The organism is Clostridioides sp. ES-S-0006-03 (assembly GCF_020662275.1).
Taxonomy (GTDB): Bacteria; Bacillota; Clostridia; order Peptostreptococcales; family Peptostreptococcaceae; genus Clostridioides.
In genome coordinates this window covers 173,014-230,684 of record NZ_JADGMM010000003.1, presented here as the reverse complement: position 1 = coordinate 230,684, position 57,671 = coordinate 173,014, and the positions used below count along the sequence as shown (strand labels likewise).

General features: G+C 28.9%; 47 protein-coding genes and 2 other annotated features (2 of these 49 only partly in view). Of the genes, 37 read left to right on the top strand and 10 right to left on the bottom strand.

Translation table 11 applies throughout. The features are described 5' to 3' along the window. The 8 genes from IR151_RS05450 to helD form a co-directional block, all read left to right on the top strand. A protein-coding gene (locus IR151_RS05450; RefSeq protein WP_227433505.1) for a DUF3788 family protein crosses the window boundary here: on the top strand, positions 1-265 show its 3' portion. Its footprint begins 179 nt before the window's first position; the window shows 265 of its 444 coding nt (coding positions 180-444); its start codon lies beyond the left edge, outside the window; the stop codon is at positions 263-265. A gap of 213 nt (positions 266-478) precedes the next feature. Then, complete coding sequence (locus IR151_RS05445; protein WP_227433504.1) at positions 479-973, top strand: Nif3-like dinuclear metal center hexameric protein; 495 nt, start codon at positions 479-481, stop codon at positions 971-973. Between the two features lie 50 nt (positions 974-1,023). After that, positions 1,024-1,347 (top strand): Nif3-like dinuclear metal center hexameric protein, encoded by a 324-nt coding sequence (locus IR151_RS05440; protein WP_227433503.1) that lies wholly within the window; start codon positions 1,024-1,026, stop codon positions 1,345-1,347. 488 nt (positions 1,348-1,835) lie between these two features. After that, complete coding sequence (locus IR151_RS05435; RefSeq protein ID WP_227433502.1) at positions 1,836-2,543, top strand: SAM-dependent methyltransferase; 708 nt, start codon at positions 1,836-1,838, stop codon at positions 2,541-2,543. Between the two features lie 243 nt (positions 2,544-2,786). After that, positions 2,787-3,653, top strand: coding sequence for an RNA polymerase sigma factor (locus tag IR151_RS05430; RefSeq protein WP_227433501.1), 867 nt, complete (start codon positions 2,787-2,789; stop codon positions 3,651-3,653). A gap of 198 nt (positions 3,654-3,851) precedes the next feature. Then, the gene (locus IR151_RS05425; protein WP_227433500.1) at positions 3,852-4,538 is read left to right on the top strand and encodes a DUF2461 domain-containing protein; all 687 of its coding nucleotides are present in this window, start codon (positions 3,852-3,854) and stop codon (positions 4,536-4,538) included. Between the two features lie 226 nt (positions 4,539-4,764). Beyond that, entirely contained in the window at positions 4,765-5,574 is an 810-nt protein-coding gene (locus tag IR151_RS05420; RefSeq protein WP_227433499.1) for a MarR family winged helix-turn-helix transcriptional regulator, read from the top strand. 129 nt (positions 5,575-5,703) lie between these two features. Next, positions 5,704-7,947: an RNA polymerase recycling motor HelD gene (gene helD, locus IR151_RS05415; protein ID WP_227433498.1), complete on the top strand. Its 2,244-nt coding sequence runs from the start codon at positions 5,704-5,706 to the stop codon at positions 7,945-7,947. Between the two features lie 386 nt (positions 7,948-8,333). Here the strand turns inward: helD and IR151_RS05410 are convergent, their stop codons facing one another. Next, on the bottom strand, positions 8,334-9,113 hold the full coding sequence (locus IR151_RS05410) for a hypothetical protein (RefSeq protein WP_227433497.1): 780 nt from the start codon (positions 9,111-9,113) through the stop codon (positions 8,334-8,336). Further along, positions 9,091-9,588 (bottom strand): RNA polymerase sigma factor, encoded by a 498-nt coding sequence (locus IR151_RS05405; RefSeq protein WP_227433496.1) that lies wholly within the window; start codon positions 9,586-9,588, stop codon positions 9,091-9,093. Before IR151_RS05405 ends, IR151_RS05410 begins: the two co-directional genes overlap by 23 nt. A gap of 299 nt (positions 9,589-9,887) precedes the next feature. On the opposite strand from IR151_RS05405, the gene IR151_RS05400 reads away from it, so the two are divergent. From IR151_RS05400 to IR151_RS05375, 6 genes are all read left to right on the top strand, one after another. Beyond that, entirely contained in the window at positions 9,888-10,538 is a 651-nt protein-coding gene (locus IR151_RS05400) for a hypothetical protein (protein ID WP_227433495.1), read from the top strand. Between the two features lie 415 nt (positions 10,539-10,953). Next, positions 10,954-11,961: a nuclear transport factor 2 family protein gene (locus IR151_RS05395; RefSeq protein ID WP_227433494.1), complete on the top strand. Its 1,008-nt coding sequence runs from the start codon at positions 10,954-10,956 to the stop codon at positions 11,959-11,961. Between the two features lie 50 nt (positions 11,962-12,011). Then, positions 12,012-13,304 carry an ester cyclase gene (locus IR151_RS05390; RefSeq protein ID WP_255613106.1) on the top strand — a complete coding sequence of 431 codons (1,293 nt, stop codon included), beginning with the start codon at positions 12,012-12,014 and terminating at the stop codon, positions 13,302-13,304. Between the two features lie 137 nt (positions 13,305-13,441). Beyond that, positions 13,442-14,716: an MFS transporter gene (locus IR151_RS05385; protein WP_227433493.1), complete on the top strand. Its 1,275-nt coding sequence runs from the start codon at positions 13,442-13,444 to the stop codon at positions 14,714-14,716. Between the two features lie 40 nt (positions 14,717-14,756). After that, on the top strand, positions 14,757-16,355 hold the full coding sequence (locus IR151_RS05380; RefSeq protein WP_227433492.1) for a sodium:solute symporter: 1,599 nt from the start codon (positions 14,757-14,759) through the stop codon (positions 16,353-16,355). 96 nt (positions 16,356-16,451) lie between these two features. Continuing rightward, positions 16,452-17,474 (top strand): LacI family DNA-binding transcriptional regulator, encoded by a 1,023-nt coding sequence (locus tag IR151_RS05375; protein ID WP_227433491.1) that lies wholly within the window; start codon positions 16,452-16,454, stop codon positions 17,472-17,474. 140 nt (positions 17,475-17,614) lie between these two features. Here IR151_RS05375 and IR151_RS05370 read toward each other — a convergent pair whose 3' ends face one another. After that, entirely contained in the window at positions 17,615-20,941 is a 3,327-nt protein-coding gene (locus IR151_RS05370) for a cell wall-binding repeat-containing protein (RefSeq protein ID WP_227433490.1), read from the bottom strand. Positions 20,942-21,483: 542 nt separating this feature from the next. Next, on the bottom strand, positions 21,484-22,887 hold the full coding sequence (locus IR151_RS05365) for an ATP-dependent metallopeptidase FtsH/Yme1/Tma family protein (protein ID WP_227433489.1): 1,404 nt from the start codon (positions 22,885-22,887) through the stop codon (positions 21,484-21,486). 558 nt (positions 22,888-23,445) lie between these two features. Next, positions 23,446-23,588, top strand: a sequence feature (ribosomal protein L20 leader region). A gap of 28 nt (positions 23,589-23,616) precedes the next feature. Between IR151_RS05365 and infC the strand changes: the two genes are divergently transcribed. From infC to IR151_RS05325, 8 genes are all read left to right on the top strand, one after another. Next, on the top strand, positions 23,617-24,126 hold the full coding sequence (gene infC, locus IR151_RS05360; protein ID WP_227433661.1) for a translation initiation factor IF-3: 510 nt from the start codon (positions 23,617-23,619) through the stop codon (positions 24,124-24,126). 27 nt (positions 24,127-24,153) lie between these two features. Next, complete coding sequence (gene rpmI / locus IR151_RS05355) at positions 24,154-24,348, top strand: 50S ribosomal protein L35 (protein WP_003418222.1); 195 nt, start codon at positions 24,154-24,156, stop codon at positions 24,346-24,348. A gap of 60 nt (positions 24,349-24,408) precedes the next feature. Then, entirely contained in the window at positions 24,409-24,765 is a 357-nt protein-coding gene (rplT, locus tag IR151_RS05350) for a 50S ribosomal protein L20 (RefSeq protein ID WP_227433488.1), read from the top strand. A gap of 163 nt (positions 24,766-24,928) precedes the next feature. After that, entirely contained in the window at positions 24,929-25,465 is a 537-nt protein-coding gene (locus IR151_RS05345; protein ID WP_227433487.1) for a hypothetical protein, read from the top strand. Positions 25,466-26,010: 545 nt separating this feature from the next. Continuing rightward, positions 26,011-26,928 (top strand): exopolyphosphatase, encoded by a 918-nt coding sequence (locus tag IR151_RS05340; protein WP_227433486.1) that lies wholly within the window; start codon positions 26,011-26,013, stop codon positions 26,926-26,928. Between the two features lie 576 nt (positions 26,929-27,504). Continuing rightward, the gene (locus IR151_RS05335) at positions 27,505-29,451 is read left to right on the top strand and encodes a metallophosphoesterase (protein WP_227433485.1); all 1,947 of its coding nucleotides are present in this window, start codon (positions 27,505-27,507) and stop codon (positions 29,449-29,451) included. Positions 29,452-29,635: 184 nt separating this feature from the next. Next, positions 29,636-31,525 carry a metallophosphoesterase gene (locus IR151_RS05330; protein WP_227433484.1) on the top strand — a complete coding sequence of 630 codons (1,890 nt, stop codon included), beginning with the start codon at positions 29,636-29,638 and terminating at the stop codon, positions 31,523-31,525. 652 nt (positions 31,526-32,177) lie between these two features. Beyond that, a complete protein-coding gene (locus IR151_RS05325) occupies positions 32,178-33,263 on the top strand; it encodes a diguanylate cyclase (protein WP_227433483.1) in 1,086 nt (361 codons plus the stop codon). Between the two features lie 61 nt (positions 33,264-33,324). On the opposite strand, the gene IR151_RS05320 is transcribed toward IR151_RS05325, so the two are convergent. Genes IR151_RS05320 through IR151_RS05305 form a run of 4 tightly spaced genes read right to left on the bottom strand, consistent with a single transcriptional unit; the run spans position 33,325 to position 36,212 of the window. Beyond that, positions 33,325-33,885 (bottom strand): cyclophilin-like fold protein, encoded by a 561-nt coding sequence (locus IR151_RS05320; protein WP_227433482.1) that lies wholly within the window; start codon positions 33,883-33,885, stop codon positions 33,325-33,327. 4 nt (positions 33,886-33,889) lie between these two features. Further along, complete coding sequence (locus tag IR151_RS05315; RefSeq protein ID WP_227433481.1) at positions 33,890-34,438, bottom strand: flavodoxin family protein; 549 nt, start codon at positions 34,436-34,438, stop codon at positions 33,890-33,892. A gap of 4 nt (positions 34,439-34,442) precedes the next feature. Next, a complete protein-coding gene (locus tag IR151_RS05310) occupies positions 34,443-35,015 on the bottom strand; it encodes a DapH/DapD/GlmU-related protein (RefSeq protein ID WP_227433660.1) in 573 nt (190 codons plus the stop codon). 24 nt (positions 35,016-35,039) lie between these two features. Continuing rightward, a complete protein-coding gene (locus IR151_RS05305; protein WP_227433480.1) occupies positions 35,040-36,212 on the bottom strand; it encodes an iron-containing alcohol dehydrogenase in 1,173 nt (390 codons plus the stop codon). Positions 36,213-36,380: 168 nt separating this feature from the next. On the opposite strand from IR151_RS05305, the gene IR151_RS05300 reads away from it, so the two are divergent. Both IR151_RS05300 and IR151_RS05295 read left to right on the top strand, forming a co-directional pair. Beyond that, positions 36,381-37,274, top strand: a complete 894-nt coding sequence (locus IR151_RS05300) for a LysR family transcriptional regulator (protein ID WP_227433479.1) — start codon at positions 36,381-36,383, stop codon at positions 37,272-37,274. A gap of 51 nt (positions 37,275-37,325) precedes the next feature. Then, a complete protein-coding gene (locus IR151_RS05295) occupies positions 37,326-37,889 on the top strand; it encodes a GNAT family N-acetyltransferase (RefSeq protein WP_227433478.1) in 564 nt (187 codons plus the stop codon). 376 nt (positions 37,890-38,265) lie between these two features. Here IR151_RS05295 and IR151_RS05290 read toward each other — a convergent pair whose 3' ends face one another. Then, complete coding sequence (locus IR151_RS05290) at positions 38,266-39,084, bottom strand: MerR family transcriptional regulator (RefSeq protein ID WP_227433477.1); 819 nt, start codon at positions 39,082-39,084, stop codon at positions 38,266-38,268. 121 nt (positions 39,085-39,205) lie between these two features. Here IR151_RS05290 and IR151_RS05285 point away from each other — a divergent pair, with 121 nt between their 5' ends. Next, on the top strand, positions 39,206-39,514 hold the full coding sequence (locus tag IR151_RS05285; protein ID WP_227433476.1) for a hypothetical protein: 309 nt from the start codon (positions 39,206-39,208) through the stop codon (positions 39,512-39,514). Between the two features lie 261 nt (positions 39,515-39,775). Here the strand turns inward: IR151_RS05285 and IR151_RS05280 are convergent, their stop codons facing one another. Further along, on the bottom strand, positions 39,776-41,518 hold the full coding sequence (locus IR151_RS05280) for a peptidase M3 (protein WP_227433475.1): 1,743 nt from the start codon (positions 41,516-41,518) through the stop codon (positions 39,776-39,778). A gap of 427 nt (positions 41,519-41,945) precedes the next feature. On the opposite strand from IR151_RS05280, the gene IR151_RS05275 reads away from it, so the two are divergent. From IR151_RS05275 to IR151_RS05220, 12 genes are all read left to right on the top strand, one after another. Next, positions 41,946-43,322 (top strand): TrkH family potassium uptake protein, encoded by a 1,377-nt coding sequence (locus tag IR151_RS05275; RefSeq protein WP_227433474.1) that lies wholly within the window; start codon positions 41,946-41,948, stop codon positions 43,320-43,322. Positions 43,323-43,537: 215 nt separating this feature from the next. After that, positions 43,538-44,209, top strand: coding sequence for a potassium channel family protein (locus IR151_RS05270; protein ID WP_227433473.1), 672 nt, complete (start codon positions 43,538-43,540; stop codon positions 44,207-44,209). 199 nt (positions 44,210-44,408) lie between these two features. Continuing rightward, a complete protein-coding gene (locus tag IR151_RS05265) occupies positions 44,409-45,206 on the top strand; it encodes a TrmH family RNA methyltransferase (RefSeq protein ID WP_227433472.1) in 798 nt (265 codons plus the stop codon). 198 nt (positions 45,207-45,404) lie between these two features. After that, positions 45,405-45,639: a binding site (T-box leader), on the top strand. A 49-nt stretch (positions 45,640-45,688) separates the two neighbouring features. After that, on the top strand, positions 45,689-46,708 hold the full coding sequence (pheS, locus tag IR151_RS05260; protein ID WP_227433471.1) for a phenylalanine--tRNA ligase subunit alpha: 1,020 nt from the start codon (positions 45,689-45,691) through the stop codon (positions 46,706-46,708). 16 nt (positions 46,709-46,724) lie between these two features. Then, positions 46,725-49,118 (top strand): phenylalanine--tRNA ligase subunit beta, encoded by a 2,394-nt coding sequence (gene pheT / locus IR151_RS05255; RefSeq protein WP_227433470.1) that lies wholly within the window; start codon positions 46,725-46,727, stop codon positions 49,116-49,118. Between the two features lie 23 nt (positions 49,119-49,141). Beyond that, the gene (gene zapA / locus IR151_RS05250; RefSeq protein WP_227433469.1) at positions 49,142-49,732 is read left to right on the top strand and encodes a cell division protein ZapA; all 591 of its coding nucleotides are present in this window, start codon (positions 49,142-49,144) and stop codon (positions 49,730-49,732) included. Between the two features lie 203 nt (positions 49,733-49,935). Then, the gene (locus IR151_RS05245) at positions 49,936-50,619 is read left to right on the top strand and encodes a YoaK family protein (RefSeq protein ID WP_227433468.1); all 684 of its coding nucleotides are present in this window, start codon (positions 49,936-49,938) and stop codon (positions 50,617-50,619) included. Between the two features lie 125 nt (positions 50,620-50,744). Continuing rightward, a complete protein-coding gene (locus tag IR151_RS05240) occupies positions 50,745-53,270 on the top strand; it encodes a U32 family peptidase (protein WP_227433467.1) in 2,526 nt (841 codons plus the stop codon). A 103-nt stretch (positions 53,271-53,373) separates the two neighbouring features. Then, entirely contained in the window at positions 53,374-53,952 is a 579-nt protein-coding gene (locus IR151_RS05235) for an HD domain-containing protein (protein ID WP_227433466.1), read from the top strand. A gap of 211 nt (positions 53,953-54,163) precedes the next feature. Continuing rightward, entirely contained in the window at positions 54,164-54,640 is a 477-nt protein-coding gene (locus IR151_RS05230) for an NUDIX hydrolase (protein WP_227433465.1), read from the top strand. 104 nt (positions 54,641-54,744) lie between these two features. Beyond that, complete coding sequence (locus tag IR151_RS05225) at positions 54,745-55,566, top strand: nitroreductase family protein (RefSeq protein WP_227433464.1); 822 nt, start codon at positions 54,745-54,747, stop codon at positions 55,564-55,566. 238 nt (positions 55,567-55,804) lie between these two features. Next, positions 55,805-57,671, top strand: partial view of a diguanylate cyclase domain-containing protein gene (locus IR151_RS05220; protein WP_227433463.1) — the 5' portion only. 602 nt of this gene lie beyond the right edge of the window; only the first 1,867 of its 2,469 coding nucleotides appear in the window; its start codon is at positions 55,805-55,807; its stop codon lies beyond the right edge, outside the window.

The following is a 57,671-nucleotide window of genomic DNA, read 5'->3' as shown; positions in this document are numbered from 1 at the left end:
TTCACATAAAACAATGCATCTATTTTATGTGTTTTTTGAGAAAGATTGCTTTACGGCAACTATTCAAATTGGAAGTAATGATGTAGACAAGCTATTAGATATACTGGATAACTTATTACCAAAGACAAATGAATTTTGGAATAAGCGATACCCTTGTGGAAGTGGAGGATGGATAAATTATAGAGTGGAGAATGAGAAAGAGCTTGATGATATTTTAAAGATTATTGAAGTTAAGAAAAAGCCTCCAAAAAATCTAATCATATAAAATAATAGTATTTGACAAGATTAATGATGTAAATTAAAATGAAAAGATATTTCTAGACAAGAGTATTGAGATAGAATGTATACTAGAAAAATAAACTATTCTTTAAAATAAGTGAGTATTTATAGTGTTTTGAGATATAGTTGATTTTTAAAGTATAAGTATACTATAGAACTCTTGTATAAATAGATATTAGTTAAATATTATTGTAAAGGAGTGATTAGTATTAAAGCAAAAGAACTTTATAAAAAGTTAGACTTAGAATTTGATATTAAAAATATTGATGATGATTGGGGTTTTATGAATTTTGAAAATGATTTTATTACTCCAGAGTTTAAGAAAAAATACATAGGTTTAGTATTAGATAATGCTCAAGACATTAATAAAGTATATACAGTTACTTTTCCAGATAAAGAAATAATTCAGCAAATCATAGATAAAGATGAAAGAGATATCTTACTTTTTTCACACCATGCAATGGGATATATAGCATCTGATGAAGGTTTTCCATTTCATGACATTTCACTATCTTATATGGAAGAGATGAAAAAACGTAGAATTTCTTTTTATGTATTACATTCTCCATTAGACAATTATAGTGATTATTCAACTTCTGTTAGTTTTGCAAATGCTTTAGGTCTTGAAATTGTCAAACCATTCTGCAAATATGATGATAAAATCAAGGTAGGAGTTTATGTAAAACATCCTTAAAGTCAGTAGAAGAGATTAAGGAGCTTGTTAAAAAAGCAGTTGGACATGATGTGAAACTATATGATTATGGAAGCTCTTTTTTAAAAGATGGTTTAGTAGCTATTGCAGCAGGGGGAGGAAGTTACCCATTTGTAGCAAGTGAAGTTGATGAGCTTGGTATAAATTTATATATTACTGGATTTACCAAGCCTTTAAAACATTTTGAACCAGTATTAGAATTTCATAGAATTGCAAAAGAGAATTTAATTAATGTTATAGGTGCTACTCATTATTCTACAGAAAAATTTGCATGTATGTCTTTAGTTAATTACTTCAAAAATCTAGGGCTAGAATCAGAATTCTTGGAAGGAAAGTATTATTTAGAAGATTTATAATAGATATTAAACAAAAATAGGCAGTCAGTAAAAATTTGTGTTTACTGACTGCCTATTTTATTGTTTTTAGAATAATATCTTAATTAGCTTTATAATGTAGTATCGTAATACTCTCTGGAGAATTTAAAAAAATTGTCTTGGAGTTAGATTTTTTAGATATTCCAAAATCTATTCATATCTGCTTCTTTATTTGTTCATATTTTATAGCTAACATATATCAAGGTTATTTTTCCTATTTCACTATAGAATACTTATTTTTCGATGTTTTTTTATAGTATTATTATGATAAACTATATTTTATAAGTATTTATTTTAAATTATTATAAATATTAATTTTAAAATAATAGAATTATTATATTTATGAGAATAAATGGTATAATAAAAGGTAAAGTGTCAAATATCCGCTAAACTAAATAGATTAATTAGTATATACATTAAAATATAAACAATTTAAATAAATAATAATTTATAAGGAAAGGAAAGATAGAATGGTATTTACGAAAAGTAATAAGTATGACAAAGAGTTCCTCATGAAAAATATGATGGGACCTAATTGTATAAAAATACTAGAGGAACTGACAAATAAGATAAAATTAGAAAAGGGAATGCGTATTTTAGATTTAGGATGTGGAAGAGGTATATCTTCTATATTTTTAGCAAATGAATTTGATGCAACTGTATTTGCAACAGATTTGTGGATAGAACCAACTGAGAATTATGAAAGATTTAAGGACTTTAACTTAGATAATAAAATATTTCCAATACAAGCAGAGGCACATGAATTACCTTACGCAGAAGGTTTTTTTGATGCAGTAATAAGTGTTCATTCTTATCACTACTTTGGAAATAAAGAAGGTTTTTTAGAAAATCACATATCACCTCTTGTAAAAGAGGGTGGAATAATTGCAATGGCAATGCCAGGATTAAAACAAGATTTTGTAGATTGTATACCTGATGAACTTATTCCATTTTGGCAAGATAACATGAATTTTCATTCTCTTAAATGGTGGAATGAGCTTTGGTCAGAATCAGAGTCTGTGATTTTAGAGAAATGTGAAGCTTTAAGTTGTCATGAAGAAGCATGGCAAGATTGGCTAAACTGCGATAATTCTTATGCAAAAAATGATAAAAAAATGATGGAAGTAGAAGATGGTAAGTATTTTAATACAATTTCTCTAATAGCTAGAGTTAAATAAAAGTTGGAGTTAGATAAAGACTAGAGCTTGATAAAGATTTGAATTAGATAAAGATTAGAGTTAGATAAAAATTCAAATACAAAGATAATTATTTAAATACAAAATGATTTTTTAGAGAATTTATACCCAATTGGACTATTTAGGTTGATTGGGTATTTTTATTTTGTAATAATATACTAAAAATAAAAATTTTATGTCACAAAGTACTTTTTAAATTGTCTAACTTAATATGGGGGTGAAATTATGAGTGAAAGTACACAAAATAATGTAAAAAAAGATGAAATAGAAAATTTGATAGATAGAGCTATTTTAGGAGACAAAAAATCTCTTGAAATTTTGTTATTGGATGTACAGGATTTAGTATTTAATTTATCCTTAAGAATGTTAGGTACTGTACAGGATGCAGAGGATGCCAGTCAAGAAATTATGATACGTGTAATTACTCATATATCTACATTTAGAAAAGAAAGTTCTTTTTCTACATGGGTATTTAGAATAGCATACAATCATTTACAAAATTATAAAAAAAGTATGTTTTCTAAACAGCATTTAAGTTTTGAATATTATGGAGCTGATATCAAAAATGGCAAATCAAAAGATATACCTGATTTATCTCAAAATGTTGAAACTTCTATTATTGAAGAAGAACTAAAATATTCATGTACAAATGTAATGTTACAATGCTTGGATGTAGAGAGTAGATGCATTTTTATTTTAGGTACAATGTTTAAACTAAATAGTAAAGTTGCTGCTGATATTTTGGATATATCTTCTGAAGCATATAGACAGAGGCTATCACGAATTAGGAAGAAAATGGCCTCATTTTTAGATGAGTATTGTGGATTAAGTGGAAAAGGGGTATGTCAGTGCAAGAAGCGTATTAATTATGCAATAGTTAATCACCGTATAAATCCTAAAAACTTGGAGTATTCTAGTCTAGAAAAAGATGATGATAATACTATATTTAAATTTAAATCTGCTATGGAGGAAGCTGAAAATTTTTCAACAGTATTTTCAAGACTTCCATCATATTATTCTAGTGAAAAATTAAAAAAATTTCTAATAGATTTTTTACAGTCAGACTGCTACTCAATAATTAAAAATTTATAAATACTTAGAAAGTTTTTGAAATATGATGCAAAACTTTAATAAGTATTAAGTATGGATATTAGAAGTTATTTAGATATGTAATTTTAAAAATTAATTAATGAGTATTTTAAAATAGCTATATGGTATTTGAGTATCAATCAAGTATTTAAATAATTTTTAAAAATATTAATAAAATTAATATAAAAGGGAGAGAAAATTATGAAAAAAAATTGTATATTAGAGTTTTTAAATGCACTGAAAAACAATAATTCAAGAGAGTGGATGATGGAAAATAAAGAATGGAAAAAAGAAGCTACATTGCAATTTGAACAGTTGTTACAAGATATAATTAATGCTTTAGCTTATCAAGATAAATCTATTGCACATCTAAATGCAAAAGATTTAATATTTAGGTTGAATAGAGATACTCGTTTTAGTAATGATAAATCACCTTATAACCCATCATTTAGAGCACATATTTCATCTGCTGGACGAGTACCAATTCCAGTAGGGTATTACATAGATATTTCTCCACAAAATATATTTTTAGGAGCAGGACTTTTTACACCACAGCTTTCAGATGCAACAACAAGAGTGAGGGATTATATACTTAAACATTCAGATGAATTAGAATCTATTTTGTATAATCATAAATTTTCAGAGAATTTTACTTTAGATGGCGAAAAACTAAAAAATATTCCAAGAGGATATCCAAAAGATTTTACTAAAGGAGAGTATTTAAAACACAAAAGCTGGTATATTGAATATCACTTACAGGATAGTGACTTAGACAATTTATATGAATTTTGTAAAATGGTTACTGATAAATTCTTACTTATGAAACCTTTTAATGATTATATTAATAAAGCTTTAGAAGGCTACAAAATGCCTAAGAGAAAAGCTTAAACATAAGAAATATGAGTAGAGTATAATCGGGGCATAATATTAGTAAAAGTTTAAAATATAGTACAGTTAAAGTGTAATAAAGTGTTAAAATATTTGACAAATCGAAGGCTTGCTCTTATACTCAATACAAGTAAGGTACCTTTTTAAAGGACTTATTCGAAAAAAATCATATAATTAGTAAAATGTATGATTACAAAATTAATAATTAATTTAGGAGGTAAAAATCATGAATGAAACTCAAGATGAAAATTTATTAGAGCAATTTTTTAAAGTACAATCGTTACTACATAAATTTCACCTTCAAAATCATAAATCACATGGTTTTTTTAGAGGAACGCATAGAGGTCAAGGAAGAGTATTATCTATGCTAAAAATAAAACCAGAAATTACTCAAAAAGAACTATCTTATTTGCTTGATATGAGACCTCAATCTTTAGGCGAGTTGCTTTCAAAACTAGAAAATCAAGGCTTTATTACTCGTACACCTTCAGAAAAAGACCGTAGAGTAATGGTAGTAAGACTGACATCAAAGGGTATGGATGAAATTAATAAAATTGAGCAGGAAGAAGACCCAACTAATAAAATATTCGATATTTTAGAAAAAGAAGAAAAAAGTATTCTAAGTGATATTCTTACTAAGATTACTAATGAGTTGGAGAGAACTATAAAAAATGATGATAATATTAATTTTGATGGGGCGCATATGGGAGCACACTCAAGACCATATCCTGGTCAACGCTTAAGTTTTAATGGAAGAGAAGGTTTTGGAATGGGGCATATGGGTTCACATCCAAATCCACATGAGGAACCACATCCAAGTTCTCAAGAAGAAAAAGAGTTTTACAATCCACGTATGGAAGCATTTCAAGCTTTTTTTAATAGAGAAGAATTCTTTGAACAAATGACGAAACAGCATCCAGGATTTTTTGAACAGATAGTAAAAGAACATCCAGAGTTTTTCAAGAATAAGGAATTTGATGAGCAGAATGTATCTAAGGATGAAAAGTATCGCGAAAAGGATGTTAATGAAGATTAGAAACTATCTATCTTCCCACTATAATTATATCATAAATAAAAAGTTTTTTTAAGACTATGAATATATCCTCATTTCTATATAATTGATATAGCGGATTAAACGTTAATTTCAATTGAGGAGGATTATAATATGAATCTAAATGATTTTGAATTGAATCTTGAAAATGAATGGCTCCAAAAAGTTCTTAAAGAAGCTAACAGACAGCTTGAGGAAAAACGTAGAGAAAAGGATAAACTAAAAAAAGATGCTATAGAAACTCAAAGGGAATTATGGAGTGATTTGGGGGCTATTTCTATTGAAAATGGATTAGAACAACTTTCTGAGTTTATGTCATTTATGGATGTTATGAAGCATCAAAAAAGGAGCCATGAATTTACTGAAAAGCTCAAAGATAAATACGAAAAAATGATTGAATCTCCTTATTTCGGACGAATTGACTTTACTGAAGATAATGAAGTTGATACTCAAAAGTGTTATATTGGGCTATCAAATCTCATTGATGATGATTATGATTTTCTTGTATATGATTGGCGAGCTCCTATTTCAAGTATGTTTTACGACTATGAGATTGGACAAGCAAGTTATGATTGCCCAGAAGGATTAATCTCTGGAGAAATAACTAAGAAAAGACAGTATAAAATAAAAGATAGAAAAATTGAGTATATGTTTGACAGCAATCTAAATATTGATGATGATGTCTTACAAGAGCTTTTAGGCAAAAACTCTGATGAGAAAATGAAAACTATAGTTACAACTATTCAAAGAGAGCAGAATCAAGTGATTCGTAATGAAGATTATAAAAACTTAATTGTACAAGGCGCCGCTGGAAGTGGAAAAACATCTATAGCACTTCATAGAATTGCATATTTACTATATAGACATAAAGATAAAATAACATCTAAAAATATAATAATATTTTCTCCAAATAACATATTTAACGACTATATATCAAATGTATTACCACAACTTGGTGAAGATAATATTTGCCAGACCACATTTAAAGACTATATGCATCAAGAATTAGGAAATGATTTTAAAAAAGAAAGTCCATCAGAAATGATGGAGTATATATTTGATAATAATCAAAAAATAACATATAGAGATAGGATAGAAAATATAGAATTTAAAACATCTTCAGAGTTTGTGGATATATTAAAAAAATATATAACTCATCTAGAGACAGAGGATAGATGCTTTGAAGATATTATTGTGAGAGGCAAGTTGATAATTTCATCTAAGGATTTGCAAGATTTGTTTTCCAATGATTATTCAAATCTACCAATCAAGAGAAGATTAGAAAAGATAAAATCAAGAATAATGTTTCTAATTGAACCATATGAAAAAATTTGGGTTGATGAAATATTTAAAGAACTTGAAGAATCTGGAGATTATATAGAAAAAGAAGAAATGATAGAAAAAAGTACTCTTATTGTAAAAGAAAATTTGAAAGAAATCTATTCTAAAGTTTTAAAAATGACAGAGCTAGACTTGATAGACACTTATAAAAATCTATTTGAGAATTTGGAGCTGTTTTTAGATAAAACGAATATTGAGTATGATAAAAATCTTATAGATAATATAAGAACTTATACAATGGATAATTTGAGTGTAAAGAGCCTTTATTATGAGGACCAAGTTGCTCTTTTATATTTAAAAGGGGTTCTTGGAGGTATCCCAAATACATCACAAATTAAATATGTAATCATAGATGAAGCACAGGATTACAGTCCATTACAATATGAAATATTTTATAAACTCTTTAATTCTGCCAATATGACTATATTAGGAGATATCAACCAATCAATCAATCCATTTATGAATGTTGGAGATTACAATAATATTCATGATATATTAAAGAATGATACTTGTATAATAAATCTAAGTAAAACCTATCGTTCAACAATGGAAATTACTAGATTTTCAAGAAAACTTCTTACTGAATATATAAATGATGAATATGTTGAAAGACATGGTGATGAGCCTAAGATAATCGGTTTTAAAGATAAAAATCAACTGAATAAAAAACTTATTGAAGATATAAAAAGTTATAAAAAGAAAAATTATAACTCTGTTGGTATCATAACAAAAACAGTTCGTGAAGCTAGAGAAGTATACGAGTTCTTAAAAGAGAATGATGTTGATGTACAGTGTATAACAAAAGATGATGATGAGTATATAAGTGGTGTGTTAATAATGCCCTCATACCTATCTAAAGGGCTTGAATTTGATGTGGTTATTATATATAATGCAAGCAATAAAAATTATAATAATGAAGATGAAAGGTTGCTCCTTTATACTTGTTGTACAAGAGCTCTTCATGTACTAAACATATATTATTTAGATGAGATAAGTTCTTTATTAAAACAATATTAAAGTAAGATTAAAGTAATATTAAAACGATATTAAAACAATATTAAAATAATATTAAAATAATATTAAAATAATGAAATTTTAATTCTTTTCTAATTTTTTAGGATTATTATATATTTATTATGTACTTGTAATGAATATTTATATGAGTATTTTATGATAAAGTTAAAGCCCTTAAAATTCAAAATAGATGGTTTTTAAGGGCTTTTTTAGTAGTATTATTTAGTTAGAATTTGTATAGCAGTTAAATAGTTAAAATCTGATATATAAATTCTAAAAAAAATATTAATATAAAATAGATGGTTATGTTTACTAATAAATAAATTAAAGTCACAAATAATAGACTCATAAATAATTCAATTGTTAGTTATGTTTTATATTACTTATCTTTATTTTGTATCTATTACTTCATGAGCCATCTCTACTAAATTATTCATAGATAAATCTGAGTCCTGAACTATAAATGAGTAATAAACTCCATTTTGTTTCCAGCTCAAATATTTATATTCATTAACTTCCACATCACCTGACCACTCACTAAATACATATTTACCTGATTTTTCATCAAGTTTATCCTGTTCTGTCATTTTATAACCTTCTGGTACATACTTTTGCTTGAATTCCTCATAAGAAATATTTACATCTTTGTATGTATCTACAACTTTTATATTCTCAGAATCTTTTCCAAGTACATTATTTGATGTTTTAAGAGATATTTCATCATTACCATTTTCATAGGTAAAATCAAGTGCTTTTAATTCGCCTAAAATGTTATCTTCCTTATCAAGTCCTTTTTCATTTATAGTATAAGCTCCTTTAAATTTATATCCATTACTAAATTCAGAAACTATATTAGGGGCAAATTTAAAGTCTTTTTTTACTTGTTCTGTAGTTGGGATAGATGTATAGGTAGCCCTAGTACTTGATTTTCCAATTATACTAGATATCTCTCCTGTAGCAAGAACTGTTGTACCCAAAAGTAGAGTAACAGCAAAAGTTGCAATTAATCCTTTTTTGAATGATAAATTAAATGGTAATTTATGTTTTTTATTATTAATCATTTTATAATTTTCCCCTCTTTCTGGTAGACTATTTAATGTTTTATTTAATCTATTATGAAAGCTTTCTGGAGCTTTCGGAAATGAATTATTTAATTTGTTTTTGTTCATACATTACCTCCACATTTTCTAATTTAGTTTTTAATAATTTTCTACCTCTTGATAATCTGCTTTTTACAGTTCCTTGAGGTATATCTAATATTTCTTTAATCTCATCTATTGAATATCCCTCGATATAATAAAGAACTATTGGAATCTTAATTTTTTTAGATAAACCTTGAATAGCAATATATAAATCACTGTAATCATCATCTTCTTCTACTTTTTTGTTCTTGAGAATTTCTTCAAAGGGTAGAAGATTAAACTGTTTACGTCTTAATGAATTACATTCATTTATGACTATTCTAATCAACCAAGTCTTAAAATATTGTTGTTCTTTCAGTGAGTCTAACTTTTCATATGCCTTTAAAATAGCATTGTTGACAGCATCCTCACAATCTTGGTCATTTCCTAAAATAGACTTAGATATGCGATACAAGGTCTGTTCTGACTCAAGAATATTATTAATAAATGTAGTTTTATCCAATTGTACTCCTACCTTTCTATGCAAATCGTAGCGCTACTTTTTTGCCTTACACTTATTAGATAAAATTTTACTATAAATGGTTCACTTTTTTTAAATAATTATTTTATTAGTAGGAGTATCCCTAATTTTTTCATTTTGAAAATAGAAAATAAAAGAAATTGAAGAAAATACAAAGGTACCTTAAAAATAGTGTTGACAAAATTATAAGGTACCTTTATAATTAAAAATAGATAAGGTACCTTAATAAAATTTAAAAAATAAATTAATAGAAAAAATCGAGTTAATTGGGAGGAGTTAATATGAATTATTACAAAGATAAAAGAGAAGGATTTAGAGGATATGGAGGTCCTCATAGACATTCATGGAATCATGTATGTGAAGGGTGCAAAATATTTGAAATGATGTGTCATGAAGGATTTGGACCAAGAGGATACGAAGGAGGTCATGGCAATAGAGAATGTAGAAGTCATGAAGGATTTGCACCAAGAGGATACGAAGGAGGTCATGGCAATAGAGAATATAGAGGTCATGAAGAATTTGCACCAAGAGGATACGAAGGAGGTCATGGCAATAGAGAATATAGAGGTCATGAAGAATTTGCGCCAAGAGGATACGAAGGAGGTCATGGCAATAGAGAATATAGAGGTCATGAAGGATTTGCACCAAGTGGTCATGAAAGAACTTACAGAAAATTTAAAGAAAATGAAGAATTTGATGCTAAAAATTATCAAGAAAACAATGAATATCAGAAATGTGGAAGATTTGAAAACCAAAATGTAGATGAAAAAATAGTGTCTGAAAATAAATCAGATACTGAGAAAAATAATATAAAAGAATATGAAAAAATTTATGAATCTAAAACAGCAATTGATGAACAAGTAGAAGAGGTTAATAAAAATAATACTAAAGAAGAAATTAAAGGTGAAAAAAAAGATACTGATAAAAAATAGGGTTAGAAATTCAATAAATAAACAATTAAATTAAAGGTTAAAAAATAAATATCAGAATACAAATAAAAACATATTATTGACTAAATCAAAAAGGTGATAGCTTTAAAAAGACTGTCACCTTTATTTTTTTATAGTTGTTTATTGGTGCAAGTATTTCAATAAATATGGGAGATAAAGATTAGTTTTATTAGGAATGATTAAAAACATATAAATTTGAGTAGATATAAGTTACAATTTACATTTTTATGATAACATTTTCTTTACAATTTTTTAGATATATGTTAATATTTAGAAAAATGCATATGTATTCATAAAATAGCCTTAAAATAGATAAAAAGGCTATAAAAAAGAAAACGTATGCAATGACAAGTCAATAAAGTTAGATTATACTTTATAAATTTGGGAGGATATAATCATGGGAAAATATCAAGAATCAAAAAGAGTTGTAAGAAATTACTTTGAAGCATTAGAAAATGCCAATGGAGATGAAATTAAAAAAATTTTAAAACAGCACATGAAGTCAGATTATGACTGGAGAGGCGTATATCCATTTCGTGAACAAAAAGGAGTTGAAAATGTAGCAGATATATTTTGGAAGCCTTTAAAGCATTCATTGAGTAATATGCAAAGACGACAAGATATCTTCATTGCAGGTACTAATGAAATTGATAACAGTGAGTGGGTAATGAGTATGGGTCATTTTATGGGACTTTTTGATAATGATTGGCTTGGGATTAAGCATACTCGCAAGATGATTAGCTTAAGATATGCGGAATTTAACTGTGTGAAGGATGGTAGAATTTCCAAAACTGGATTATTTGTAGATATAATTGGATTTATGATTCAGGCAGGTGTCAATCCATTGCCACCACAAACAGGTTCATATTTTGTATATCCAGGACCAATTGACCATAATGGATTACTTTTTGAAGATGCAGATGAAGTAGAGGGGATTAAGACTTTAGCATTAGTCAATAAAATGGTAGATGATTTGTCTGAACTAAATGACAGTGGTTCTATGGGATGCCCACCAGAGATACTTGAAAAATCATGGGCTAAAGATATGATTTGGTATGGACCAGGGGGGATTGGAGCTTCTTATACTATACCTAGATATCAAGAACAACATCAATTGCCATTTAGAAATAATTTAAAAGGAAAGACTTTTAATGGACATGTATGTAGATTCGCAGAAGGTAATTTTGCTTGTTTCTTTGGATGGCCTAACTTAAGCAATATCCCATGTGGAGGATTTTTAGGATTGCCAGGTGGAGAGGTTAAGGCAGATATGCAAGTCGTTGATGTTTACTATCGTAAAGGAGATAAACTTAAAGAAAATTGGGTGTTGATTGATATTCCATACTGGTTAAAACAACAAGGTCTTGATATTCTTGAAAGAACTAAAAGTATTTTTAATGTTTAATTTTTAATAATTAATTTTGAATACGTATTCAAGAAAGGGGATAATGTAAATTGAAGTATATTGATAAAAATGATGTAAGAGAAAAAGATAAAGAAAAAGCAAAAGAAGTTGATATAAATGAGATTAAATTAAGTAATGTTGAAGTAGATAAAGCTAATAATGTTGAAGTAAATAAAGCTAATATAGATAAAATCAATGAGAATAATACTATTAAAAAAGCTGAAGAAATTACATTGAAGGGAGAAACAAATATGGAGTCTACAAAAATTTACTATGGAGATTCACTAGAAGTAACACCTGTTGGAGTAATGGATTATAATGATTTTTCAAATCAAACAAAAAGGGAGCAGAAGTTACCTGGATTTGATTCCAAATATAGAGATTTTGTAGACTATATTATGAAAATTACACATAATATTTGGGAAGAAAAAGGTATTGGAGTTATTTATGATACATATCACAATAATGTAACAATGCACTGTGGTTCTTCTAATTTAGTTGGTATAAAAGATGTTATCTCAAATACTCTTCAAACTTTACATGCGTTTCCAGATAGAAGGCTGATTGGTCAAAATGTAATATGGTCTAATTTTGGTGCTGATGGTTTTTTGTCTTCTCATCGTGTTTTGTCGACAGCAACTAATTTAGGTGACAGTAATTTTGCTCCAGCAACTGGAAAAAAGATAAATTTTAGAACTGTAATTGATTGTGCTACTACGAATAATAGAATCCATGAAGAATGGCTAGTTAGAGATAATCTATGGATTGTTACTCAGTTAGGATTAAATCCTCAAGAAGTGGCAAAAAATATGGCAAAGGCAAGTGCATCTAAAGTATTGAGTTTACAATCAACTTATGGTATTTGTGAGTCTATGGATGGTCAATTTATGCCAGCAAAGTATCAAGCTAAAGATGATTCTGTTGGTGAAATGATGCTTGAGATGACAAGTCGTATTTACAATTATAAATATATAAATGAAGTTAAAAAGTACTATCACGATAATGCAGTAGTACATTTCATATGTGATAAAGATTTAAATGGGTATGATGAGATTCAAGGAATGATTGTAAGTTTACTTGCTTCAATTCCAAATGGCAGTTATGAAGTAGAAAGAGTAACTTGTAATCAAAAGGAAAAAAATGAAGGATATGATGTATCTGTGAGATGGAGACTACGTGGAATAAATGAAGGCATTGGATTTTTTGGACAACCTTCTGGTAAGCATGTAGAGGTAATGGGAATTAATCATTATCATGTACTACAAGGTAAGGTAAAGGAAGAATGGATGACTTTTGATGGTATGGATGTTTTGAAGCAGATGTACATGGGTGTAGAAGAGTAAGATAGTTTAGAGTATAAATATTTTTAGAAATTATATAATAAGTATTCTTGTTATATAATTTAAGCAAGAAATATGTATGAAAAGTAAAAATTTAAAGTTTTAGCAATAGTATGCTTAATAGTAAGGGAGGGGTAATTATGAATAATATGAAAACAACAGATGTGATAGAAAATGATATTATACTAGGAAAAGATTATTCAAATCTAAAAAGGGGAATTGCATTTTTTTCGATTGCTTTAATATACTTTTTTTATTGCTATAACTTTATGGTAGGCACTTTTATTAAACCAACAATGATTTATACTTTGGCAGAAGGTGGGTTTGGGTTTTCATTAAAACAGACAGAAGAAATATTTGCTGTCATGTCCTTTGGTACAATTCCAGGTACATTCATTTTTGGAGTAATTTCTACAAAGCTTGGTAAAAAGAAAACTTTAATTAGTGTAGCTTTATTAATTGGGTTGACGACTTTTATTCCAATGTTATCTCCTGCAAATATTATATTGTGGAAAATTGCACGTTTATGCACAGGGGTAGTATTGGGTGGTGTATTTGGAACAGCTATGCCTCTAGTTGCAGATATGTTTCCAAGCAAATATCGTGGTAAGTTAGCTGCTGTATTAACTGCATTATTTTCACTAGCTATGATTTTTGGTGGGAAAGTGTATGGATTTTTAGGTGATGCAAATTGGCAAATATTAATGTATACTGCGATTATACCACCTATAGTTGGAGCTATTTTGGCATTTTTCTTTGTACCAGATGATTCAGAGTATACAAGAGAATTAGTTAAAAAAGGAAAAGAAACAGGTGAAAAAATTAGCTATGTAAGTATGTATAAGGGGAAATATTTGTGGATTGGACTAGGAACAATTATTTTATCAGGTGCTAACTTCACAGCATACTCAGCATTTTCAAACAATGCAACTACATATTTGGTAACAGGGATAGGAATGACAGCAGCAGTAGCAGGTTCTATATATAGTTTACAAGGAATTGGGCAGTTAGTAGGATATTTATTTTGGGGTTCAATAGCAGATAAATTTGGAAGAAAAGTACCTTTTATAGGGATGGCATTAGCAGCAGTATTTGTATTTATATATACAAAACTAGGAGGAAATAATACAACAGCATTTTATATGATATCAGTATTATTAGGAATTGCTGTTGGGTATTCTGGAGCATGGGGAGCATACTATACAGAATTATTCCCAAGTAAATATCGTTCATTGTCCTCTGGAATGTCATTTAATGGAGGAAGAATTATATCTACATTTGCAATTCCTGCAATAGCTGGTACAGCTTCTGGTGCTTTAGGTATGACAACTATTTTTTATATATCAACAGCAGTATTTGTAGCAGGTGCTATTGTATGGCTGTTCTTACCAGAAACATTAAACAAGAAAGAGTAGAATTCTAAGAACTATTTTGTTGGTTAGAAAGGGGTGGCTTATGATTTCAGTAATCGATGTGTGTATTATAGTAGGATATTTGCTGTTAATGTTGGTTATTGGTTATTATTCAGGAAAAGATAATAAAAATCAAGAAGATTATTTCTTAGCAGGTAGGTCAATGCCATGGATTCCAATCGCTTTGTCAGTTGCTGCTACTATGATTAGTGCTAATGGATTTATAGGGGGGCCTGGATGGGCATATATGGATGGAATGTATCCAGTAATGGTTAACATTACAGTCCCTTTAGCAATATTTTTTGCACTGAGCATTACCACCCCAGTTATTTATAGATTAAAAATAACATCTGTATATGAATATATGGGACTTCGTTTAGGCAATTATTCAAGGGGCTTAACTATTATTCAATTTTTTATCAATTCATTGATTCAAGCGAGTTCTATGGTGTATATACCAGTACTTATTATTCAAATAATCACTGGTTGGTCACTTTATATTTTGGTTCCAATAGTTGTATGTGTAGCAATTATATATACACTACTAGGGGGAATTAAAGCAGTTATATGGACTGATAGTATTCAAATGTTAGTAGTAATAGGTGCTGTATTTATAGTAAGTATGACAGCACTAAAAGGAATGAATCTTGGCTTTTTTGATACATTGCAAATTGCACAACAGAGTGGTAAATTAAATACATTTGATTTTAATATGGATGTTTCAATTACAAATACTTTTTGGGCTACTCTGATTGGCGGAACTGTAATGTGGATAAGATATTTCTGCTTTGACCAATCTCAAGTTCAAAGAGTTTTGACATCTAAATCTTTAAAAGGAGCCAAAAATTCTTTTGTAGTTAGTGCATTTGTTATGAATTTAGCTTACTATTTTATGTTATTAGTAGGAGTGATTTTATTTGTTTATTATAAGGGAAGGACATTTGAAACTTCAAATGAAATAATGATTACTTTTATTTTGAATGAACTTCCAGTAGGGGCAATTGGAATTATTATTGCTGGTGTATTTGCAGCGGCGATGTCTAGTATTGACTCTATATTAAATAGTATGACAACTGTTTTTACAAAGGATATTTATGAGTTTTATTTTAAAAAAGATAATGAGGAATCGTCATTAAAAGTCACGATGATTATAACAATGATTATAGGTATTGTTATGACATGTTTTATTATTATGGGATTTGGAGGAAGCATCAAATCAATTCTTGACCTTGTTGGTAACTATATTTCATATTTTGCTGGTCCAGCTACGGGTGCATTTATATTGGCTATGTTTACATACAAAACTCATGATAAAGGGGTATCTATTGGTTTTATCATAGGATTAGTTTTAGGATTTTTTATTTCTAATAAATATAATGTGAGTTGGTTGTGGAATCCAGCAATAGGTGCTACAATAACATTAATATTTGGATATATTTTTAGTATCATTTTAAAGAATAATCATAATATAGAAGATATTAAAAAATATACTGTATTTGGTATGAGAAAAGAACTTATTTCACAAGGAATAGATAAAGTAGATGGAGTGTCTGTATTGCCATTTTCTTTAGGTAAACAAGAGTTAATTGTGTTAGTTTTTTTCGTTGTCCAATATATAATCTTATTTTTAATACAATTTTAATGAGAAATGCAAGATGTTTAATAAGAAGTAAAGGGCGTTAAAAAGAAATGCAAGATGTTTAAAAAGAAATACAAGATGTTTAAGGAGAAATACTAAATGAATCAAAAGAAAGTTCATTATAATAAATCGGCTACTTCAAAAGATGTTGCAAAATTAGCAGGAGTATCGCAGTCATCAGTTTCAAGGGCATTTGGTAGTGCAAATGGAAAAGGTGTAAAACCTGAAGTAAGAGAAAAAATTTTCCGTGTAGCAGATGAAATTGGATATGTTCCTAATTTAGTTGCAAGAGGAATGATTAGTGGCAAAACAAATGTTATAGGATTGATAGTTGGTGATAATCTAGGTCCGTTTTACAACAGAATTATTAACTTATTCGTGGAAAAGATTCAAGAAATAGGTAAACAGTGTCTTGTTTTTAAGGTTCCTAGACAAGAAAGAATAGATAATATAATTTCAAGAGTAATTCAGTTTCAAGTGGAAGCTGTGATTATTACAGCTTCAGCTATGAATAAGGTAATGGCTGAGACATGTGAAGAAAATAATATTCCTGTGATTCTTTTTAATCGTTTTATACCAGGTATAAAAATAAGTACAGTTTATGTAGACCCAATTGAAGGTGGAGGAATGGCTGCTGAATACCTAATTGATAGGGGACATAAAAATATAGGATACATTCAATTTACAAGAGAAACAAGTGAGGAAATGGAAAAGAAAATTGGATTTTATTCTAAATTAAGACAAAATGGAATTCACAATCTTAAAGAAGAATCTGCAAATTATGATTATGATTCTGGATACGAAGCTGGGAAGAGAATGTTAGCATTATCAAGTCCTCCAACAGCAATTTTTTGTACAAGTGATTTGATAGCTATGGGTGTAATGGATGCTGCAAGATTTGAGTATAAATTGAAGATACCAGAGGATTTATCAGTAATGGGATATGATGATATTCAGATGGCCTCATGGAAAAGTTATAGTTTAACAACGATTAGACAACCATTAGACTTATTAATTGGAAAAACGATTAATATACTTAAAATCTTATTAGAAGAAGATGATTGTGAGCCAGTAGTTGAAATGCTTAAGCCTGAATTAATTAAAAGAGATTCTACCATTTAGGATAAAATTATATTAAAGATATACTAATAATACTGTATAAACAAGAAAAGTATTCTTCAAATTCAAAATGAAGAATACTTTCTTGAATACTTGTGATTAATTTAGTAAACCTATATTTATAGTATATTTTTTTGTTTATATTATTTGTTTAATAAAAGTCTCAATTTATTAAGTACAGATAATTTTATGCCACCACCTACTTGATATACTTTTTCTGAGTTTTTTTTATCTAATATATTTTCTTGCTCTTTATTTAAACTACTTGTGGCTATTACAACTGGCATATTTTCCTTTGATGCAAATGGACCTACTGATAAAGCATCAATCAGATTATTTTCCTTAGCTAATATCACCCCATTTATGCTATTATCTTTATAGAAATGTTCAATAACACGAGCATTAGTTTCTTGTCTGTCATTTCCAGCAATTCTATTTTTTGATACATCATTTGAAGTTACATTATTAATTTGTTCTATAGCTTTTTGAGAGATTTTAGTTTCCCCACCTATAAAGTAAGAAGTTTTTATTTTTTTAGATTTAATATAATCATATGTATCTTTATCTAAACCATCTTTTTGTGTAAGTATTATAGGAGAGTTATTTTTTCCTGCTACTGATGAAATAGAGAGTGCATCAGCTTCTCCATCTCCAGCACTTACATATATTGTATCAATATTGTTATTACCAGACATTTCTTTAGCTATATTTAAAGACGTTTCATATCTTGATTTCCCACCTATTCTTTTTACATTCATAGATTTATTAACACCTTTTAGTTGGTTAACAACTGAATTGGATATTGAAGCTTCACCACCTACAACTATTACATTAGATGCTTTTAATCTTTTAATTTCATCCATTGTTGATTTATCTACATTATTTCCATTAGAAAGTAACATTGGTGCATTTTTTGTATTTGCAAGTGGAGTAGACGATAATCCATCTACTAAGTGCTTATCAGTACCGTTTACAAGTATTACAGTATTTGAAGTTTTCCAGCCTTCTTTAGATACTTTTACTGCTGTTTCGAATCTGTCATCTCCAGTCATTTTTTTAGATTTTACATTAGTGTCTAGATTATCCCATAAATTTACTCTATCCTCAGGAGCTACATACATACCATCATTCTTTGTTATATTATACGTTTTATAGAATTCTTCGAAATTTGATAAGACACGATTTACTCTTAAAGTATTTGGACTATGCTCATCTCCTGTAGAGTTCTTTGCATATTCTCTTGTGTATAATCTAATATATGACTTTGCATAACTCTTGAAGAACTTATCATAATTTGGATTTTCCATCTTTGATAAAATTCCCAAGGCTGCTCCTACACCACCTATATCTGCAATATTTTCACCTAAACTTATCTTACCATTTGCTTTTACACCTGGAGCTATTTCCCATCCATCATAGAAATTAACTACATCATTACAACGTTCTTGAAATTCTCTGTAATCATCCTTAGTCCACCAATCATGTTCTTTCCCACTTGAATCATATTTGGCTCCACTGTTGTCAAATGCATGAGAAATTTCATGACCTATTATTGCACCTATTGCACCTAGATTTTCTTCTCTTGATGCATTTGGGTCATATAAAGGTGCTTGTAAAATACCTGCTGGGAAAGTCATTGCATTATCATACATTCCATACACTGCATTTACAGTAAATGTTGCTAAATTAAATCTATCTTTTGGTACTACCTTACCTGTATCTTCAGCATCCTTTTTTAGACGTGCAAGTTTAAAAGCAGTTATATTATCAAAATAATTTCCACCATTTTCTTTACCTTTAATGTCTACATTTTCTGTATCAGATTCCCATTTATCAGGATAGCCAACTACAAATGTCATTTTATCAAGTTTTTTTATAGCTTCTTTTTTGGTAGATTCACTCATCCAGTCAAGTTTTTTAATTCTTTCTTTATATAATTCTACAAAAGATTTAATCATATCTTCAATATCTTTCTTTGATTTTTCAGGAAAATATTTCTCTACAAATAATTTTCCAAGATATGAATTGAACCTTTCTGATGTTAATACTGATGCATCTTTTTCAGTTATTTTACTTTGTGAAGCATCTGCACCAGGATTAAAATTTTCAGCCCAAACATTTAGATATTTTTGGTCTAAAAATTGCGCATTTTCTTCAGAAAGTTTTATTTTAAAAAGTGTTTTTAAAACTTCTAAATTGTTATTAGTGTATGCCTTATTAAATAGTTCTAAATCTTTTGGATTCATTAGCTTGATTTCTTTAGGAAGATTAGTATATCCAGCAGCAGTAAGCATTTTAGACAACTCTAAGTTTGGCATTTTTTCTTCCATCTCTTTTAAAGTCATCCTCTTATCAATATTTTCTTCACCTCCAGATACTTTTTTTACAAAGTTTATATACTCATCAACATGCTTACTAGCTTGTGCTTCACTTTCTCCACTTAAAATTAACAGTTTTTTAAAAAATGTTTTACTATTTTCTATTACCTCATCATTTGAATAGGAGCTAAATAAATGTGTATCAGCTATTGTTCCTATATATAAAGCATATTTTGCTTCACCTACATTGTCTTGCATTAAAGAAAGAGTAACCAAACCACCAGTTCCTATTTCTTCAAGTGATTTTTTTTGAATATCACTAAGTTCTTTTACATTCTTTGCTTTATCTATAGCATCAAGATATTTTTTTATTGGTTTATTTCCAAGTTCATTTCTGCTTTTCATGTCTAGTATATTAAGATAGAAATCTTTAATCTTTTGCTCTTCACTACCTTTTTTATGATTCCCTTCTACTATCTTTTTAATAATAGCATTAATTTTTTTTGTGTTCTCATTTTCAATATCAACATAACCACCAGATACTGCTTCGTCACTTGGAAGCTTTGATTCTTCCAAAGACTTTTTATTTACAAAATTATAAAAATCATCTTTTGGATTGCTACCTTTAAATGCCCAGATACGTCTAACCATAGTATCAACTTCTCCTACAGTCATAACATCACTACCATGAAGTTTTTTGTCTTTAGTGTTAACCATAACTCCACCCTTTATTAAGTTATCTATATGAGACTTAGCAGAAACAGGGATATCTGTAAAACTTACATTTTTATCTGCCACTCTTTCATTTTGACCTTTTGGAGCTGATAAAGTTCCAAAAGCTCTACTTATCATGATAAGACCATCTAGTCTATTAACTTTTTGATTTTCTTTCTTTTCGTATCCAGACAGGATTTTCTTTTTATCTATATTAGAATTATATGATTTAGCTGATTGTAAAAGAAAATCAGCTAGTTGACTATATGTAGTACTACTAGTTTTAATTTCTTTTCTACTTTTAGATTGTGTTGTTTTTTCTGACTTTTCTAGATTAGTATTACCTTGAGCAGTTTCTTGTGCCTGAGCAACTCCTGTAACTAGTGTAGTCATAACCATTCCTGTAGATATAATTCTTGCATTTAATTTTTTATTCATGATATTTCCCCCTTTTTATATGTATTATTTATGTGTTTAACATTTAAAATTTACTTTTTATTAGTGTCTTATATATTAGTCTATTGGTATTTATATACAAAACAATATCATAGTAATGTTAATCTTATGTTTACAGGAAGATAGCATTTATTATTAATCATATAAATAAAAAGAGACAATTTCTAAATGATTCTTAAAATCAGATAAGAGATTGTCATGTTTACATTAAGAGATTATCATATTTACATAAGGATAAAGTTGTGTAGCTTTAATATACAAAAATCTAATTGCTATAGATGTAATTGATAAAGACAAATCACAAATATAGGATTTTGAAGAAAGAATAGAGTAGTCAGAGGCTATAAAATTAATGAAGAGGCTGTAGGTAAAGAAGAGGCTGTAGGTAAATTTGTTTTTACACAAATCTATCTACAGCCTCAAGACATATCATCTTAAAGTATTTTGGTACATTTTAAATATTGAAATTCTTTTTAAGATTAATTATTAATTTTAATGTAAGAATTATTTAAAATACTATCAAATTAATTTACAGCTTCTTTTCCTATTAAATCTTTTAATTCTTCATGAGTCATAGTTTCTTTTTCAAATAGGAATTTAGAAACAGAATGTAAATCTTCAAGATTATCCTTTAACATCTCTAAAGTTTCCTTATAACAACTTTCAACTATACGATTAGCTTCTTTTTGAATTTTATCACATAAGAAAGTCTTATCATTTCCATCAATAGTCATAAATCCTAAGTTACTCATACCATACTCACAAACCATTTGGTTAGCTATCTCAGTAACTTTCTTTAAGTCATCCTTTGCTCCGGTAGATTTATGATTAAATATTAATTCTTCTGATGCTTTTCCAGCAAGTAATATTTTTATTTTTCCAATCAGTTCATCTCTAGTATAAATATATCTATCTTCATCAGGTAATTGAAGAACATAACCTAATGCTTGTCCTCTAGGTACTATAGATATTTTTTGTATAGGACAAATTCCAACGATATCACTTACAAGAGCATGTCCAGCCTCATGATAAGCTACTATCTTTTTCTCTTTTTCAACTAATGAAGAGTTTTTAGATTCTAATCCTGCAATAACTCTTTCAAGTGCTTTGTCGAAGTGTTCTGCTGTAATATATTCACTGTCATCTCTAACTGCAAATATAGCTGCTTCATTTGCTATATTTGAAAGATGGGCTCCGTTGAAACCGTGAGTTTTTTTAGCTAAAAGTTCTAGATTTACAGATTTGTCTATAGGCTTGTCATCTGTATGTACCTTTAGAATTTCAAATCTAGTGTGATAATTTGGTGCACCTATATGAATGTGTCTGTCAAATCTTCCTGGTCTAAGTAAAGCTTCATCTAATAAGTCAAGTCTATTGGTAGCACCTATTATTAATACATTGGAGTCTTTATTAAATCCATCCATTTCAACTAAAAGTTGGTTTAACGTTTGGTCTTTCTCATTGTTACTTTCAAGATGTCTTTTTGCTCCTACAGCATCTATTTCGTCTATAAATATTATACTTGGAGCTTCTTTTCTAGCTTTTTCAAATAGAGTTCTTACCCTTTTTGCTCCTACACCTACATATTTTTCAACGAACTCAGAACCTGTAACATTGAAAAATGATGAGTTTGTTTCACCAGCTACAGCAGATGCAAGTAATGTTTTTCCTGTTCCTGGAGGACCATAAAATAATACCCCTTTAGGTATTTTTGCACCCATTTTTTGATACTTTTGTGGAGACTTCATAAAATCAACTATTTCAAATAGTTCTTCTTTTACTTCGTCTAATCCAGCTACATCTCTAAATGTAGTTTTTGGTTTTGTAGAAAGTGAATCATCTGTTTGATTTTCTCTTTCCATTTTTGTCTGTGCAAAGACAGGAACTGGATTGTTAATTTTTTTAAAAAAGTTGTTTAGCATTTTCATATTCACACCTCAGGTAATTAATTATTGTTAATCAATTTTATATTTTCCATATTTACTATTTTTTATTATTTATTTTTTATGGAAAAAATATACATGCAATCTAAATAAAAATAAATTCATAAATTTAACTGAAAAAAGTCATTTATAAATATGTGCAAATTAACTTTATATACTAAAAAAATACGACAAATCAAGATAAAATTGAAATGATGAAAAAACCATAATATAGATATTAAAGGATGTAAAGTAAAGTATTCAGTATAAAATTGGCTAAAGAAGTGTTTTTAGGTATTTACTATATAGAGTAGTAGGATAATAAAAGATTTTAAAGTTGAAGTTTGAATTTTTTTAATTAAATTTTGAAAAATAAGAGCAAAATAAATAGTACAAGCATATAATAAGTATTAGGAAGAAATAATTAAATGCAAATACGATGTACCTTATAATAAATATATGTAGGTTTAAATAAAAAAGCAGTTAATTTAGTAAAAATTTATTAAACTTAAAAAAATAGTTGCAAAAAATTTGATAAAATGATATAGTAGATAGGGTAAGAATAAAACAAAGAAGAAGTCCGCTTCTCACCTTACGCCGATGGTTAGTAAGGTAAATATAAGTTAAAGCTTAATAGTAATTTAAGCTTGTTTAAATTTGGTAACTTATATTGCGGATGATTATGTCATCCGCTTTTTATTTTATATTTTATAAAAATTTTGGAGGTGTCCTACAATTAGCAAAGAATTAGCAATCAATGAACAAATAAAAGACAAGGAAATAAGAGTCCTTTCACCTACAGGTGAACAACTTGGAGTAATGCCTACTAAAGAAGCTCAAGCAATGGCTACTAGTAAAAACTTAGATTTGGTTCAAATCTCGCCAAATGCAAATCCACCAGTGTGTAAGATAATGGATTATGGAAAGTTTAGATATGAGCAAGCGAGAAAAGATAAAGAAGCTAAGAAAAAACAAAAGACTATAGTTGTAAAAGAAGTAAGACTTAGACCAGGTATTGAACAAAATGATTTAAATACGAAAGCTAATAATGCTATAAAATTCCTTAAAAAAGGGGATAAAGTCAAAGTTGAACTTAGATTTAGAGGTAGAGAACTAGGACATAAAGATATAGGTAGAGAAGTTATGTTAAAGTTTTTAGAGATAATAAAAGAGTTTGGAGAACCAACAAAAGCCCCTGCATTTGAGGGTAATAATATGGTTGTAATTATAGATCCAAAAAAATAGATGATTAACTGAGAGGAGGAATTTGTCATGCCTAAAATGAAAACTCATAGAGGTGCAGCAAAGAGATTAAAGAAAACAGGAACAGGAAAGTTAAAGAGAGCTAAAGCTTATAAAAAACATATATTAACTAAAAAATCTGCAAAAACTAAGATGAACTTAAGAAAATCAACTCTAGTAAGTGATGGAGATGCTAAGAGAATAGCACAATTATTACCATACTAGGATAGGATACGGATTATAAACAATAACTATAGAAGAGGGATATAAAAGGAGGTCATAACGATGGCAAGAGTTAAAAAAGCTATGAACGCTCGTAAGAAGCATAAAAAAATATTAAAACTTGCAAAAGGATTCAGAGGATCTAGAAGCAAATTATATAGACCAGCAAATACATTCGTAATGAAGGCATTAAAAAATGCTTATATAGGAAGAAAGTTAAAGAAAAGAGACTTCAGAAAACTTTGGATACAAAGAATAAATGCAGCAGCTAGAATGAATGGAATATCTTATTCAAGATTAATGAATGGATTAAAATTATCTGGTATTGAAGTTAACAGAAAAATGTTATCTGAAATGGCTATACAAGATCCAGATGGATTTGCTAAATTAGCAGAAGTTGCTAAAGCAAAATTAGCTTAGTATTAAATCATGATAAAAAAAGTCCTTGAATTATTTAAATAATTCAAGGGCTTTTTTTATTTTTTGAATATTATTTGTTTATATAAAATTTTTAATAAACTTGATTAAATATTATCAATATAATAATATTATCTTATTAATAATAATGAGGAGGTAGTATAATATGAATGATAAACTTATGGATTGCTTCATAAATCCAGTTAAATGCAAGTTGTTACTTGAGATTTATTCAAATAAGCAAACTACAGCAAAGCAATTAGCAGAGAAGTTTAAGGAGATATCACAAGCTACACTTTATCGTTATCTTGATAAAATGTTAAAGGATAATATTCTAAAGGTAGTTGAAGAAAATAAAATACGAGGAACTGTTGAAAAGGTATATGCTGTTAAGTCAGATATTGATGATGATGCAAAAAAAATGATAAATGAAAACTCAGCAGAAGCATATGTACAGCTGTTTACTCAATATATGATGGCATTTATGAAGGAGTTTTATGATTATGCTAAAAGAGAAGAAAAAGATATTTTAAAAGATGGCTCTGTTTTTTCTGTCTGTCCAATATATGCGAATCTAGAAGAAATAACTGAAGTAGCTAGAAAGATTGGTGATATACTAGAACCTTTAAGAAATAACTCATCAGGAGAAGGACGCAAAATGCACTCTATAGGATTAATAATTGCACCTCCTAAAGAAGAATAAAGTAAAATTGTTGAAGTGCAGTGTAAACAATATATAAGCTAGTATGATTAAATAAAATATTGAGGGTAGTTTTAAAATAAAGATAGCAGTTTGATTTCTATATCAAATTGCTATCTTTATTTTAGCATGTTAAACTTTACATAAGTGATAAGTGATAAGTGATAAGTGATAAGTGATAAGTGATAAGTGATAAGTGATAAGTGATAAGTGATATTTTTATGTTAATTTATAAAATTTATATGATGAATTGATATAACGTGATATAGGTTATATTTAAGACTACAACAAAATATAAGTATATTCATAGTAATATAAGTATTTTATTTTGATTTAATTTTGGCTGTTAGGCAAGTTATAACTATATTCTTAGTAAAAGACAACGTTGTACTTTAGATAATAAATAAAGCTATTTATAGTCCCAAAAATAAGTTTTGTTAGTATATATTGAAATGTATATCAAGCTGACATGTAAAGTGATATTATATATTTAAGGAAAAAATTACAATATCTATAGGCATATATTTAAAGCAAAGGGGTTGAAACATATGAGATTGATTACACGTTCTGATTTTGATGGATTAGTTTGTGGTGCATTATTAAAAGAAGCAGGTATTATTGATGATTGGAAATTTGCTCATCCTAAGGATTTACAAGATGGGTTGGTTGAGGTGACAGAAAATGATTGTCTTGCCAATGTACCATTTGTAGAAGGGTGTGGTCTTTGGTTTGACCATCATTCTAGTGAATTTGAGCGAAATGAGCTTAAAGGAAGGTATAGAGGCGAAAGTCGCATTGCTCCTTCTTGTGCAAGAATTATTTATGAGTATTATGGTGGAAATGAAAAATTTTCTCATTTTAATGAAATGTTAGAAGCAGTAGACAAAGTTGATTCTGGAAATCTTACTATAGAAGAGGTACAAAATCCAACTGGATGGATTTTAATTGGTTATCTTATGGACCCAAGAACAGGGTTGGGGCGTTGGAGAAACTTTACTATATCTAACTATCAATTGATGGAAAAGTTAATTGATGCATGTAGAACTTTAGATACAGAAGAAATTTTAAATCTGTCAGATGTAAAGGAACGTATAGAAGTTTATTTTGAACAAACAGATAAATTTAAAGAAATGGTTGCTAAATACACACGTACAGAAGGAGATGTTATTATTTCTGATTTACGTGGAGTAGAGCCAATTTATACAGGTAATCGTTTCATGATTTACAGTATGTATCCAGAACAAAATATTTCTGCTTGGATTGTAAATGGAAAAGGTGGGAAAGGGTGTTCTGTAGCTGTAGGATATAGTATTTTAAATAGAACTTCAAATGTTGATGTTGGTAGTCTAATGCTTAAGTATGGCGGTGGAGGTCACAAAGCTGTTGGGACTTGCCAATTTAATGATGAACAAATAGACGAGTTACTTCCAATGTTGCTTGATGAACTTATAAATCCTAAGAAGTAATGCTCTAATTTATAAAGGATAGTATAAATAAAATAGAATTTCATTGTACCTTTTAACATAAGAAAGTGAAGTGGTACAATGAAGTTCCTATAAGCATGCATATTGAGGATGCTTACATATGCAACAATCATATCTGAGGATATAAAATTACTTTGTATTTCTATATTTTGAATATAAGATAAAATATACGTAATACAGTCAAAAATACACAAGTCCCTTTATCAATTTTACAACTATTCTGGTTACTTAACTGTTCAAATAATATTTTATACTCGATTTTCTCCATATATTTTAATATCGCTACAATCTCATCATAGCTATCTGTGTTAAATAAAAGTTTGTTATTTGAAGTATCTATTTAAAGTTTTCTAATAGTATATTTAAATATATTATTAAGTATGTTTAAATACCATGACATAAGAAATGAAATGTATATCTTTAAATTATAGATATATTTACAGGTAATAATCTACTAGTCCAATGAATGTTGCTCATAATCCTATAACCTGCTATAGTTTAAAATAAAGCATGATATTAAATTTTATTATAATCTAAAAATTTATGAGGGGGGCTTTTATGAAAATAAAATTTATTATAATGGTATTGATAGTGTTTTTAGTGGGATTGCTTGTGGCATGTCAAAGTACTAAAAATAAAGAAACTAAAATAGAAGATACAAAAGTTAATGTATCAGATACAGAAGTAAAAATATTAGGAACAGGTGATTTGCATTCAGTTGTGACAGATTCTCTAGTTTCATATGTAAATGAAGAAAGAGCAAAGAATGAAAATATACTTATGGTAGATGCAGGAGATTTTTTTGGTGAACAGAGTAAAGAAATGTGGGAATGGACCTCTGGCAAAAAACTAGTTAATATTAGAGAGAGTGGTACAGCAGAATATGAAGACATAGTTAAGAATAGTCAAGATGAAGTACCTATAGTTAAAGACATGATACCATTGAGATATGATGCTGTAGTACTTGGTGATAATGAATTTATTTCAAATGATAAGCAAGGTCTTGATAAATTAGTTTCTGATTTTAAAAATAATAATATACCAGTAGTATCAGCAAATATATATGAACAATCTGGAAAAAACTACATACAACCATATGTGATGAAAAATGTTAAGACAGATAAAGGTGATGTAAAAGTAGGAATACTAGGTCTTACTATAAAAGAAGTGGGGAAAAGTTCAGGATTTGAAGATATTGAAAAAGAAACTAAATCAAGAGAACTTGGAGAGCAAGCTGAGTATAAAGGTAAATTATATGCAAATGATTTAGTAGAAGATGCAAAGAAATGGATAAAAGTGATGAAGAAAGAAAATCCAGATATAGTAGTTGCAGTTGTACATTCTGGGGAAGAATCTAAGAGTTCTGATAATACAGGAAATAGAATAAAGGAACTAGCAACTACAGTAGATGGAATAGATGCAATAGTAGCAGGTCATACTCATAAGAAAATAAAGCAACATACATATAAAAATAAATCTGGGAAAGAAGTAATTGTTACACAACCAGGTTCGCATGCAGATAGTGTGTCAGAGATTAGCTTTAAATTAGATAAGAAGAATGGTAAATGGGATATAAAGAAAAAGGCTAGCAAATTAAAAATAGTTGATAAAGAAATAAATATAGTTGCTACTGCAGATTTACATTCACATTTTTCTGACAAATTATTAGTAAGCCTTGTTAATGAACGAAGTAAGCCAATTGAACCTGTTGTAGTAGATGCAGGAGACTTTTTAGACCCTCAAACAGATGAAATGATTGAATGGTATAAAGAGTGGAAGGCTATAAGGGATAATAATACTGATACAGTGATTAGTAGATGCCCAATGGCAATAGCTATGAATCAGGGTATGTATGATGCAGTAGTACTTGGCAATCATGAGTTTGTATCCGAGAAAGATGAATTTTGGGCAGATGAGCGTCTTTTAGATGCCGTTGTAGAAGATTTTGAACAGACAGCAATTTCTGTATTATCAGCAAACATATATAAACAATCTGGACAAAACTATGTTAAACCATATGTCATACAAGATGTGGAGACAAATGAAGGAAATGTAAAAGTAGGAATATTGGGTCTTACGATAAAAGAGGTAGGTAAAGGTCTTAAAAATGTAAATTTACAAGAGCAATTTCAATATAAAGGTAAATTATATGCAAATGATTTAGTAGAAGATGCAAAGAAGTGGGTAAAAGTGATGAAAGAAGAAAATCCAGATATAATAGTTGCAGTTGTACATTCAGGAGAAGAGCCTAAAAATCCCAAGCATCCAGGAAATAGAGTAAAAGAACTAGCAACTACAGTAGATGGGATTGATGCTATTGTTGCTAGTCATACTCATGAAAAGATAGATGAACATGACTATAAGAATAAGTCTGGAGGCAAAGTTATAGTGACACAACCAGGTGAACATGGTAAATATTATTCTAAAATTACTTTTAAAGTGAAAAAAGAAAAGGGTTCATGGGTTATTAATGATAAATCTAGTAAAACAATTGAGGTTGAATAATTTTAGCATACTAGAGTAAGCCTTGTTTTGTAACTGAAAAATATCAAGAACTATATGTAGATTTATTTAAAAAGGAATTTACATATAGTTTTTTTAGTATAATAAACAGTACAAACTTATATAGTAAAGATAAGGTATAAGAGTAAATTTTATTATCATCAAAAAAATTAAGGGGGAGGCTTTTATGAAAATAAAATTTATTATAGTTACATCAATAATATTTCTAATAATATTATTAGTGGGCTGTGAAAGTACTAAAGATATAGAAATCAATGTACTTGGTACAAGCGACTTACACTCAATAGTCCCAGAAAACCTAGTTTCTTATGTGCAAGAAGAGAGAAAATACGATGAAAACTTGCTAATGGTTGATGCAGGCGATTTTTTTGACATACAAAGTATTGATATGAATGGATGGTTTACTGGTCAAAAACTAGTACGATTTAATGATGGTATGCCGGAATTTAAAAAAATAGCTGAGCCACGTGAAGGAGAAGTTCCTATAGCTAAAGAAATGGCAAAATTAAAATATGATGCAGTTACATTTGGAAATCATGAGTTCGTTTCTAATGATAAGCAAGGTCTTGATAGGTTAGTTTCTGATTTTAAAAATAACAACATACCATTAGTGTCTGCAAATATATATGAACAATCTGGAAAAAACTATGTAAAACCGTACATAATGAAAGATGTCAAAACAGAAAAAGGGAATATAAAGGTAGGAATACTAGGGCTTACTATAAAAGAAGTAGGAGAACGTTCAAGATTTAAAAGCTTTGAGCAAGATAAAAAAGCTAGAGCACTTGAAGAACAAGCACAATATAAAGGTAAATTATATGCAAATGATTTGGTGGAAGATGCCCAAAAATGGGTAAAAATCATGAAAAAAGAAAGTCCAGATATAATCGTTGCCATTGTACATTCAGGTGAAGAGCCTAAAAATCCTAAAAACCCAGGAAATAGAATAAAGGAGCTGGCAACAACAGTAGAAGGAATAGATGCTATTGTAGCTGGTCATACACATGAAAAGATAGAGCAACATACATTTAAGAATAAATCTGGTGAAGAAGTGATAGTGACACAGCCTGGAGCTCATGGTGATAGTGTATCAAAGATTAATTTTAAGTTGGATAAGAAGAATGATAAGTGGTTTATAAAAGATAAGCATAGTGAATTAAAGGTATTTGGAAAAGAAGTAAATATAATTACGACATCTGGTTTACATTCAAATTTTTCAGATGAAATGGCAGTTAGTTTATTTAATGAAAGATATAGAGCTGTACAGCCAATCTTTATTGATACTGGAGATTTTTTTGATGCTAATACAAAAGAAATGACTAGATGGTCTAAAGAATGGCAGTATAATACAAAAAAAGGTATTCATAAAAGAATAAACGAATGGCCTATTGTTTATCTTGGTTATGATGCTGTAGTACTTGGTAGTCATGAACTTCTATCTGAAAAAAATGATTTTGAAGAAAAAAAGTCTACATTGGATTCTATTATAGAAAACTTTGAGGAAATGAAAATTCCTGTTTTATCAGCTAATATATATGATGAGTCTGGAGAAAATTATGTAAAACCTTATATAATGCATAAAGTTGAGACTAAGGAAGGTGATATAAAGGTTGGAATATTGGGGCTTACTATAGATAAAGATGAAAAAAATACCAATGATTCGAGTTCAGAAAAAAATTCTAAAAAAACAAATAGATTATATACTAATGACTTAGTGAAGGATGCAAATGAGTGGGTAAAGGTTATGCAAAAAGAAAATCCAGATGTAATTGTCACAGTTGTACATTCAGATAGTGATAATATAAATTTAAAAAATCCAAGTAGCGAGATAAAAAAACTTGCTACTACAGTAGATGGAATAGATGCTATTGTAGTTGGGCATACCAAAAATAAGATAAAAGAACGTACCTACAAGAATAAGTCTGGAAATAAAGTTATAGTGACACAATCTAGTGAAGATGGAGAGTATTATTCAAAAATAAGTCTTGAATTAAGAAAAGAAAATGGGACATGGAATATTATCAATAAATATAGTAAGGCGATAAAAATGAAGTAGAACAATAAATATTAAGTGAGACAATAAAGATGAATTAATACAATAAATAAGTAAATTGATAAAGCAGTAAATCAATAAAAACAAAGCAAATTTATACCATAATTATACAATTAGATACAATGTAATATTAGATTTATTAGTAAGAATATGTTTATATAAAAAATATATTTGAATATAGTTAAAACACTAAAAAATAGTATACTAAGATGAAAGAGAAGAACCTTTATATTTGATGTTCTTCTTTTTTCTATTTACAAACCTTTTTCTATTTACAAACCAGTAAATTTATCTATAAAGAATCGAATATATTTTTCCTTTACATTTTTTGTTTATTATAGTCTTTATACAGGGGCATTTGAGTTGGAATAAAAATTATAGGTTATAAATTTTTATAGAATATATAAACAAAGCAAGGCACTTTAATATAATATGAGTGCTTTGCTTTGTTATTTTATACATGTAATTGTCTGTTATTTTTTATAAGTTTTACTTTTAATATTTTTCTACATACTTTTATTATTATATACTTATTAGATAAATTTAATTCCATATATTGGATATACAAGCTATTATTTAAACATACTTATTATATGATATAATATTATAAGTATAATTAAATTAAAATATCTTAATAAAGGAGGAGATTAAATATTTGGCATCTATACAACAGTCTATTAAAGATTATATGGAGAAGTATTTCAATAAAAAATTAAACTTACAAGAAAGACTTTTTTATCTTTTTTGTTTTGCTGGAGTTGTTTGTTCCTTTTTAGCCTTTGTTGCAGCTCTTTTTAGTAATCTTCCTAGTATATCTGTATGGGGAAGTTTTTCTTGTTTTTGTATCATGTCAATATTGGCAATCTATTCTCTTAAAACACAAGATATTGATAGAGGGTGTCTAGTAATTAATATAGGGCTTAATATATTCTTATTTCCAGTACTCTTTTTTATAAGTGGTGGAGTGGATAGTGGTATGATGTTTTATTTCTTGTTGGGAATATGTGTTATATCATTGACTCTTAATGGTCTTAAGAGAATAGTTATAATATTTGTATCTACACTTGTGTATAGTATATGTATATTTTTGGCATTTAATTACCCAAACTTAATTGTGTCTATAGGTGAATCTCGTGCATCAGATACGATAAGTAATTTTATTATAGTTTCATTGTTTTTATGTATAGTAATGATTGTGGTTTTACAAGAGTATTCTCATGAGCGTGATAAAGTATATAAATTGAACCAAAGACTTGAAAAGCAGGCAATTATAGATGATTTGACAAAGTTGTATAATAGAAGATATTTAATACAATATATGTCCGATATATTAAAAAAGCCATTGGAAGAAAGAATTATGTCCATTGTGTTATTTGATATAGATGATTTTAAAAAAATAAATGATAAATATGGTCATCTATGTGGAAATAATGTATTAATTCGATTTAGTGAGATTTTAATTGAAGAGGTTGGAAATGATGGAATTGTTTCAAGATATGGAGGAGAAGAGTTTATAGTGGTAATGCCTAGCTTTACTAAATCTAAAGCGGTTGAGGTAGCAGAGCGTATTCGCATACATGTTTCTAGTGACAAAAAATTATTTGATTTAGTGAACAAAATTACAGTCAGTGGTGGCGTAGAGGAGTATGTTGAAAATATGACTATGGAGAAGATAGTAAAAGGAGCTGATACAAAACTTTACATAGCTAAAAATAATGGGAAAAATAGAATTGTAAGTTAGAGAAAGTTTGGTTTAATAGTGTCATCATAGTAGATGCATTTGCCATGATGACACTATTATTTTAATCAATAATACTAAGTACTATTTGTATGTTTCCACTTCCTAATATTTCAGCAAGCTTACTGGTATCTTCAATATACCCCAGTTTAGTGTAGTTATATGAGGTTTGAAAATCTTTATAAAATAGAACCAAACAATCAGAGCCGTAGAGCATAAAATCACCAGTTTTAATATTTTTTACGGATTCTGCATTTGATGGCAAATCTTTTATAAAGTAATTGTATTTTTCGTTTTTATTTAAATCTTTCATATCTATTGTAAGTGGCATTTTTTTTATTAATGCCTGTACAGAGGAATTATTATAAAGTTTCAATACAAAGTCTTTATCTCCAATTTTAAGATTGGCAGTTATAATGTTATTTTTAATTGGTTTATTTTCAATTGGTGTTATTACTTCTTTTTCTTTATAAGAAATAGGAGTTGCAGTCAAAGTATTATTTTTAGATTCTTGTTTTACTGTTTGTTTTGAGGCTGGAATATTTGTACAACCTAATAGTGCAAAGCTACAGAGTGCAGTTAACATGAGGGTTATAATCTTTTTTATATGATTACATTGCTTCATATGATTATACTACCTTTCCCATTTGATATGCTTTACTTAATAGATTAGGTAAAGCAGAGATAGAACCATATTCATCTGCACCTGTACCGCGCAAAACATCTTTAAGTGTTGCATTTTCAAAACAATCAATCCAGCCCTGCAATCCTTTCACTGCACCATCCATTGCATGTTCCTCTTTATCAGCAGCAGTTGCTAGAAGATAAATATCTCTAAAAGAATACTCTAAGGGAAATAGTGGATTAGAACGATCAAGTAATGTTTTCATCTGTCCACTCATTTCATAAAAATAGATTGGAGTTGAAAAAACAATTACATCAGCAGTCATCATCTTTTGTACAATCATATCGGCATCATCTTGCATTATACAATGTCCTGTTTTTGTATTCTGACAAGCAAGACATCCTTTACAAAAGTGAATAGTTTTATCATACAAACAGATTTTTTCAACAATATTTCCTGATTCTTTTGCTCCTTTTAAAAACATATCTGCTAACATTTCAGAATTTCCGTCTTTGCGAAAGCTTGTAGATATAATTAAGACTTTTTTGTTCATTTATTTATTCCTCCTCAATTTTTTTTATAAACTTTGCTGGTACACCTCCCACCAATGTATTAGGTGTCACATCTTTTGTTACAACAGCTCCAGCTGCTATAATTGCCCCATCTCCTACTATTACACCAGGAGTTATTGTGACATTAGCACCAACCCAGACACTTTTCCCTATTTCAATAGGTTTTGGGTGCATAGTGCTTCGTTTGCTTGGAGCAAAATCATGATTCAAAGTTGCCAATACTACATTATGACCAATTAACGAATTGTCTCCTATAGTAATACCACCTTGGTCTTGAAATCGACATCCTGAATTTATAAAAACATTTCTACCTATTGTTATATTTTTTCCACAGTCAGTATAAAATGGAGGGAACATGTTAAATGTTTCATCTACCTGTTTTCCAATTAACTCTGAAAATAATGTTCTAATTTCTTCCGGCTCATGATAATGATTGTTTAATTTAGATGTAATTTTCATGGCTTCATTGCTGAGTTCACTCATAAACTGATGTAACTTTGAACCTCCAACAACAGTAAGTCCTTGATTAAGGTGTTCTAAAAATGTATTTAAGTTCAAGTTCATTTTGCACATCCTTTCTGATTAACTGTAAGATTTTTTCAATACTTCTACACAATCCTCATGTGTCATTTCACAAGGATTTGCTGCAAATAAACCTCCCATTGTTTCTCGTGCACTTTTTGCTATTAGATTAAAATCTCCTGGTGTAATTCCATAATCGGACATTTTTAAATCTGCAACCCCACAAGCTTCTTGTAATTTGCTAAGAGCCGTAATAAAATCTTCTGCTTTGTTAGCATCTTTCATTCCCAATGTCTGTGCCATGCGTACAAAGCGTTCATCACAAGCATGTTTTTCTATAAAAAATCCAAAGAAAGCTTTAGAAATCATAATCAAACCTGCACCATGAGGAAGTCTTGGGTAATAACCAGACATAGCTTGTTCTAAAGAATGCTGTGCTGTAGTGACACTGATTGTCATGACAATTCCTGCAATTGTATTTGCAAAAGCCATGTGTTCTCTTGCTTTCATATCATTACCATTTTTTACTGCATGTGCAAGATAGTTGCCTACATTTTCGATAGCAGTTAAAGCATACATATCGCTCATAACACTGGAAAAAGAAGATATATAGCTTTCCACGGCATGGAATAAAGTATCAAATCCTTGATAAGCAGTAAATTCAGGTGGTACAGATTTCATTAATTCTGGGTCAATTATGGACAAAACAGGGAATAAAGAGTCATAACCACCAACACCAATTTTCTCATGGGTTTCTTCATTTGTAACAACTCCCCATTGGTCAGCTTCACTACCTGTTCCAGCAGTGGTTGTAATACAAACAACTGGTAGTGGTTCACTTTGTAATGGTTGAGCCTTTCCAGTACCTCCATTTACATAATCCCATAAGTCACCATCATTTGTCACCATCATTGCAATTGTCTTTGAAGCGTCCATGACACTTCCACCACCTAAGGCAATGATAAAATCGCATTCTGTTTTACGAGCACAGAAAGCCCCGTTCATGATAGAATTTTTATTAGGATTTGCGTCTATTTCATTGAATAACACAAATTCTACTCCTGCCATTTTTAACTGTTTTTCTGTTCGGGCAAGTGCACCATTTTCTTTAGTTGATTTTCCACTTGAAATAACAAGCAAGGCTTTCTTTCCAGGTAGTTTTTGTTGATGTAATTCATCTAAGCGTCCATTTCCAAAGATAAAACGAGTTGGTATATACATATTAAAATTCATATTTTTTTCTCCTTTTTATGTTATTGTTTTTATTAAAATTTATATCATAGTTTCTATACGTTTATTATATTAACGAAACAATATAATAGCAAATACTTATAAAGAATGCCTTCCCATAGTTGACAGGCATAGTAGGGAAAAGTACACTATAAATAGGAGGTATAGATAATGGAACTTAGAGTATTGAGATATTTCTTGGCAGTTGCAAAAGAGGAAAGTATTACAAGTGCAGCTCAATCACTTAATGTGACACAACCTACGCTTTCAAAACAACTTATGGAACTTGAAGATGAACTTGGGAAAAAGTTGTTTTTGCGTGGTAACAGAAAAATCACACTTACAGAGGATGGCTTATTTTTACGTAAACGTGCACAGGAAATAATTGACTTAACAGATAAAACTACTTCAGATTTTAACAATGATTGTGATGATATACGAGGAAATGTTTATATTGGTGGGGGAGAAACAGATGCTATGCGTTTTATTGCCAAAACTGCGAAAGAATTGAAGAAAGAATACCCTCATATCCGTTATCATCTATTTAGTGGAAATGCTGATGATGTAACGGAAAGACTAGATAAAGGGCTTTTAGATTTTGGAATTTTAATCGAACCTGCCAACATGGAAAAGTATGATTATATCAAACTTCCTGTTAATGATGTATGGGGATTGCTTATGAAAAAAGATTGTGAGCTTGCTCAAAAGAAAACGGTATGTCCAGATGATTTGAAGGAAATTCCTATCTTAACTTCACGTCAAACATTGGTTCAAAATGTAATTTCTGGTTGGTCTGGGCAAGATTTTCAAGCATTTAATATAGTGGCAACTTATAATCTTGTCTACAACGCTTCTCTTATGGTAGATGAAGGGGTTGGGTATGCTCTTTGCTTGGATAAGCTAATCAATACAACAGGTAATAGCAATCTTTGTTTTAGACCTTTAGAACCGAGATTAGAAGCACACTTAAATATTGTCTGGAAAAAGTATCAGGTTTTTTCTAAGGCAACTAAAATGTTCTTAAGTAAATTGCAAAGCGAAATTAATAATTTTGTATCAGAATAGAGAGACAGCTATTTAATTTATAATATTGTTTATATGAAGGTAGTGATTTTTATGAAGCGAGATTTATATGTAATGAGAGATAAAATAAAACTTTTTTATGCTGAAGATTATGATAGAAAACTAATATATGATATGGCATTTGAGGAAGATGAGATATGGAAGTCAATGTTTGACAATAAAGAGGATTTTGACTGGTCTGACATTCATGATGAAGAATCTTACTTTTTTAGTAGTAATCCTGGTATTAATAAATACTTGCTTATAGAATATGATAATCAAATTGTGGGTACCATTTCTCATGCATACAATGATGGTAAGATACCTAATATGGAGCTAGATATGTGGTTGCGTTCAATGAAATATACTGGGAAGGGGATTGGTTCAAAAGCTATGAAGTTGTTAATTGACAGCTTGACTAGAGACTATGAGGTAGGCACATTTATTATTCGACCATGGATTAAAAATTCTCGTGCTATAAAGGCCTATGAAAAATGTGGTTTTGTGGTAAGTGATTGTTTTAATCCTAAAGAGTATTATGGGAAATACTTCGATAAATGGGGTCAAGGTGATTATCCAGAAGGTGAGAATGTGAATATGATACTTTCAATAGAGTAGTTAACAATGCTATGAAAAAATATACTTTTGCTATTAGTAGTTCGATGTCTGGAAAATAAGAGATTAGAATAAAAATAAATATTATTCCCTAGGTTGTAAGTTTAGCAAAGGATATTTATACTCAGTAAAGAAATAAAATGTGAGGTCCAACAAGTTCCTATTAGTTAGGAAGCTTGTCAGACATTCTAGCAAAGTTTGAAAAACATAAAGAATCTAAAGCCTATTGTAATTGATGGTTATAGAAATTTCTTAGTCATTAATTGGGATGTTTATTCAAAAGTAGTACTTAAAGTATGAATCTATGTTTAAAAGACTTATAAAAAAGTACAACAAGAGCTAGAATACAAATATTATATAAATAAAACATCATTGAAACTTATTTTTTTCTAACTGGAAAGCATACTTCTGTTACCCAATTATCAGAATTACTGTCTTGACCAGGTCCTATATGATAAATATTAAACATAGGGCCGTCTACATCATAGTTATTGTCAGATATCCAATTACCAATAGCTTCACAAGCATCTGTAAGTTGATTGAAGTTTCCTTTTACAATAGCAGTTGCAGCAGTTACACTTGGAACAGTTCTAAACTTAACATTTTCAGTATCTTTATAATTTCCAGATACAGCAAGTTGTATTTCAACATCAACATAATTTTCTTTATACCCAACATCATAAAAGACTGCTTTAGAATAGTTAGGAACATCAACTTGTACATTATGCCCTTTTGTTTCTGAGAATAATTGATGCCATAGCATTCCTTCATCTTGATAAGTAGGTATAGTTTTTCTTAAAGTCATCATATATTTTGGAGCAAAGTCTTTTATAGTTACATCATAATTTTTCATAATATCAGTCCTTCCAATTCTCTCCATAGTAGTTTCTATTTTTAATAGTTTTTTTTGCGTGTCTTCTAGATGTTCTCTTACTTGAGAATAGTGAATATTTAAATACCTTATCAAGCTTTCTCTATCATTGTATTCCGTCAAAATTTCTTTGATAGAAGATAAGCTAAATCCCATATCTTTTAAGGCATGGATTCTATTTGTAGTGGAAAGTTGATTTGCACTGTAGTATCTATAACCATTAATTTTATTTATATGAGTTGGTGTTAAAAGTCCAATTTCATCATAGTGACGTAGCATGCGAATACTAATTTTACTAAGTTTTGAAAAATCGCCTATCTTAAACATATTTACATCTCCTTTATAAAGGTGTTATTTTTGAGCTCAATATCAATATAAACCATATCATAGTGGTAGAGTCAACTAAAAATTATATATTGACAAATAATAAAAAAATATTATACTGAACATGTTTAGAACGAAAAATGTAAATGTTTTGGAGGTAGGTTATGATAAGGTACTATCTTTTATATTGAATCAATGTATAATCAATGGAAATATGCAGGCACAACTTGCTATCATTTCTATGCTTCGTAATATATTTGGGGACGAAAAAGACGAAATGAGTTTAAGAACTATTGCCTTACAAATTATTTTACCTATACAAATGGAGGCTTTATCACCAGACTCATTTCAATTATATAGTGGTACAAATATAAAAGTTAAACATCAGAGAGATAAATTTATTGATATTTTAATAGAAAATATTATCAAATGAGATGATGTGAAATGAAACTTATAACTATTGGTGCAAGTGTTATTAAATATTAATCTAATCAGTCAAACATATGAAACCGCCAGAAGTAATAAAGGTAAAGGTTTATAAAATTTCTGACGGTTTTATTATATGTTACTAAGTATGGAAAATATTTACTAGATATAACATAAGTTAATAAGTATTAATAAGTACGTACTAGACATAACATGAGTTAATAAGTATTAATAAATATTTATTAGATATATCATAAGTTATTAAATACTAAGAAGCATTTTCTAATTCAAGAGGGTTCTCTATACCAAAATAATCGTATAAAGCTGAGCTTATTTCCTCCAAGTTTCCGCTTTCAAAAGGAGATTGTAGATTAACTTTTTCTACTACATCTTTAAATCCTGCATCTGTATTTTGATTTAAAAAATCCATATATACATCAACAGCTTTTCTATAGTCACCTTGTGATAACTCCCATATTTGAAGAGATACATCAGATGCAAGACCATAACTTAAATAGTAAAAAGGAACTTGGAAATTATGAGATACAAGTATCCAAAATGGAGCATTTTTATCTTTAAGTATCTTATTAGATACTCCATATTCTTCTTCTAAATCAAAAAATAGTTTATTTATATCATTTAAGCTCATATATGGGTTTTTATATATAATTTCTTGAAACTCATCGTAAAGACAAGCATCAATAATTGTGTTTAAAACAATCGATAAGTGTTCTTTTTTTATTGCTTCAGATTGTTTTCCAAAGAATTCATCAAAATACTTGTAAAATAAAATTTCTAAAGATGTTGAATGAACTTCGCATATATCAATACTTGGCTGTATTGTATTATTTGAGTTAATACTGTTGTAGTAATTAAAAAAATGACCAAACTCATGAGCAAAGCTAGTAACACCTAAAAAAGAATTGTCCCATGTATTAAATAAAAAGGGTGCTTTGTACTTGGTTATATAAGTAGTATAACCTCCAGGTGATTTATTTTTCCCAGAGGAATAATCGTATAAGTCATACTTTTTCATGTAGTTAAAACACTCTTTTAATTTTGGAGATATATCTTCAAGTACTTTATCAAATTTTCTAAATGAACGATTCTTATATGCCTTAATATAAATAGAAGAGTCAGAAGGTTGTGATGTAACTTTCCTATATAATGGAACTATGTACTCTTTTACCTCACTTCTAAATTTTCTTGCATCCTCTTGGGAGTAATCTTTATTTAAATTTAAATAAGCATAATCTGTATAATTCTTAAAGCCTAGCTTAGTTGCTATTTCAGTTCTCGTCTGTACAAGTTCTAAAAAAATATTACCAAATATAGGGTTGTATTTTTTTAAGTAATCTGAATAGATTTTTACATATTCTTCATAAGTGAGATTGGGTTTTGACATAGCTTCTTCAAAGTCTATTTCCATCCCATCTACTGATACAGTAGACTTAGATAATAAGTCTTCATATTTAACAACTAAGTCTTGCTCTTTTTTAAGTAGGTTTTCTACTTCTTCTGAATTAAGCTTTCCAATGTTTTTTAAATAATTAAATCCATCTTTTCCAATTTCTTTTTTTAGTTCTTTAGAAAACTTAGAATTTACAAATGTATCCTGAAAATCTTTGTATGCCATATCGACATCCACAGATTTACTCATAAGGTATTTGTATTCTTTAGAGTAAAATTCATCTGATGAATCAATATTATTTCTAAGTTTTGCTATAGTAAGTGTACTATAAAAGTCTTGGTAAATCTTATCGACATTACTAAATACGTTCAATTGCTCTTTGGCATTTTTACATGTTAAAAGTTTATCGTTATATGTGTTAATATTTTCGCATACTGACTTTATGTCAGGACGCTTATATTCCATTTTTTTAAAAGGAATAGTTCCTCTAACTGAATCTTTTTTTGAATCATTAGTATAATTTTTTATGTATAATGCAAATATAATAAAAATTACAATTAAAATTAGAGAAATAAATAATCTTTTCTTGGATTTAATCATAGAAATCCTCCAATCATGGATATAGTTATTAGTTATTTTACTATATTAAATATAAAAAATGCATATTAAGAAAATTTAATATAAAAATATGGACAAGATTATAGATAATATAAAAATTTAACTTCAAGAAAATATATGAAAATTGTATTGGTAAAATGATAAATAAATTTTAAGTATAAAATACGAAAAACTATTCTACTATTAGACTTATTATATGCAAAAAATATAGAAATTTTTGATGTAATTGAAATTAAAAGACATATATAAAAATTTGCAATATTCTAAACAAAATTTATAAAAATTCATATCATTGTCTTTATACAATATTTATACTATAATAGAGTAATAATTTAGAGGAAAACTCTAAAAATAAACAAATTAAAGGTCTTAACAGTAATGATTTTATGTTAAGGAGGTATAAAGAAAGTTGAAAACAATAGTTAGAAGACTTATTCTCTACGCAGATGGAATGCGACCTACTCAAATAATAGTATCTGGGTTTGCAGCAACTATTTTAATTGGAGCAATATTGTTAACACTCCCGATATCGTCACAGAGTAGAGAGAGTATAGGTTTATTAAATGCTCTATTTACAGCTACTTCAGCGGTTTGTGTTACTGGTCTAGTTATGGTAGATACAGCAACTTATTGGAGTTTATTTGGACAGATAGTAATAATAACATTGATACAAATTGGTGGTCTTGGATTTATGACCGTAGCTACAATGTTTTCACTTATGGCACGAAAAAAAATACAACTAAGAGAAAGATTATTGATACAAGAATCATTAAACCAAGCAGACTTATCAGGGTTAGTAAAACTTACAAGGTTTGTATTAATAATAACTATAACCATAGAGGGAATAGGAGCACTAGTCTTATCAACTGTCTTTATTCCACAATTTGGTTTATCTAGAGGGATATGGTATAGCGTATTTCACGCAATATCAGGGTTTTGTAATGCCGGATTTGACTTAATGGGTAGTGTAAGTGGGCCATTTACATCGCTAAATTCTTATGTAAACAATTTTATAGTATCAATGACTATTTGTGCACTTATAGTGTTAGGTGGATTAGGATTTCCAGTTGTTCTTGATATTGTAAGAAAAAGAAGATTTTCAAAATTAAATGTGCATTCTAAAGTTGTTTTATTTTCAACTGCAATACTTATTTTAGTAGGTGCAATATTTATTTTTCTTATAGAGTTTAACCAAAAGGCCACTATGGCAGATTTACCTGTAAAAGGGAAAATATTATCAGCGATATTTCAATCAGTAACAGCAAGAACTGCTGGTTTTAATACACTTGATTTAGCTACTTTACAAGAAAGTAGTGTATTTATAATGATAATTTTGATGTTTATTGGAGCATCACCTGCATCTACTGGTGGAGGTATCAAAACAACAACATTAGCAGTTTTAATAATTACAGTTAGAAGCTTTTTATCAGGAAAATCTGATATAGAAACTTTTGAGAGAAGACTGGCTCCAACAACTATAAAAAAATCTCTAGGGATATTTGTAATTAGTATATCCGCAGTTATTTTTGGAACTTTGATTATTTCAATAACTCAACCTAAGTTTACACTAGTTCAATCAGCATTTGAGGTTACATCAGCACTAGCTACAGTTGGTTCAAGTTTAGCTGGAAGTGCAAATCTAAATGCTTTAGGTAAGGTTATAATAATAATCTTTATGTTTATGGGGAGAGTTGGTTCTCTTACTTTATTTATGGCTATACTTTCTGGAGGTAGAAGAAAGAGTCAGCCAGTTAGATACGCAGAAGGCAAGATTATGGTTGGTTAGAGTACCATTTATTAGATAAATCTATTAATAATGATATATAATCTAGGAAAATGAATTTGATATAATCAATTAAATAAATCAATTAATGATAGAAATAATCTAGCAAATAAATTTAGCTATGATTAATAAAATAAAAATATTAAAATTAATTTATCTATATAAAAGTTAATTTAATAGATATTATACAAATTGTGTATTAGGGAGGAAGTTTCGAGATGAAGCAATATATAGTCATTGGATGTGGGAGATTCGGAAGTTCAGTTGCATCTACTATGCATCTTTTAGGACATCAAGTAATGGCAATAGACAAAAATGAAGATTCAGTTCAAAGTATATCTGATAAAGTAACTCATTCACTTATAGTGGATGTTACTGAGGAACAAGCATTAAGATCATTGGGTTTAGGTAACTTTGATGTAGCAGTAGTTGCAATCGGTTCTGATATAAGAGCATCTATAATGGCGACTCTTATAGCCAAAGAAATGGGTGTAGAGTTAATAATATGTAAGGCAAAAGATGAATTGCAAGCCAAAGTTCTTTATAAGATTGGTGCAGATAGAGTTGTATTTCCAGAAAGAGATATGGGAGTAAGAGTTGCACATAATTTAGTTTCTGACAATATATTAGACCATATTGAACTTGACCCAGAATATTCAATTGTTGAAATCGTAACTCCAAATGGTTGGGTTGGTAAAACACTTGTAGAACTTGAGCTTAGAGCTAGATATGAGATAACTGTGCTTGCCATCAAGACTGGTAAAAATATAAATGTGACACCTTCTCCTGATGAGGAACTTACAGCTGGAAGTATATTGGTTATAATTGGTCAAAACACTAGTATAACAGCTATTACATCTGGAAATAAGGGTATAATTAGAAGAAGATAGTTTATTATTTAAGATATATTTGATTGCAATGAAAGTAGATAGTATCATATAATTATGAATAGTTATATGATACTATTTTTATTTTAATCGAGAATAGAGTTTCAATCGAGAATAGAATTTTAATAGAAATAAAGATTTTAGAAGTAGGATAAAGAATGATAAGGAGGTTGTGCTAATATCAAGTTAGCATTTATATAAAATGATTACAACTATAAGCAGTAAGGATAATGAAAGATTAAAATATACTAAAGCATTATTAAAGTCAAAAAATAGAACAAAAGAATCAAAGTTCATAATAGAAGGGTACAGAATAGTAGTGCTTGCACTTGAATGTAATGCAAATCTTGATTATGTATTTATCAATGAGGATTTTGAAAATAAAAAGGAACACATGGAATTATTAGAAAACTTAGATAAAAAAAACACAAATATATATAAGACTACTAATAAAAACTTTAAGGAACTTGTAGACACAGAAAATACTCAAGGTATAATAGGTGTAGTTTCATTTAAGGAAAAAAATTTAAAAGAAAGTATAAATGAAAAAGATAAGTTTGTATTAATTTTAGACAGAATACAAGACCCAGGAAATATGGGAACAATAATAAGGACTGCTGACTCTGCTGGAGTAGATGCAATAATAGCACTAAAGGGATGCGTCGATATATACAATCCAAAAGTAATTAGGTCAACTATGGGCTCTATTTTTGATATGAATATAATCAATGCCATACAAGATGAAACTGTGGATATACTTAAATCACAAGGATTTAATATAGTTTCAAGTTATTTAAATACAGATAATTTTTATGACAAAATAGACTACGGTTCAAAAGTAGCTTTGGTGATAGGAAACGAAGCAAATGGGATAAATGAAGAGCTTGTATCAAAATCTGATATTTTGGTTAAAATACCTATATATGGCAAAGCTGAGTCGTTAAATGCAGCAATAAGTTCTGCTATATTGATGTATGAAATAAAAAAATACTTAATTTAATGTATTGTAATAAATATAATGTCGTGTTATAATCTTGAATTAAATAGTAGAGTATCAAAAATAGTCAATATATTTTAAGCATGATTGATAAAAATATTATATGATTGTACTTTAAAATAGTCACAATAAAATAATCATATAGATAATCACAAAATGTAGATATAAATGATATAATACTAAAATAAACAATATAATATTGTAAATGCAATGAAAGAGGAAAGTATTTTGATTAAACTTAGTAAAGAGATAAACACCTAGGCTGGGAGTGTTTTCTAAGAGGTCAGGAGAAGTTCCCTCTAGAGTAACAAAGCTGAAATTTGATAGTAGGCTTTGACGTGAAAAACGCGTTAAGTTTGTTAGAGGTGGTTTGATGATTTTTAGATTGTTAAACTACTAGGGTGGTACCGCGAAACTATAGCCTTTCGTCCCTAGACAGGGATTGAGGGGCTTTTTTTATACAAAAAAACGAAAGGGTGATATGTGTGCAAGAAAAATTACTTGCTTTACGTGAAGCAGCTTTAGCTGAAATAAAAGAGGCACAAAGCATAGAAAATGTAGAAAGTTTAAGAGTTAAGTATTTAGGAAAAAAAGGTGAGATAACTGCCATACTTAAAGAGATGGGTAAATTATCTGCTGAAGAAAGACCAGTAGTTGGAAAAGTTGCCAATGATGTAAGAGAGAATATTGAACTTAGCATAAATTCTAAAAAAGAAGAAATAAATGCTATTGAAAAAGAAAGAAAGTTAAGAGAAGAAGTAATAGATGTTACTCAACCTGGAAAAGTATTGAAAGTTGGAAAGAAACATCCAATAACTCAAATTATAGATGAAGTAACAGATATATTTATCGGAATGGGATTCTCTATAGCAGAAGGTCCAGAAGTTGAAACAGTTGAAAATAACTTTGATGCATTAAATGCTCCTAAAGACCATCCATCAAGAGATATGAGTGATACATTCTATATCAATGATGGTGTATTACTTAGAACTCAAACGTCTCCAGTTCAAGTAAGATCTATGAGAAGCCAAGAGTTACCAATTAAAGTAATAGCACCAGGTAGATGCTTTAGATTTGATTCACCAGATGCGACACATTCACCAATGTTCCATCAAATAGAAGGACTTGTTGTTGGAAAAGATGTTACTATGGCAGAATTTAAAGGAACTATGGATATCTTCGTTGAAAAATTGTTTGGTTCTGATATCAAAACTAAGTTTAGACCTCATAACTTCCCATTTACAGAACCAAGTGCAGAGGTTGATGTTACTTGTTTCAAATGTGGTGGTAAAGGTTGCCCAATGTGTAAGTATGAAGGTTGGATAGAAATATTAGGTTCAGGTATGGTTCATCCAAATGTACTTAGAAATTGCGGAATAGACCCAGAAGTTTACAGTGGATTTGCATTTGGAGTTGGGGTTGAAAGACTTGCAATGCTTAAATATGAAATAGATGATATTAGATTATTATTCGAAAATGATATGAGATTCTTAAATCAATTTTAATTAGGAGGGTGTGTAGATGTTAGTATCTTTAAAATGGCTTAGAGACTATGTCGATATAGACATGGATGTAAAAGAGTTCGCTGATAAAATGACAATGACAGGAACTAAAGTTGAAACAATAGATTATTATGGTGAAGAAGTAGAAAATATATTAGTTGGAAAGATTTTAGAAATAAAACAACATCCAAATGCTGATAAGTTAGTTGTAACTAAAGTAGATGTTGGAGATAAAGTTGTTCAAATAGTTACAGGAGCTACAAATATATCAGAAGGAGATTATATTCCAGTAGCTGTAAATGGTTCTAAATTACCTGGAGGAGTTGAAATTAAACAAACTGACTTCAGAGGTGAATTATCAGATGGTATGATGTGTTCAGCAGCTGAATTAGGTATAGATGAACATTATATTGAAGAATACAAAAGAGGTGGTATATATATTTTAGACCACGAAGACTCTTATGAATTAGGAAAAGATGTAAAAGATGTTTTAGGATTAAATGATGCTTTAATAGATTTTGAATTAACTTCAAACAGACCTGACTGCAAATGTATGATGGGGATAGCTAGAGAAGCAGCTGCAACTATAGGAACAAAAGTAAAATATCCTGAAATAGAAGTAAAAGAAAGTGACGAGGAAATAGACTTCAAAGTTGAGATAGATAATCCAGATTTATGTAGAAGATATGTTGCTAGAATGGTAACTGATGTAAAAATAGAATCTTCTCCATACTGGATGCAAAGAAGACTTACAGAAGCAGGTGTAAGACCTATAAGTAACATAGTTGATATAACAAACTTTGTAATGTTAGAGCTTGGTCAACCACTTCATGCTTTTGATATAAATCAAGTAGAAACAGGAAGAATAGTAGTAAGAACTGCTAAAGATGGAGAAAAGCTTGTAACACTAGATGATGTTGAAAGAACATTAGACAAAGATATGTTAGTTATAACAAATGGAGAAAAATCACTTGGTCTAGCTGGTGTAATGGGTGGTGCAAACTCAGAAATAACTGACAAGACAAAGACTGTACTTTTCGAAAGTGCCAATTTCAAGCCAGAAAACATAAGAATGACAGCTAAAAAAGTGGGAATTAGGTCAGAAGCATCTTCAAGAAATGAAAAAGCCTTAGACCCTAATCTTGCAGAAATAGCAGCAAATAGAGCTGTACAACTTGTTGAAATGTTAGGTGCTGGAAAAGTATTAAAAGGAACTGTTGATGTATATCCAAATAAACCAGAACCTAAAAAATTAGTAGTAAATCCTCAAAGAATCAACCATCTTTTAGGTGTAGATGTACCAATGGAACAATTTGTAGGAATTTTAGAATCATTAGAATTTAAATGCAATTTAATTGCTGATGATAAGCTAGAAGTAGATGTACCAAGTTTCAGAACAGATATGGAGCAAGAAGCTGATGTATGGGAAGAAATAGCTAGAATTTATGGATTTGAAAATATACCTTCTGTACAATTAGAAGGAAATACAACTGCAGGGGTTAAAACTCCAAAACAAAAATTCATGGAAGCGCTAAAAAATAATTCAACTGCTGTAGGATTAAATGAAATATTAACATATTCATTTGTAAGCCCTAAGGGAGTTGACAAGATAAGAGTACCAGAAGGTAATATAAAGAGAAACTTTGTTAAGTTGATGAACCCATTAGGAGAAGAAACTTCTGTAATGAGAACTACTTTAATACCAAATATGTTAGATGTTTTATCAACTAATATATCTCATAAGATAGAAGAAGTATCAGCATTTGAGTGTGGACATATATTCACACCACAAGATTCAGAACTTCCTATGGAAGCAAATAGAATGTGTGTAGGTATGTATGGTAAAGATGTAGATTTCTTTGCATTAAAGGGAGCTATAGAAACTGTACTTGTAAATGTAGGATTTAAAGATTATGAAATTGAACCTCAAGATAATAATACTACCTTCCACCCTGGTAGATGTGCTAAAATAGTGTATAATAATAAATATGTAGGTACATTAGGTGAATTGCATCCAGATGTTATAGAAAACTACAATCTAGGGCAAAGAGTTTATGTTGCTGAAATAGATATTGATTTTGTATTTGATAATTCTGATAGAACAAAGAATTATGTACCATTACCAAAATATCCATCTACATCTAGAGATATAGCTCTTATTGTTAAGGATGATGTATTTGTAAAACAAATAGAAGATATAATAAAGGAAAATGGTCAAGGATTAGTAGAAAGCTACAAATTATTTGATGTTTACAAAGGTTCTCAAATAGAAGCTGGATATAAATCAATTGCATATTCAATAACTTATAGAAGTAAAGATAAAACTCTAACAGATGAAGAAGTAGCTAAGGTGCATGATAAGATATTAAGTGAATTAAGCAAAAAATTGAATGCTAACTTAAGATCAAATTAACAACTAATGTCGGGGAGGTTAGGATGAACAAAGTAATGGTAAAAATCCATGGCGCTGAGTATCCAATGGTTGGAGACAAGTCAGAGAAATTTATGATTAGTATTGCTGATTTTGTTGACAAAGAAATGGATAAGATAACACGTCAAAACCCGAAGCTAAGCTTATCAGTTGCTGCAATATTAACTGCATTAAATATATCAGACCTTTTATTTGAATGTTCAGATGAAAATGAGAGGTTGATTAAAGCTAATGAAGAATTGAGCAAGAAGGTTGGTTCATCCAACGAAGAACTTCAATTAGAAATCAAATCTTTAAAACTTACAATAGCAGAAAAAGAAGCAGAAAATCGTGAAACTGAAGCTAAAATGAAAGAGTTAATTGAGATTATAGAAAATAAAAAGCAAGAAATATTTGAACTTAGTAATACAACAGAAGGCTCTAAAGCCGAGTTAGATGCTTATAAAAACAAGATAGAAGAGTTAACTGCTCAGCTTGAAGAATCAAATGAAAGAGCTACTATAGCTGAAAATTTAGCTTCTGAGTTTCAAAACAAGGCTTATGATTTACAGCTAAAATGTACAGGGTTAAATAATGATGTAAAAAACGTGGAATAAATTAAAAGATTTGCTGTCTCTTGTTTTTTGAGACAGCTTCTTTTAATTTATAAATAATAAATATAAATAACATGTAATGTATACATATAACTAGTGTATAAATAATATGTAAATATAAAATTTTTTTAAAATATTAAAATAAAAAATAATATCTAAAAGAATTTTGATTTGGTATCTATCAATAGAAAGTGAGATGTTTATATATGACAAAACAGAGCCAGATGTCTGAATCATTCTTCTTATGCGCTTTATTGGCAATAACAGGAGGATTTTTAGATATTTATACTTATGTAGTAAGAGGAAAAGTATTTGCTAATGCACAGACTGGAAATATAGTTTTATTTGGTCTTAACATAGCAGAAGGTAATGTCAGGAAATCTTTTTATTATTTTATTCCTATTTTGGCTTTTATTTTAGGGGTGTTGATAGCAGAAAAAATAAGAAATCATTTTAAAAATAATAATAGAAAGATTCATTGGCGACAAGTTATCATTGGAATTGAAATGATTACTATACTTATTGTTTCTTTTATTCCTCAAGGAAAATTTAATATGTTTGTAAATGTTGCTATATCTTTCATTTGTTCAATGCAAGTTGAGAGTTTTAGAAAGGTAAATGGCAACACATTTGCAACAACAATGTGTACTGGTAATTTAAGAAGTGCTACAGAAACACTATTTCATTATGTGCAAACTAAAAATATTTTTATGATAAAGAAGAGTTTGCAGTATTATGCTATTATTATATTCTTTATTTTGGGAGCTATTTTGGGAACTGTTTTTACAAAGATTTTTGTGGAAAAATCTATATTAATATGTTTCCTTATTTTATCAGTAGTCTTTATAGTTATGTTTATCAATAAAGATGATTCTTTTAATTTAAATTAACAAAACAATAGAGTCATTATTTGATATACTTTAAATATAGTAAGTAGTATATAAATTTAGTGTAAATGTGTAAATTATAGACATGATAACATTAAGTTTAACAAGTATATATAGAGGAGAAAAATATGAAAAAAATAGAATTACTTGCACCAGTTGGCTCTTTTGATTCCTTGAAAGCAGCAGTACAAAATGGGGCAAATGCTGTGTACTTAGGTGGAAAAGACTTTAGTGCGAGAGCATCTGCAAATAACTTTGATAGAAATGAGTTGATTGAAGCTGTTAAATATTGTCATATAAGAGGAGTACAAGTATTTGTCACTGTAAATACATTGATAAAACAGTATGAGATAGAAGATTTTGTCGAGTATGTAAAATTTTTATATGATATAGATATTGATGCATTAATAGTTCAAGATATAGGTATGGCAAGGCTTATAAAAAAATTACTACCTGATTTTGAATTACATGCAAGTACTCAAATGGTAGCTCATTCGCTAGAAGATGTAAAATACCTTAAAAGCGTAGGATTTGATAGGGTAGTTTTGGCAAGAGAATTAAATGTTGATGAGATAAAATGGATTTGTGAAAATACAACTGTAGATGTAGAAGTATTTGTGCATGGGGCTTTATGTGTATGTTATTCAGGTCAATGTCTTATGAGTAGTATGATAGGAAACAGGTCTGGAAACAGAGGAAGATGTGCACAACCATGTAGACAAAAATATGAGTTAATAGATATAAATACAGGTGAAGTTGTAAATAGTAATGGAGATTACTTATTAAGCCCTAGAGATTTAAGTACTATAGAAGATTTAGACAAAATAATCGAAGCAGGGGTATTATCTCTAAAAATTGAAGGAAGAATGAAAAAGCCAGAATATGTAGCTACTGTAGTTTCAGGATATAGAGAAGCGATTAATGAGTTTATAAGTGAGAAAAAAATAAATATTTCTGAGGAAATAATAAATAATTTGTATACTATCTTCAATAGAAAATTTACTAAAGGATATATATTAGGTGAAGTTGGTAAGGATATAATGAATTCTGATAGACCTAACAATCAAGGTCTATATGTTGGAAAAGTCTTAGACCATAATAGAAAAACAAAGAGACTTAGAGTGATACTAGAGAATACCCTTAAAAAAGGAGATGGAATCAACTTAGGTGGAGGAACTATTGGAAGAATTATAAAAGATGGAGAGATAACTACAATAGCACACAAAGGAGATTTAATCGAATTAGATTTTATTGGGGAAGCAAAGAGAAATCAACTTATATTCAAGACTTCAGACAGTGAATTAATGGACAAAGTACAGTCTACATTTCAGCAAGATAAAGAACTTATAAAAACTAACATAAATGCAAAAGTAAGTATTAAATTGGGTGAAAAGCCAGTACTTTCTATAAGTGATTTTTGTGGTAATAAAGCAGTTGTAGAGGGTGAAAAGGTAGCTGAAAAAGCTATAAAAGTTGCTTTAAGTGAAGAAAAAATCGAAACACAGATTCAAAAACTTGGAAACACGCCTTATAAATTAAAAGATATAGACATTGATTTAGACGAAGGTGTAAGTATACCTATAAGTATATTAAATCAAATGAGAAGAGATTGTATTGAGCTTTTGGATGAGGAAAGAATAAGGATAAAAGAGAGAAGATTTAAGGAAAGTAAATTAAAATATAAACCAGCTAAAATAAATCGACATAAAGAATTTAATACAACTCCTAAACTTAGAGTTAAAGTTAAGAATTTAGAGCAATTAGAAGCAGTACTAAAATATAATGTAGATTTAATTTATTATGAAGATATAAATACGCTATTTGAAGCTTTGGAAATAGCTTCAAGTATTTCTAAAGAATCAGTTAATTTAAGTTCAAATATAGATAGTGTAAATTCTTCATTAAATATAGATGATGTAAATGTTTCAAGTGAAAGAACATCTAGCTTTGAAGATAGATTAATCTATTCAGCACCAAGAATTATTAGAAATAGAGAATACAAACAGTTTGAAGTATTAGATAATATAAAAGGGCTTAATAAAATTCAAATTGGTAATTGGGGTTCTATGGATTATTTTAAAGATAAAAATCTAAATATAGATTGCTATTTGAATACTTTTAATAGTGAAAGTATAAATCACTTTAGGGATACAGGAGCAAGTACGGTTTGTTTATCACAGGAGTTAAATCTAAGTGAAATTGAACAAACATTAAAATATACAGATGCAGAAATTGAAGCAGTGATATATGGATATACGCCTATGATGGTCACAGAATACTGTCCTATGGGGGTTGTTGTTAGAGATTGTAAAAAAGATAAGAGAGTAGCTAAATGTAAGGAGAGCAGTTATGCTCTAAGAGATTTTACAGATGCAAGTTATAGGATAACACAAGATATATTCTGTAGAAGCACTATTTACAATTCAAAGGTAACCTGTATGTTGGACAATCTTTATGAATTAGATGAGATTGGAGTAGATGTATTTAGAATAGATTTTACAGTGGAAAATAGTGAAATGGTAGAGAAAGTTATTGAAGCTCATATTGAGGTTTTAAACAATAATTATAAACTTGGAGAAAAAGCTACTAACTTATATAAGCAATTGGATGAAATTGGAACAGTTGCAGGACACTACTATAAAGGTGTAGAATAGATATAACATGAAAAATATACATAAATATATAAAAACTCTTGAATTTATGTGTATTAATATATAAAAATATCATATCTATGAAAAAACAGGGGGATTACTGAAAATGAGAGAAGAAGCTTTAGACATTTTATTTAAGTATTTAGAAACTGATAGAATGAGAAAACATTGCTATGCAGTTGAAGCAGTTATGAAAGATTTAGCCAAAAGACTAGAGCCAGAGAAAGAAGAAAAATGGGCGGTTGCAGGTCTTTTACATGATTTGGATTCAGATATAGTTGGAAGAAAGCCAGGAGAAATCTGTGAAGGTCATGCAACAACAACTGTAGAACTTCTCAAAAAAGAAAATTTTGGTGATGAAGAAATGTATAGAGCAATACTTGGTCATCATGATGGTATGGGGGTTACAAGAACTAGTTTAATGGAAAAAGCTATATATGCAGCAGACCCTATAACTGGATTTATAACTGCAATAGCTTTAGTTTATCCAGATAAAAAACTTACGAGTGTAAAGACAAAATCTGTAATTAAAAGAATGAAAGAAACAAGATTTGCTTCAAATGTAAATAGAGATGCAATGAGAAGTATAGAAGATATAGGGATTCCATTTGATGAATTTGCAGAGCTTTCTCTTAATGCAATGAAAAATATTAGTGATGTACTTGAAAACAATGAAAATGAGTAAATAAGGAAAATAACAATAAATTTAAAAATGTGAATTGACAATAATTAGTTTAAATAAATGACTATAATTAATATAAACTTAAGGTCAACTTGTTAATAATTGACTGCAATGAGTAATTATAGTGATTCTTTGCATCAGTAATTATAGTAATAAACTTAAATATATAAAATAAGTAAATGAAAAATAGAAAAGAGAAAGTAAGGCGAAGTATATGAAACTTACGACTATTTGTTATATAGAAAAAGATAGTAAGACTTTAATGTTGTATAGAAATAAGAAGAAAGATGATGTACATGAAGGTAAGTATGTAGGTGTTGGTGGAAAATTTGAGCAGGGAGAAACACCAGAAGAATGTATAGTCAGAGAAGTTAAAGAAGAAACAGGTCTTACTCTTAAGTCATTAACATATAAAGGATTGATAACTTTTCCAAAATTTAAAGATGAAGAAGATTGGTATATGTTTTTGTATTTTTCAGATGAATTTGAAGGAACTTTATCTAACAAAGATTTAGATAATTGTAAAGAAGGCAAGTTACTTTGGGTTGATAATGATAAAATATTTGACTTAAATATGTGGGAAGGCGACAGATTATTTTTAGATTGGGCTAAAAAAGGCAAAATTTTTAGTGCAAAGATAACATATGATAATGGTAAATTGAAAGATTACAGTGTAAATTTTTTAGATTAATTAAAAAATTAAAGCCTATGTATTGTTAAAAAAATAAAAATTGACTAGGACAACTATTTGATTTATACTAGAGTAAAAATTTTAAAATGGAGGAATAATCTGGAATGATAGACATAAATTTAGACAAATGTGTAGGATGTGGTATGTGTGAGTCGGACTGCCTTGTAAATGCAATAAGGGTTAAAGAAGATAAAGCAAAGGTGAAAAATATTCTCTGTATTAATTGTGGTCACTGTATGGCTATATGTCCAACAGATGCAATAGAAATGCAGGAATTTGATAAAAATGAAGTATTAGAATTCAATCATGAAAATTTTGAACTAGAGCCTGAAAAATTACTAAACTTTATCAAATTTAGAAGAAGTATAAGAAGCTATAAAGACATAGAGGTAGAAGAAGAAAAAATAAAAAACATAGTAGAAGCAGGAAGATACACACCAACAGGTGGAAATAGACAACCGATAAGATACATATTAGTAAAAGAAAAACTAAAAGAAGTAAAAGAATTAGCAATAGAAGGGCTTTATAACTTGGCATTAAATACTGATGATGAAGACCCTGTACGTTCTATATATAAAAATACATTTAAGAGAATGTACAAAAGATATAAAGAAGAAGGATATGATTCTCTATTCTATGATGCACCATTACTTATGGTAGTAGTTGGTGATACTTCTTTAGGAGGAAGTGTATATGTATATGGTGGATTAGCTGCGTCTAATATGGAGCTTATGGCTTATTCTCAAGGATTAGGAATGTGCTACAATGGATTCTTTGTTATGGCATCAAATGTAGAGCCAAAGTTAAAGGAATTATTGGGAATGAATGATAATGAAGCAGTTATAACTTCATTTATATTGGGATACCCAAGTGTAAAATATAAGAGAACTGTAAATAGAAATAGTGCTAAATTTGAAATAAGATAGAACTTAGAATGTATTATATACTCAAGATTAGCACAAGATAATGTATACATTTAATATAGTAAATTTGTTGTAATAATCAAATAAATCAGTTATAATCTAGGTATATTGTATATGGTGAGGATATTTAAATTTTTAAGTAAATTTTTATATCCTTTTTTATGCTAATCTACTTTTTCATATCTAAAAGTTTAAGTAGTAATTTGCATTGTAAATCTTAATTATATGGAGGATTAGTGTAGTGAATTCAAAAAAATTACTTTTATTAATTATTGTAATTGCATCCATATTCACTTCTTGCATATTTCCTTTTAATGTCAATGCTCTAGGTAGTGATAATCGTACTATTCGGGTTGCTTATCCTATTCAAAAAGGGTTAACTGAACTAGATAAACAAGGTAAGTACTCTGGATATACATACGAATATCTGTTAGAAATTGCACAATATACTGGATGGAATTATGAATTTGTTCAAGTATCTGGTGATGAAAATGAAGTTCTTACAAAACTAATGAAAATGTTAGAAAAAGGTGAGATTGATATAATGGGAAGCATGTTATACAATGAGCAGATGGAAAAATTGTATAATTATGCAGGTAATAGTTATGGAGTAGTAAATACAGTATTACAAGTATTATATGAAAATACAGCTATTGATAGTATAAGGTTAGAAGCTATGAAAGAAATTCGTATTGCTGTAATAGAGAATTCTAATACTAGGCTTAAAGAATTAAATGAATATTGCAAGATGAATTTAATATCACCTAAATTGGTATATTGTAAGTCACAAGAAGAACAATTACAAGCACTAAAGGTTGGTGAAGCAGATGCACTGCTTAATGTGAGTGTGAGTCCAATGGAAGGTGTGCGTACTATAGCTAAATTCTCACCAAAGCCATTCTATTTTATTACACCTAAAGGAAGTACAGACTTAACTCAAAGACTCAATTCAGCAATTAATAATATCGAACAGACAGACCCATATTTTTCGACTGCTTTGTATGAAAAATATTTTACACCAGAAAATAGTAAGATGATTTTGTCTGATGATGAAACTACATATATTAAAGATATAGATACATTAAAAGTTGGAGTACTTTTAAATAAGCCACCATTTCAAAACATAGATAAAAAAACAGGAGAATTAAAGGGTATATCAATAGATTTATTAAATCACATATCTGATAAAACTAGATTGAAGTTTGAACTGGTGCCTGTAAAGTCACAAAAAGATTTGGATAAAATGACTAAAAATCATGAAATTGATATTGTAGCAGGAATGATTTATGATTATGAAGATTCTCGTAAACACAATGTGACTATGTCTCGACCATTTGTTTCCACCCAATATATTATGATGATTAATAACAAATTAAATGAAAATAGTTTAGATGGAAAACGTCTAGCTCTACCTAAAGGGACTGGTTATGATAATTATTTTAATGGGGATGTCATATGGTATGATACTTTGGAAGAGTGTATAGAAGCTGTTAACAAAGGGTTTGCAGATTATACTTATGGAGAAGGATATTCTATACAGTACTATATTAATCAACCTAAGTACAAAAACGTACGTTTAGTTCCACAGACTTATGAATCACAGAGTATTTGCTTTGGAATAGTTAAACCAAGTAAGCAGGAATTATTGGGTATATTTAATAAAGCTATTATAAGCATTCCATCAGAAAAGATGCAATCAATTATCTATCAAAACACTACATATAGACAAGACTTTTCACTACTTTATATTATGCAACAAAATCCAATTGAAACTATTTTAATAGTTGCTAGTTTATTACTTTGCATTATTGGAGGTATGGCATGGAGCCTGCATACACGTAAAAGTATGAATCAGAAAATATCTTTGGAACTTAAAAAGCATGCTGAAGTTTATGAAATGGCAAGTGAATACTTTTTTGAATATGATTATAAACGAGATAAATTGATAGTTTCTATGAAAGGGAAAGGAATTAGTACTTATTATGGTATAAGTAAGAGTGCTATGAGTGAGATTGAAATAGAACATAATAAAAAGTTTTTTGATGTAATCAAGTCACAGGAGAATGGGACGACTGAAATGTATTCTATCTGCGCTGATGGTAGTTGTC

Bases quoted from the DNA above. Each gene is read 5' to 3' on its own strand.
- IR151_RS05435 (WP_227433502.1), top strand. From the start codon at position 1,836: ATGGTATTTACGAAAAGTAATAAGTATGACAAAGAGTTCCTCATGAAA.
- IR151_RS05430 (WP_227433501.1), top strand. From the start codon at position 2,787: ATGAGTGAAAGTACACAAAATAATGTAAAAAAAGATGAAATAGAAAAT.
- IR151_RS05425 (WP_227433500.1), top strand. From the start codon at position 3,852: ATGAAAAAAAATTGTATATTAGAGTTTTTAAATGCACTGAAAAACAAT.
- IR151_RS05420 (WP_227433499.1), top strand. From the start codon at position 4,765: ATGAATGAAACTCAAGATGAAAATTTATTAGAGCAATTTTTTAAAGTA.
- helD (WP_227433498.1), top strand. From the start codon at position 5,704: ATGAATCTAAATGATTTTGAATTGAATCTTGAAAATGAATGGCTCCAA.
- IR151_RS05410 (WP_227433497.1), bottom strand. From the start codon at position 9,113: ATGAACAAAAACAAATTAAATAATTCATTTCCGAAAGCTCCAGAAAGC.
- IR151_RS05400 (WP_227433495.1), top strand. From the start codon at position 9,888: ATGAATTATTACAAAGATAAAAGAGAAGGATTTAGAGGATATGGAGGT.
- IR151_RS05395 (WP_227433494.1), top strand. From the start codon at position 10,954: ATGGGAAAATATCAAGAATCAAAAAGAGTTGTAAGAAATTACTTTGAA.
- IR151_RS05385 (WP_227433493.1), top strand. From the start codon at position 13,442: ATGAATAATATGAAAACAACAGATGTGATAGAAAATGATATTATACTA.
- IR151_RS05380 (WP_227433492.1), top strand. From the start codon at position 14,757: ATGATTTCAGTAATCGATGTGTGTATTATAGTAGGATATTTGCTGTTA.
- IR151_RS05375 (WP_227433491.1), top strand. From the start codon at position 16,452: ATGAATCAAAAGAAAGTTCATTATAATAAATCGGCTACTTCAAAAGAT.
- IR151_RS05370 (WP_227433490.1), bottom strand. From the start codon at position 20,941: ATGAATAAAAAATTAAATGCAAGAATTATATCTACAGGAATGGTTATG.
- IR151_RS05365 (WP_227433489.1), bottom strand. From the start codon at position 22,887: ATGAAAATGCTAAACAACTTTTTTAAAAAAATTAACAATCCAGTTCCT.
- rpmI (WP_003418222.1), top strand. From the start codon at position 24,154: ATGCCTAAAATGAAAACTCATAGAGGTGCAGCAAAGAGATTAAAGAAA.
- rplT (WP_227433488.1), top strand. From the start codon at position 24,409: ATGGCAAGAGTTAAAAAAGCTATGAACGCTCGTAAGAAGCATAAAAAA.
- IR151_RS05345 (WP_227433487.1), top strand. From the start codon at position 24,929: ATGAATGATAAACTTATGGATTGCTTCATAAATCCAGTTAAATGCAAG.
- IR151_RS05340 (WP_227433486.1), top strand. From the start codon at position 26,011: ATGAGATTGATTACACGTTCTGATTTTGATGGATTAGTTTGTGGTGCA.
- IR151_RS05335 (WP_227433485.1), top strand. From the start codon at position 27,505: ATGAAAATAAAATTTATTATAATGGTATTGATAGTGTTTTTAGTGGGA.
- IR151_RS05330 (WP_227433484.1), top strand. From the start codon at position 29,636: ATGAAAATAAAATTTATTATAGTTACATCAATAATATTTCTAATAATA.
- IR151_RS05320 (WP_227433482.1), bottom strand. From the start codon at position 33,885: ATGAAGCAATGTAATCATATAAAAAAGATTATAACCCTCATGTTAACT.
- IR151_RS05315 (WP_227433481.1), bottom strand. From the start codon at position 34,438: ATGAACAAAAAAGTCTTAATTATATCTACAAGCTTTCGCAAAGACGGA.
- IR151_RS05305 (WP_227433480.1), bottom strand. From the start codon at position 36,212: ATGAATTTTAATATGTATATACCAACTCGTTTTATCTTTGGAAATGGA.
- IR151_RS05300 (WP_227433479.1), top strand. From the start codon at position 36,381: ATGGAACTTAGAGTATTGAGATATTTCTTGGCAGTTGCAAAAGAGGAA.
- IR151_RS05295 (WP_227433478.1), top strand. From the start codon at position 37,326: ATGAAGCGAGATTTATATGTAATGAGAGATAAAATAAAACTTTTTTAT.
- IR151_RS05290 (WP_227433477.1), bottom strand. From the start codon at position 39,084: ATGTTTAAGATAGGCGATTTTTCAAAACTTAGTAAAATTAGTATTCGC.
- IR151_RS05285 (WP_227433476.1), top strand. From the start codon at position 39,206: ATGTTTAGAACGAAAAATGTAAATGTTTTGGAGGTAGGTTATGATAAG.
- IR151_RS05280 (WP_227433475.1), bottom strand. From the start codon at position 41,518: ATGATTAAATCCAAGAAAAGATTATTTATTTCTCTAATTTTAATTGTA.
- IR151_RS05270 (WP_227433473.1), top strand. From the start codon at position 43,538: ATGAAGCAATATATAGTCATTGGATGTGGGAGATTCGGAAGTTCAGTT.
- IR151_RS05265 (WP_227433472.1), top strand. From the start codon at position 44,409: ATGATTACAACTATAAGCAGTAAGGATAATGAAAGATTAAAATATACT.
- pheT (WP_227433470.1), top strand. From the start codon at position 46,725: ATGTTAGTATCTTTAAAATGGCTTAGAGACTATGTCGATATAGACATG.
- zapA (WP_227433469.1), top strand. From the start codon at position 49,142: ATGAACAAAGTAATGGTAAAAATCCATGGCGCTGAGTATCCAATGGTT.
- IR151_RS05245 (WP_227433468.1), top strand. From the start codon at position 49,936: ATGACAAAACAGAGCCAGATGTCTGAATCATTCTTCTTATGCGCTTTA.
- IR151_RS05240 (WP_227433467.1), top strand. From the start codon at position 50,745: ATGAAAAAAATAGAATTACTTGCACCAGTTGGCTCTTTTGATTCCTTG.
- IR151_RS05235 (WP_227433466.1), top strand. From the start codon at position 53,374: ATGAGAGAAGAAGCTTTAGACATTTTATTTAAGTATTTAGAAACTGAT.
- IR151_RS05230 (WP_227433465.1), top strand. From the start codon at position 54,164: ATGAAACTTACGACTATTTGTTATATAGAAAAAGATAGTAAGACTTTA.
- IR151_RS05225 (WP_227433464.1), top strand. From the start codon at position 54,745: ATGATAGACATAAATTTAGACAAATGTGTAGGATGTGGTATGTGTGAG.